42 protein-coding genes, 4 pseudogenes and 1 other annotated feature are annotated in these 49,532 nt (G+C 34.4%); of the genes and pseudogenes, 13 read left to right on the forward strand and 33 right to left on the reverse strand.

The features are described 5' to 3' along the window. Position 1 precedes the first annotated feature (1 nt). The 11 genes and pseudogenes from ADJ83_RS17800 to ADJ83_RS17850 all read right to left on the reverse strand — a co-directional run bounded on the left by ADJ83_RS17800 (position 2) and on the right by ADJ83_RS17850 (position 8,882). Positions 2-1,363 (reverse strand): IS4 family transposase, encoded by a 1,362-nt coding sequence (locus ADJ83_RS17800; RefSeq protein ID WP_048717268.1) that lies wholly within the window; start codon positions 1,361-1,363, stop codon positions 2-4. Between the two features lie 165 nt (positions 1,364-1,528). Continuing rightward, a pseudogene (locus ADJ83_RS17805) lies at positions 1,529-1,942 on the reverse strand (type I restriction-modification system subunit M N-terminal domain-containing protein); the annotation flags it as partial. 45 nt (positions 1,943-1,987) lie between these two features. Beyond that, positions 1,988-2,563, reverse strand: coding sequence for a recombinase family protein (locus ADJ83_RS17810; protein WP_031540542.1), 576 nt, complete (start codon positions 2,561-2,563; stop codon positions 1,988-1,990). Positions 2,564-2,839: 276 nt separating this feature from the next. Beyond that, complete coding sequence (locus ADJ83_RS17815; protein ID WP_031540541.1) at positions 2,840-3,115, reverse strand: adhesin; 276 nt, start codon at positions 3,113-3,115, stop codon at positions 2,840-2,842. Between the two features lie 24 nt (positions 3,116-3,139). Further along, on the reverse strand, positions 3,140-3,568 hold the full coding sequence (locus ADJ83_RS17820) for a protein-tyrosine phosphatase family protein (protein WP_031540540.1): 429 nt from the start codon (positions 3,566-3,568) through the stop codon (positions 3,140-3,142). Between the two features lie 13 nt (positions 3,569-3,581). Then, positions 3,582-4,527 (reverse strand): annotated as a pseudogene (gene trxB / locus ADJ83_RS17825) (thioredoxin-disulfide reductase). An 18-nt stretch (positions 4,528-4,545) separates the two neighbouring features. After that, entirely contained in the window at positions 4,546-6,309 is a 1,764-nt protein-coding gene (gene arsA / locus ADJ83_RS17830) for an arsenical pump-driving ATPase (protein WP_031540539.1), read from the reverse strand. 24 nt (positions 6,310-6,333) lie between these two features. Next, positions 6,334-6,696, reverse strand: a complete 363-nt coding sequence (gene arsD, locus ADJ83_RS17835; RefSeq protein WP_031540538.1) for an arsenite efflux transporter metallochaperone ArsD — start codon at positions 6,694-6,696, stop codon at positions 6,334-6,336. A gap of 96 nt (positions 6,697-6,792) precedes the next feature. After that, positions 6,793-7,212 carry an arsenate reductase (thioredoxin) gene (arsC, locus tag ADJ83_RS17840; protein ID WP_031540537.1) on the reverse strand — a complete coding sequence of 140 codons (420 nt, stop codon included), beginning with the start codon at positions 7,210-7,212 and terminating at the stop codon, positions 6,793-6,795. A 15-nt stretch (positions 7,213-7,227) separates the two neighbouring features. Continuing rightward, the gene (locus ADJ83_RS17845) at positions 7,228-8,523 is read right to left on the reverse strand and encodes an arsenic transporter (RefSeq protein ID WP_081836750.1); all 1,296 of its coding nucleotides are present in this window, start codon (positions 8,521-8,523) and stop codon (positions 7,228-7,230) included. A 14-nt stretch (positions 8,524-8,537) separates the two neighbouring features. Beyond that, positions 8,538-8,882, reverse strand: a complete 345-nt coding sequence (locus ADJ83_RS17850; protein ID WP_031540535.1) for an ArsR/SmtB family transcription factor — start codon at positions 8,880-8,882, stop codon at positions 8,538-8,540. Between the two features lie 230 nt (positions 8,883-9,112). Between ADJ83_RS17850 and ADJ83_RS17855 the strand changes: the two genes are divergently transcribed. Then, positions 9,113-10,069 carry an arsenic resistance protein gene (locus tag ADJ83_RS17855; RefSeq protein WP_031540534.1) on the forward strand — a complete coding sequence of 319 codons (957 nt, stop codon included), beginning with the start codon at positions 9,113-9,115 and terminating at the stop codon, positions 10,067-10,069. A gap of 111 nt (positions 10,070-10,180) precedes the next feature. Here the strand turns inward: ADJ83_RS17855 and ADJ83_RS17860 are convergent, their stop codons facing one another. Together ADJ83_RS17860 and merR1 are read right to left on the reverse strand one after the other, a co-directional pair. Further along, on the reverse strand, positions 10,181-10,639 hold the full coding sequence (locus tag ADJ83_RS17860) for a putative iron-sulfur cluster-binding metallochaperone (protein WP_031540533.1): 459 nt from the start codon (positions 10,637-10,639) through the stop codon (positions 10,181-10,183). A 56-nt stretch (positions 10,640-10,695) separates the two neighbouring features. Continuing rightward, positions 10,696-11,090, reverse strand: a pseudogene (gene merR1, locus ADJ83_RS17865) (mercury resistance transcriptional regulator MerR1). A gap of 191 nt (positions 11,091-11,281) precedes the next feature. On the opposite strand from merR1, the gene ADJ83_RS17870 reads away from it, so the two are divergent. The 3 genes from ADJ83_RS17870 to ADJ83_RS17880 are packed head-to-tail and all read left to right on the forward strand — an operon-like array spanning position 11,282 to position 12,950. Further along, positions 11,282-11,638, forward strand: a complete 357-nt coding sequence (locus ADJ83_RS17870; RefSeq protein WP_042354773.1) for an ArsR/SmtB family transcription factor — start codon at positions 11,282-11,284, stop codon at positions 11,636-11,638. A gap of 25 nt (positions 11,639-11,663) precedes the next feature. Beyond that, positions 11,664-12,671: a permease gene (locus ADJ83_RS17875; protein WP_031540531.1), complete on the forward strand. Its 1,008-nt coding sequence runs from the start codon at positions 11,664-11,666 to the stop codon at positions 12,669-12,671. Positions 12,672-12,719: 48 nt separating this feature from the next. Then, positions 12,720-12,950 (forward strand): thioredoxin family protein, encoded by a 231-nt coding sequence (locus ADJ83_RS17880; protein ID WP_031540530.1) that lies wholly within the window; start codon positions 12,720-12,722, stop codon positions 12,948-12,950. Between the two features lie 155 nt (positions 12,951-13,105). Here ADJ83_RS17880 and ADJ83_RS25735 read toward each other — a convergent pair whose 3' ends face one another. The 4 genes from ADJ83_RS25735 to ADJ83_RS17895 all read right to left on the reverse strand — a co-directional run bounded on the left by ADJ83_RS25735 (position 13,106) and on the right by ADJ83_RS17895 (position 17,407). Further along, positions 13,106-13,243, reverse strand: coding sequence for a hypothetical protein (locus ADJ83_RS25735; RefSeq protein ID WP_155986811.1), 138 nt, complete (start codon positions 13,241-13,243; stop codon positions 13,106-13,108). 101 nt (positions 13,244-13,344) lie between these two features. Then, the gene (locus ADJ83_RS17885) at positions 13,345-13,713 is read right to left on the reverse strand and encodes a hypothetical protein (protein ID WP_031540529.1); all 369 of its coding nucleotides are present in this window, start codon (positions 13,711-13,713) and stop codon (positions 13,345-13,347) included. A 412-nt stretch (positions 13,714-14,125) separates the two neighbouring features. Then, complete coding sequence (locus ADJ83_RS24465; protein ID WP_051641038.1) at positions 14,126-16,834, reverse strand: DUF927 domain-containing protein; 2,709 nt, start codon at positions 16,832-16,834, stop codon at positions 14,126-14,128. 300 nt (positions 16,835-17,134) lie between these two features. Further along, positions 17,135-17,407 (reverse strand): hypothetical protein, encoded by a 273-nt coding sequence (locus ADJ83_RS17895; RefSeq protein ID WP_031540527.1) that lies wholly within the window; start codon positions 17,405-17,407, stop codon positions 17,135-17,137. Positions 17,408-17,704: 297 nt separating this feature from the next. Between ADJ83_RS17895 and ADJ83_RS25905 the strand changes: the two genes are divergently transcribed. After that, positions 17,705-18,637 carry a hypothetical protein gene (locus ADJ83_RS25905; RefSeq protein WP_065429129.1) on the forward strand — a complete coding sequence of 311 codons (933 nt, stop codon included), beginning with the start codon at positions 17,705-17,707 and terminating at the stop codon, positions 18,635-18,637. Positions 18,638-18,718: 81 nt separating this feature from the next. After that, positions 18,719-19,864 carry a tyrosine-type recombinase/integrase gene (locus tag ADJ83_RS17905; protein WP_031540525.1) on the forward strand — a complete coding sequence of 382 codons (1,146 nt, stop codon included), beginning with the start codon at positions 18,719-18,721 and terminating at the stop codon, positions 19,862-19,864. Positions 19,865-20,062: 198 nt separating this feature from the next. Here ADJ83_RS17905 and ADJ83_RS17910 read toward each other — a convergent pair whose 3' ends face one another. Then, positions 20,063-20,758, reverse strand: a complete 696-nt coding sequence (locus ADJ83_RS17910) for a hypothetical protein (RefSeq protein WP_109768559.1) — start codon at positions 20,756-20,758, stop codon at positions 20,063-20,065. Positions 20,759-21,117: 359 nt separating this feature from the next. After that, positions 21,118-22,374 carry a tyrosine--tRNA ligase gene (tyrS, locus tag ADJ83_RS17915; RefSeq protein WP_031540523.1) on the reverse strand — a complete coding sequence of 419 codons (1,257 nt, stop codon included), beginning with the start codon at positions 22,372-22,374 and terminating at the stop codon, positions 21,118-21,120. An 89-nt stretch (positions 22,375-22,463) separates the two neighbouring features. Further along, positions 22,464-22,695 (reverse strand) — a binding site (T-box leader). Positions 22,696-22,841: 146 nt separating this feature from the next. Between tyrS and ADJ83_RS17920 the strand changes: the two genes are divergently transcribed. Beyond that, the gene (locus ADJ83_RS17920; protein WP_048718571.1) at positions 22,842-25,694 is read left to right on the forward strand and encodes a transglycosylase domain-containing protein; all 2,853 of its coding nucleotides are present in this window, start codon (positions 22,842-22,844) and stop codon (positions 25,692-25,694) included. Between the two features lie 139 nt (positions 25,695-25,833). Here ADJ83_RS17920 and ccpA read toward each other — a convergent pair whose 3' ends face one another. Next, complete coding sequence (gene ccpA, locus ADJ83_RS17925; RefSeq protein ID WP_031540521.1) at positions 25,834-26,832, reverse strand: catabolite control protein A; 999 nt, start codon at positions 26,830-26,832, stop codon at positions 25,834-25,836. A 386-nt stretch (positions 26,833-27,218) separates the two neighbouring features. Beyond that, positions 27,219-28,295, reverse strand: coding sequence for a bifunctional 3-deoxy-7-phosphoheptulonate synthase/chorismate mutase (locus ADJ83_RS17930; RefSeq protein WP_031540520.1), 1,077 nt, complete (start codon positions 28,293-28,295; stop codon positions 27,219-27,221). Between the two features lie 260 nt (positions 28,296-28,555). Between ADJ83_RS17930 and pilM the strand changes: the two genes are divergently transcribed. Beyond that, positions 28,556-30,715, forward strand: a complete 2,160-nt coding sequence (pilM, locus tag ADJ83_RS17935) for a cell division protein FtsA (RefSeq protein WP_031540519.1) — start codon at positions 28,556-28,558, stop codon at positions 30,713-30,715. Between the two features lie 132 nt (positions 30,716-30,847). On the opposite strand, the gene ytxJ is transcribed toward pilM, so the two are convergent. The 3 genes from ytxJ to ADJ83_RS17950 all read right to left on the reverse strand — a co-directional run bounded on the left by ytxJ (position 30,848) and on the right by ADJ83_RS17950 (position 32,313). After that, entirely contained in the window at positions 30,848-31,174 is a 327-nt protein-coding gene (ytxJ, locus tag ADJ83_RS17940) for a bacillithiol system redox-active protein YtxJ (protein ID WP_031540518.1), read from the reverse strand. Between the two features lie 210 nt (positions 31,175-31,384). Next, positions 31,385-31,852 carry a YtxH domain-containing protein gene (locus ADJ83_RS17945; protein ID WP_031540517.1) on the reverse strand — a complete coding sequence of 156 codons (468 nt, stop codon included), beginning with the start codon at positions 31,850-31,852 and terminating at the stop codon, positions 31,385-31,387. 17 nt (positions 31,853-31,869) lie between these two features. Then, on the reverse strand, positions 31,870-32,313 hold the full coding sequence (locus ADJ83_RS17950) for a DUF948 domain-containing protein (protein WP_035416867.1): 444 nt from the start codon (positions 32,311-32,313) through the stop codon (positions 31,870-31,872). Between the two features lie 270 nt (positions 32,314-32,583). Here ADJ83_RS17950 and ADJ83_RS17955 point away from each other — a divergent pair, with 270 nt between their 5' ends. Beyond that, the gene (locus tag ADJ83_RS17955; protein WP_031540515.1) at positions 32,584-33,699 is read left to right on the forward strand and encodes an aminopeptidase; all 1,116 of its coding nucleotides are present in this window, start codon (positions 32,584-32,586) and stop codon (positions 33,697-33,699) included. A 124-nt stretch (positions 33,700-33,823) separates the two neighbouring features. Here the strand turns inward: ADJ83_RS17955 and murC are convergent, their stop codons facing one another. The 4 genes from murC to ADJ83_RS17975 all read right to left on the reverse strand — a co-directional run bounded on the left by murC (position 33,824) and on the right by ADJ83_RS17975 (position 39,839). Further along, entirely contained in the window at positions 33,824-35,122 is a 1,299-nt protein-coding gene (gene murC / locus ADJ83_RS17960) for a UDP-N-acetylmuramate--L-alanine ligase (protein ID WP_031540514.1), read from the reverse strand. Between the two features lie 456 nt (positions 35,123-35,578). Beyond that, positions 35,579-38,092 carry a DNA translocase FtsK gene (locus ADJ83_RS17965; RefSeq protein WP_031540513.1) on the reverse strand — a complete coding sequence of 838 codons (2,514 nt, stop codon included), beginning with the start codon at positions 38,090-38,092 and terminating at the stop codon, positions 35,579-35,581. A 381-nt stretch (positions 38,093-38,473) separates the two neighbouring features. Next, positions 38,474-39,274 carry a DUF1444 domain-containing protein gene (locus tag ADJ83_RS17970; RefSeq protein ID WP_031540512.1) on the reverse strand — a complete coding sequence of 267 codons (801 nt, stop codon included), beginning with the start codon at positions 39,272-39,274 and terminating at the stop codon, positions 38,474-38,476. Positions 39,275-39,524: 250 nt separating this feature from the next. Continuing rightward, positions 39,525-39,839: a thioredoxin family protein gene (locus ADJ83_RS17975; protein WP_031540511.1), complete on the reverse strand. Its 315-nt coding sequence runs from the start codon at positions 39,837-39,839 to the stop codon at positions 39,525-39,527. A 1,140-nt stretch (positions 39,840-40,979) separates the two neighbouring features. Between ADJ83_RS17975 and ADJ83_RS26955 the strand changes: the two are divergent. Then, positions 40,980-41,111: pseudogene (locus ADJ83_RS26955) on the forward strand (HAMP domain-containing protein); the annotation flags it as partial. Further along, positions 41,106-42,077, forward strand: coding sequence for a methyl-accepting chemotaxis protein (locus ADJ83_RS26960; RefSeq protein ID WP_414630346.1), 972 nt, complete (start codon positions 41,106-41,108; stop codon positions 42,075-42,077). The pseudogene ADJ83_RS26955 and the gene ADJ83_RS26960, both read left to right, overlap by 6 nt. Before the next feature lie 89 nt (positions 42,078-42,166). Here ADJ83_RS26960 and ADJ83_RS17985 read toward each other — a convergent pair whose 3' ends face one another. Together ADJ83_RS17985 and ADJ83_RS17990 are read right to left on the reverse strand one after the other, a co-directional pair. Then, complete coding sequence (locus ADJ83_RS17985) at positions 42,167-42,685, reverse strand: DUF84 family protein (RefSeq protein ID WP_031540509.1); 519 nt, start codon at positions 42,683-42,685, stop codon at positions 42,167-42,169. Between the two features lie 127 nt (positions 42,686-42,812). Next, entirely contained in the window at positions 42,813-43,886 is a 1,074-nt protein-coding gene (locus ADJ83_RS17990) for a M42 family metallopeptidase (protein ID WP_031540508.1), read from the reverse strand. A gap of 409 nt (positions 43,887-44,295) precedes the next feature. Here ADJ83_RS17990 and ADJ83_RS17995 point away from each other — a divergent pair, with 409 nt between their 5' ends. After that, positions 44,296-44,610: a hypothetical protein gene (locus ADJ83_RS17995; RefSeq protein WP_031540507.1), complete on the forward strand. Its 315-nt coding sequence runs from the start codon at positions 44,296-44,298 to the stop codon at positions 44,608-44,610. A gap of 108 nt (positions 44,611-44,718) precedes the next feature. On the opposite strand, the gene trmB is transcribed toward ADJ83_RS17995, so the two are convergent. Then, complete coding sequence (gene trmB / locus ADJ83_RS18000; protein ID WP_031540506.1) at positions 44,719-45,357, reverse strand: tRNA (guanosine(46)-N7)-methyltransferase TrmB; 639 nt, start codon at positions 45,355-45,357, stop codon at positions 44,719-44,721. A gap of 228 nt (positions 45,358-45,585) precedes the next feature. Between trmB and ADJ83_RS18005 the strand changes: the two genes are divergently transcribed. Then, positions 45,586-45,864, forward strand: a complete 279-nt coding sequence (locus ADJ83_RS18005) for a YtzH-like family protein (protein WP_031540505.1) — start codon at positions 45,586-45,588, stop codon at positions 45,862-45,864. A gap of 27 nt (positions 45,865-45,891) precedes the next feature. Here the strand turns inward: ADJ83_RS18005 and ADJ83_RS18010 are convergent, their stop codons facing one another. Both ADJ83_RS18010 and pulA read right to left on the reverse strand, forming a co-directional pair. Then, entirely contained in the window at positions 45,892-46,665 is a 774-nt protein-coding gene (locus tag ADJ83_RS18010) for a phosphotransferase family protein (RefSeq protein WP_031540504.1), read from the reverse strand. Between the two features lie 633 nt (positions 46,666-47,298). Continuing rightward, positions 47,299-49,446, reverse strand: coding sequence for a type I pullulanase (gene pulA / locus ADJ83_RS18015; protein WP_031540503.1), 2,148 nt, complete (start codon positions 49,444-49,446; stop codon positions 47,299-47,301). Between the last annotated feature and the right edge of the window lie 86 nt (positions 49,447-49,532).

Below are 49,532 nucleotides of genomic sequence, written 5' to 3' on the forward strand. Positions count from 1 at the left end.
CTCAACTTTCGCAGAGTGATATCGGCAAATAAGCCTTGATATAATTAGGAAGGCCAGCGATCCACTGTTCAAGTTGACTTTGAATTATTTTTTTGATTTTCTTATTCGTTTGTTTAAGTGCATCTTGAAGAAGCTCGATCAATTGCTGTAATGCGACAGCCCAATCAAGTTCATTTACTTCATCGCATAATTCGTAAAACAGACCACCTATTGTGCGTTGATCGGTATTACAGCGATTCTGCCACGACAGAACGATAAAACGAGAAAACACAATCGTTGTATGGCAAATAAGCGCGTCATATGAACGGCTTTGGAATTCTTTTTCAAGTTTCAAAAGAGATTTGGCCGCCTTAAAGAATACCTCGATATCCCAGCGCATTCCATAGATTCGGACGATCTCCTGTTCTGAAAGAGTGCAGTCTGTGCTGAGGATGGCAAGCCAGTCGCTTTTCTTATTTCTGTTTTGAATGAATACCACTTTAATTGGTGTTCCATTAGCCATGATCGTATGGATGGAACGAAGAATTCCTTTCTTGGATTGAATGGGTCCAGCTAGGCGGTATAGTTGCTTTAAAGAAACCATCTCCCCGTTTACGTTATAACGTTGTTTTGTTTCTTTGACCATACCAATTACGTCTAATCCTTGATCCACAATAGACTTTACAAGTGGTGGCAATGTAAACCAAGAATCCATAAGGACATAACTTGCATCTATCCCATTGGCTAATGCACGTTTAATCATGTCAGGAACTTGTTCAGGCTCAGTTTGTAATGCATTTTCTCGACGCTTGTATCCACAAGTACGTTTATCAATTTTTTCAGAGATACCATTGATTTGAGACTTTTTTGAACTGACTAAAGAAAAGTCAATTGGCATAAATGTATAGCCATCTGACCAGCCCAAAGTGAGCATACGAAACCCCTTAAAGAAACGCATTTTCAGGGAAGCATGATCAAAACAACGAGCGAGAAGCTCTACCTTTTTACTACGATTTCGGTCATACGCAGAATCATCGATAATCAGTACTTTTGGACGCTCTTTATTCGTAAGGCGAGTCACCTTTTGAATAGTAAAAATGCTCAACAGTAGTAAGAAACGGCGCCAATTAAAAGTTGATTGGTTTAAAAAGCGATAGACGGCATCTTTGGCTGGAAACTGATCGGCTTTCTTTGAATCAAGAAGTGAAAACCAATTTTTGTGCTGGAAAATCAAACAGAAAACAAGCTGAAATAAGTAGGAACAGCTGAAACCGAAGGATTTTTTAATTCCTGCTTGGCGCAGGTGTTTATTCATTTCAAGCTCAGAAAAAACCGAATTAAGTTCTTTTGGTAGTTGATTGTTTTGGCTATTTTGGTCTATCATATAGGGAGCACCTCTTCTGTATGGTAGTGTTTTCTCTACAATTACACTATACCAAAGAATGAGGTGTTATTTCATTTTATTAAACACTGTCAAGCAACATATTTAATAGACCATAGACGCAATACAACTAACGATTTGCACTTATTTTTTTGGTGCGAAAGTTGAGTTATTAGCTAATTTTGTGATTTCTCTTTCAAAGTCAAAGTTCTTCAAAACATCCTGTACGTTTTCGGAAAACCCATGTAAGTAAGCAAGGAAATTTTCTTCAATATTGTTCGGATCCGATAATAAATTTTCAAATGTATAATTGCTGATATTATAAAAAACATAACCAGATGCTTTTTGTAAAAATCCACCTTTTACTTCTAAGTGTTTCACCTTTTCATATGTCTCCAAAACTTTATCCCTCGTAGGTAATAAAGTGTCATGAAAGCGTTTAATTACTGTCATTGGTAAAATCACTTCGCCATACTCATGTGGCTTGTATAAGCCTCTTAGAGCATCAGCAATGCTCCAGATTAAATTTGCTTTTTCCTGTATATTTGTGCCTGTTTGAATATGTCTTAATTCTTCATTCATTGATTTATCCTCCATATATATAATCCATTATGCTTCTATTATTTATTATATCTTTGTTCTGATTTGCTCGGCTTTATTTTTCTTTTTAGCCCTAACAAGCGTAGATACCGAAATCCCAGTCATATCTTCCACTTGTTTATACGAATGATTATCTAGTAATGATAATGCATGATTAATTTGCTGCCTTGAAAATTTTTTTGGCCTCCCCTCTCGGAAGTCAGGATTCTGCTTTGCCAACATTTTCCCTTCTTGAGTTCGTTCTACAATCATATCTCGTTCAAACTCTGCAAACGCTGAGAAAATCGTGAAAATTAACCTTCCAGTGGGTGTATTTTCGATAACTCCCATATTCAATACATGAACTTTAATATTCCGTTCAAATAAATCTTTAATGATTTCAAGAGCATCTTGTGTACTCCGAGCAAAACGGTCTAGTTTTGTAACAACCAACGTATCTCCTTCTTGTAACATATCAATCAACTTCTGAAATTCAGGTCGCTTTTTGTTTGTCCCTGAATATTTTTCTGAGTATATTTTGTCACAGTTTTCATTCTCTAACTGTTTCAGTTGAACCTGTAAATCCTGATGCATCGTACTTACTCTTGCATACCCATATTTCAAATAACCACCCCTTTTCATTAAAATTTGAGATATATTTATGAACATAAGTATTGATTAAGCTTGATACCCCTATTTTATAGTACTATGGTATCATGTTCAATACTTTGAAGTTTTGACAATCTTTCAACTTGAACTTATCCATGAAATTGTCACTTTATTTATATAGAGAAGTACCTCGTCGTAAAATGACGAGGTACTGAAACTGTAATTACAACAAAAAAAAGCTGCCTAATGACAGCTTCGACTATTATTATTTTGCCACTCTAATTTTTTCCTTTAACAACAGCTGCTAGCACCGATTAAAACTAATCCAGCACCATTTTGATTTTCCTCTATATCTAATGTTAATTCTTCAGTACCCGTAACTTTTGAATCGAAGGCTACTTTAATTCCATTAATCGTTTCGATCTTATCCGATTCTATCGGTGGATCTAAGGTGATCGTAAATTGCGGGCCACAACATCCCGCAACAGTAGAAAGACGAATTCCTTCTGCTCCTTTTTCTTGTAAAAAGTTCTCTAACAGTTGTTTAGCCCCATCTGTAATTTTCATTTTATTTCTCTCCCTTTATATTTACTATGCATTTGGATAAATTCTTCTCAGTGTCTCTTTCATCTCTGGTTTCACACTAATTTTTGGCCGTACGTTCTTAGCCATCTCTTCTGCTTCTTCGATTGTACTTGCATTTCCCAAAGCCAATAATGTACCGATTGCAACAGTACCTGTACGGTTACTCCCACCTTGACAGTGGAAATAAACGTTTTTCCCTTCATTATACGCATTCACAACCTGTTCAATGGATTTCTTAACAGATTCATCTTGGCGTTCAGCATCGTCCACAATAGGGCTGTGTATACGATTATAATTAGAGCTAGCCTTTGGAGATTCTGCTCTTAAATCAAAGATGACATCTACTTTTTCATTTTTCATCATATCTTCTACATCATCTGCACCACCGATGTAAATACGTTCCTTTACTAATTCTTGATAATTCTTTGTTGTCATGTTTTCCCTCCTGCTATGATGATTTACTCCAATCATGAACTGCATTTCCTTCTAAATATCTTTCCGCATCTAGTGCTGCCATACATCCCGTACCGGCGGCAGTAATCGCTTGACGGTATTTTTTGTCTTGTACATCCCCACAAGCAAATACCCCCGGAACATTGGTTTCAGTAGTACCGGGTACAACATTGATATACCCTGTTTCATCTGTATCTATCTGACCATTCAAAAATGATGTATTTGGTTTATGTCCGATAGCGACAAAAATCCCATCCGTTTCAATAATCTCTTCTTCATTGGTCTCATTATTTTTCACTTTTAACCCTGTAACACCATTTTCTCCTGCCATTACTTCTAGTGGTGTTTTATTAAGTTTCCAAGATATTTTTGCATTTTCTCTCGCACGATCCTGCATAATTTTTGAAGCTCGGAGTTCATCTCTTCTATGGACAATGATGACTTCACTTGCAAACTTTGTTAGAAAATTCGCTTCTTCCATAGCAGAATCCCCACCGCCAACGATAATCACTTTTTTACCGCGAAAGAAAAACCCATCACAAGTGGCACATGTACTAACTCCGCGACCTATGTTCTCTCTCTCCCGGTATATTTAAAAGTTTTGCGGAAGCACCTGTTGAAAGGATAAGTGATTCCGTTTCAATTTCACCAATACCGTTAACATCTAAGCAAAATGGTTTCTTTGATAAATCTATATTTGTAACCCAGCCTCTTTTAAATTCAGCCCCAAAACGCTCTGCTTGCTTTCTCATATTCTCCATTAATTCTGGTCCCATGATTCCGTTAGGAAAACCCGGAAAGTTTTCAACCTCTGTTGTAAGAGTCAACTGTCCGCCCGGTTGATCACCTTCAATCACAACTGGTTTCATATTTGCTCTTGCAAGATAAATAGCAGCTGTTAACCCTGCTGGACCTGTTCCTAAAATCACCACTTTTTCCATACTCGATTCCCCCACTGATTAATGAATATAATCTTTTAGCTTGTTGTACCCAATTTTTTCTTCTGGTAACCACGGAATAACGGCACACTTTTCAGACTTGTTATCCCTCACTTCTTGAATCCATTCTTTTTCTGCCAATGCTTTCCCTTTTAAAATAGGATCGTTTGTATTAGTGGCAGATAAACTTTGATTAATGACCCACCATTTTGGATTTATACTTGCCCGTCTTAAATCGTCTTGTAATCTAGATGCTTCTAAAACAGGTGTCGCTTCTGCCAGTGTGACAATCACTACAGATGTTTCTTTTGGATTTCGAATTTGTGGCAACAGTTTTCTTGCACTTTCTGGCACTTCTCCTGTTGACCTTTCGATTTCTTTACTATAAGACTCTGAGGCATCTAATAATAGTAAGGTATGCCCTGTGGGTGCTGTATCAATGACGACAATCTCATTTTCCGATTTAGCTACAACTTCTGCAAAGGCTTGGAAAACGGCAATTTCTTCTGTACATGGTGATTCTAAATCTTCTCTTAAATAAGCAAGTCCAGCTTCATCTAAATCCTTACTCGATTTCGAAAGCACTTCAGCTTTGTACTTTTCAACCTCTTTTTTCGGACTAATGCTGCTAATGGTTAGGTTTTGATTTAGATGACCACTTTGGAATTGATAGTCCAAATGTGCTGCCGGATCTGTAGTGGTTAAATGGACCTGATGTCCTTTTTCAACTAAGCCAACTGCGATAGCTGATGCAACAGTTGTTTTTCCAACACCACCTTTACCCATTGTAAAAATCAACTTTGTACCTTTTACTGAAAAGTCATCAATGACAGCTTGTAATCCCGGAAGATTTACGGATGGAATTTCTTCATTCAAAGTTGCTAAAACTTTGGATGGTTTAAACAAGTTTCGAAGGTTTTCTACACCTGTTAAAGAATAGGAAACATACGGTAACGAGTACGTAATAGTCTCATGTAAATTATCCGGAATTTGTTTTAACGCATCTCTTTGTCGATGATAAAAAGCAGATGAGATTTCATCGTTCTCATTGTGATTTTGAAGAAGGCCATTTATAATGAGCATTTGGTTTTTAATTCCAATTTCTTTCAGTTCCTTTGAAGCACGATCTGCTTCTAAAAGAGATGAAACATCTGGTCTGGTTACCAATATAAGCGTCGTTTTAGAAGGGTTAGAAAGGGCAGATACTGCGTTTGAATAAAGACTCTTTTTATCTGCTAACCCAGATAAAGGGCCTAAACAGGATGCGCCATGCGTACTTTCTTCTAAAAATCCATTCCAAGCTGTTGGGAGTTGTAAAAGGCGTAACGTATGACCAGTTGGCGCTGTATCAAAAATAATATGGTCATATTGATCTGTAATTTCACTATTTGTAAGAAAACCCGTAAACTCATCAAATGCAGCAATTTCAACCGTACAAGCACCTGACAATTGTTCTTCCATCGTAGCCACTACTGCTTCTGGAAATTTATCACGATATGGACCAACCACACTTTCACGGTAAGCTTTTGCGGATGCTTCTGGGTCAATATTGCTTGCAAATAAATTTTCAACGGCTGGCACTGCTTTTGGGGTGCTTGTAAGTTCGATTCCAAATACATCTTGCAGATTAGAAGCAGGATCTGTACTTATTAACAATACACTTTTTCCACTATCCGCCAATGCTACTGCTGTTGCACAAGCTGTCGATGTTTTTCCTACTCCGCCTTTTCCTGTTAAAAATAAAAATTGAGTATCAACATGATTCGGACTAAATAATGGATACATATCTTTTGCCTTCTTTCGAATGGATTATAGTTGATTTAAATTAAACGAAATTCGTGATTTTGGTTTTTCATATAATTCTTCTGGTTTTACTCCAAACCATTCTGCAAATTCTTCATTTGTAGGGTAGCTTCCCACTTTTACTAACTTGTCATTAACTAAAACCACTGGTAAGGCATTCGGTCCTTTTTCTATAAATACACGGTTTATTTCTTCATTTTCCGCAAACTTATCAGGATCACTTGTTAGTTGGTATCGTTTAATATTAAAGCCCTTTGACTCTAATGAATAAACAGCAGACGCTACTCTAGTTAACTCTGGATCAACACTTGGTCCACATACTCCCGTGGAACAACACATTGCAGGATCAAAAATCTCAACTTTATTCATGTAAAAGCCTCCCAATATATTATTAAATAAGCATTTACTTATTTGTTTATTTAAAGAAAACCAAGAGGAAATCCTCTTGGTTATTCTATTGTCTGCTTATTCTCCCGTTTCCGCAAAGCGTTGGATTCTTTCACCAATTTCATCACGAACACGTTGGAATACAGCCCACTTTTCTTCCTCTGTACCTTCTGCTTTTGCGGGATCATCAAAGCCCCAATGATCACGTTTTACGTGTGGTGGTGTCATCGGACATTTATCCGCAGCATCTCCACATAAAGTTACAACAAAGTCCGCATTATTTAGAATTTCAGGATCTATAATGTCTGAAGTTTGATTTGAAATGTCAATACCTACTTCACTCATGGCTTTAACAGCATTTGGATTTAATCCATGTGCTTCAATTCCGGCACTTTTTACTTCCCATTCATCACTGAGATGCTTTTTAGCCCATCCTTCTGCCATCTGGCTACGGCATGAATTACCTGTACATAAGAAATAAATTGTTTTTTTAGACATAATATCATTCTCCTTTTAGATAATTAATAAAGTTAAAAACAGACCTAGTAAAGTGATAAATAAGATTGGGATTGTTAAAACAATACCCGTCTTGAAATAAGTTCCCCATGAAATTTTAACCCCTTTTTGAGATAGAACATGGAGCCACACTAAAGTTGCAAGAGAACCAATTGGTGTAATCTTTGGACCTAAATCAGATCCAATGATATTCGCATAAATCAGCGCCTCTCGGATAACACCTGAAGTATTGGTTTCAGCAATGGCTAATGCATCAATCATAACCGTTGGCATATTATTCATGATGGATGATAGGAAAGCTGCAATAAAGCCCATTCCTATCGTCGCAACAAATAACCCTTGCTCGGCAGTTGCCTGAATAACACTAGCTAATGAATTGGTTAGCCATGCATTTCCTAGACCATATACAACAATGTACATTCCAATTGAGAAAAACACGATATTCCACGGAGCGCCTTTAATAACTGCTTTTGTATTAACGACTTTACTCCTTCGAGCCACCAATAAAAAGACAATAGCAATTATCCCTGCCACAATTGAAACAGGAATATTAATGAATTCACTTGAAAAGTATCCAATTAGTAATATCCCCAAAACAACCCATGAGAGACGAAACATTTTTGGATCTTTAATGGCATCTATCGGTTGTCTTAATTTAGATAAATCATACGTTTTTGAAATGTTTTTTCTAAAATACACTAATAACACCGTAATCGTTGCAAGCAATGAGAATAAGTTCGGTATAACCATCCTAAAAGCATATTCTACGAACCCAATTCCAAAGAAATCGGCAGATACAATGTTAACTAAGTTACTGACAACAAATGGCAATGAAGTTGTATCTGCGATAAATCCACTTGCCATAATAAAAGGAAACACTAGTTTTTCTTTAAAATTCAAATTACGCACCATCGCTAGGACAATCGGTGTCAGGATTAAGGCAGCGCCATCATTAGCAAATAATGCAGCAACAATCGCTCCTAAAATACTGACATAGACAAACATTTTTACTCCATTACCTTTAGCAGCTCTTGCCATATGCAGTGCGGCCCATTCAAATAATCCAATCTCATCTAAGATTAATGAAATAATGATAATAGCGACAAAAGATAATGTTGCGTTCCAAGTAATGCCGATAACTTCGAACACATCGTTAAAACCGACTACACCCACTAGTAAAGCTAGGATGGCTCCACCACAGGCAGACCAACCGATATTCAATCCTTTAGGCTGCCAAATAACTAAAATGAGTGTTGCCAAAAAAATGACTGATGCTAATATTGCAGTTATCAAATTCCTTACCTCCATTAGTCACACGAGATACGTAACCCCTGTTCCTCTAATTCCTGTAGTTTATAATCTTGATTGGGAAGACGTTGCAGTAAATCTGTGATTAATGGATAATAGTCACTATCTTTATTCAATGAGTAAATAATCCATTGCCCTTTTCTAGTTTCCGTAACAATTCCAAGATCCTTCAATTTACGAACATGCTGACTAATAGCAGGTTGGCTCACTTTAAAAATTTCAACAAATTCGCAAACACAATAATCATTCGTGGCCAGCATTTTTACCATCGTTAATCTTGTCTTATCACCTAAGAGCTTTAAGATAGCTGCAACTTTTTCAATCTCTACCGTGGCTAATTGCAAGATGTACACCTCCCACATTGACCTAAATATAAACAAATAACAATTCGCTTATATAATAATTTACTTATATAATATTTCACTTATATATGTTTTGCAACTGTTTTTTTATTAATTTATTAAGAAAAAATGAAAACAAAAACCTTTGTAATATCAAAACAATTAATTCTTATACGCATCAATTTATGATAAAGTAACGATTGTATTTTATTTATTATTGTTAGGAGATTACAATGAATTTAATCGAAAAGTTATATACTTTTATTATTTTTTTAGCTGTAATTATTGGTTTAAGCATAGGACAAGTAGAACTAATACGAGCTAATGCGGAAAGTTTTATTGTCCCTATACTAGTAGCTATGTTGTATATTACTTTCTTACAAATTCCTATTGAAGAAATATGGATAGCTTTTAAAAACATTAAGTTTACATATACTTCAATCATTATAAACTTTGTTTGGACACCTATTTTAGCATGGCTACTAGCATTAGGTTTTTTAGGTGACAATCCAGCATTATATATTGGATTCATTATGCTGATGGTTACACCATGTACTGATTGGTACTTAATCTTCACAGGGATCGCAAAAGGAAATGTTGCATTATCAACAGCTATCTTACCTCTAAACTTAATCTTACAGGTCATTTTGTTGCCTATTTATCTTCTTATTTTTGGGGGAACAACAGGGGTTATAGAATTTTCATTTCTGATGGATAGTATTTTAATTGCTCTATTCTTACCTTTAGTTTTAGCTTTTCTAACAAAAATGGTCTTGAGAAACAAACAACAGTTAAGAGACAACCTTATCTCTAACCTCAGCGTGTTACCTATTATTTTTCTTAGTCTTGCTATCGTTGCGATGTTTGCTTCGCAAGGACAACTATTGCTTGATAACCTAGATTTAATGTGGCAAATCACCATTCCGATCCTTTTATTTTTCATCATTAATTTTGTTGTTGGCCAAAAGGTTGGACAGCTTATGAAGTTTCCATACAAGGACAGAGCAAGTCTGGGTTTAACTACTCTAGCAAGAAATTCTCCAATCGCTTTAGCAATTGCCATGACTGCATTCCCAGACCAACCTTTAATTGCTTTAACACTCGTTATTGGTCCTCTGTTAGAGTTGCCTATTCTTGCTATTGTTACTCAGCTTTTACTATTTATTTCCAAAGATAAACAAACATCATAATCATAAAAGCACATATCATTTTAAATAGATGTGTGCTTTATGTTTTATTACTGCATCTTGTTTTATTTGTTGAAAACGAAAGCAGTGAAAATTTATATCTAGCTCTTTTTATTAAGATATGTTTTTTATATAAGTTGTAACATTCCCTAAACAACAACTACCTTGTGGATTGTTTACCTCACAGCCACATCGGTTTTCTTTTATGTTTTCGCGAATATGTTCTACTGGTTTAGGAGTAAGTCCATTTTCCACATATTGTTTAATTTTTTCTTTTGTCCAATCAAAACAATAACAAATTGGTGTAGTTGCTGATTCATCTTTTTGATGTACAGCTACCTTCAAGTCAGATACAAGGTACTTTTTATTATTCGTATCAAAATAGACTACATCACAGACTTTATTTGAACAAAAATAATGATTTTCTTTAGCATTTAATGTTTCTAATGCAGATGGTTTAAGTAATGATTTTAGTGTAATTAACTTTACATTCTTAGCCTTATTTTTGCATGATGGACAACTACCATTATTTTCAACTTTTATTTCTTTGACGTTACTACAACAATCCCCCATAATACTTCTACCTTTAAAAATTTATTATTTCGTAAATTTTCTACTGTTTTCTTTTCTTAATTCATTAAAGCCTCGATAATAGGACATTCGTAAATATTTTTGTTTTCAGGACATCTTTCTTTAAGGTCTATCAACATTTGTTCATTTTTTTTAGATCTTCAATTTTACGCTGGATGTCCCCTAATTTAAGAACAGTGAAATCATATATGTCACGGCACTTTGTTTCGTTGTGATCAACAACCCCTAGCAATTTGTCAATTTCATTTAAGGTAAAACCCAATTCCTGCATCCGTTTTATGAAATGTAATCGATCAACCGTTTGTGGAGAATACATTCTGTATCCTTTTTCGGTACGATTTGGCACTGGAATTAAACCTAAACGCTCATAATACCGAATAGTCTCCTTGTTAACACCACACTTTTCAGCTAGTCCCCCAATACGATATCGCATCTATCTCACCTCAAATATATTATAAACCCTGTACCATAGTACAGGGTCAAGGGAAGTTCTATTTACTATAGTATCGACCACTTCCAACTGCTATTTTTCAATAAACCTAATTATTGTTCACAAAAAGTTAATAATAAAAAACAACAAAACTATAAAACTAGTTTTATACTTATAGTAGGAGGTTGAAACATATGCATATGGAAATACCACTTTCAACAAAAACAACTGTAAAAGATAATCAAGAAACAAAAAACATTGTAAATCAATCTGAAGAAGAACTACCATTTTTAAAAGAAAATGATAAACGAATGGAAAAAGCAGAGTTTTTCAAAGCGTTGGGGGATGAGACGCGATTAAGAATTATTGGGATGTTAGCGATTGATGACTTATGTATGTGTGAAATAGTATCTGGTTTGGATATTCCAACCTCTACTGTTTCACATCATTTGAAACTCCTAGAAAGAGGAAATGTGATTAGGTCTCGGAAAGAAGGACGTTTCACCGTCTATCGTCTGCAAAGAGAAAAGGTTCTTCCTTATTTAAGGTAAGAACAATAGAAAGAAGGAAAATATTATGGAGATATTTTCGTGGCTGAATGACCAGCTTCTCAAAATGGAATGGCTTTCTGATCTAGTCAAATTGCTTGTGCAAAGAGTTTTTCAACTTCCTATTGAAGAAAGACTCGGAGGAAGTATACATTTTTTTATCTATGACACCATTAAAATTTTTATTTTAATGACTGTTTTAATCTTTTTCATATCCTATATCCAAAGTTATTTTCCACCTGAAAGGACAAAAAAACTTTTGGGCGGGATCAAAGGGATAAAAGGAAATATTCTCGGTGCATTACTTGGAACGATTACTCCCTTCTGTAGTTGTTCCAGTATACCCATCTTTATCGGTTTTACATCTGCAGGTTTACCATTAGGTGTCACTTTTTCTTTTTTAATTTCTTCACCGATGGTAGACCTTGCTTCTTTTCTTTTATTAACGTCATTCTTCGGAGTGAAAATCGCTGCCATTTACGTAATTGTTGGTTTAATCCTTGCCGTAATTGGCGGTACACTTATTGATAAATTGAATTTAGGAAATCAGGTAGAATCCTTTGTAACATCAGGACACAGCAACATAGATGGACAAATAGAAGAGTTAACTTATAAGGACAGAATCAACTATTCTGTTGAACAGGTAAAGTCCATCTATAAAAAGGTTTGGTACGCCATTCTTATTGGTGTTGGAATTGGTGCATTGATTCATAATTGGATTCCACAATCGGTTATTGAAACAGTTATCGGAGAGAACAACCCATTTGCTGTTTTAATTGCAACCCTTGTTGGCATACCTATTTATGCTGATATTTTTGGAACTTTACCAATTGCAGAAGCTTTATTTGGAAAAGGTGTAGAAATAGGAACCATCCTTTCTTTTATGATGGCCGTTACAGCTTTATCCCTGCCTTCTCTAATTATGTTAAGTAAAGTAGTGAAGCCAAAATTATTAGCTACTTTTATCGCTATATGTGCTTTAGGAATTATTATTATTGGTTACACATTTAATTCGCTGGATTTCCTATTTTCATAGGGATTACCATATTTTTCACCATATTATATTGTTAAGGAGATGCTTAAATTGATTATTAAAGTATTAGGACCCGGTTGTGCAAATTGTAAAAGATTAGCAAACAATGTAGAAGTAGCAATTGAAGAACTTGGTATAGATGCTGCTATTGAAAAAGTAACAGATTTTAAGGAAATTGCAAAATATGGGGTTATGAGTACACCTGCACTCGTTGTTGACGAACAGTTAATAGTTTCAGGAAAAGTGCCTAAATCTGAGGAAATAAAAAAGTATCTACAATAGATTTAAATAAAAGGATCGGTTATTCGTAAAAATAAACAACCGATCCTTTTTTATCCTTCTAATGAGTAAATGGTCTGGGGGAGTAATTGTGATTCTGTAATGAGCTAAGCTTACACAAGGCATAATTAACCCCCTCTTATAATGAAATCCGTTAGTCAGACGTTATCATCTAATATTTCAATAACAAATTTTGTCTCAAGCTCTTCAACAACTTGCCAATCAGAAGCAGTTGTGTCTGGTCTGATTGGATCACATTCAGAACCAGTTCCAATTTTATCAACAATAACAATCATTTTAAAACAACTCCTTAATCATAAAGTTTTCAAAACGTGTCTCTAAATCTCGCTTACTTTTTATATAAAAAGCTTTATTAATATTCCTTGTTATAAAGTCATTATCGATACTTTCCTGCTCTAATACGTATAGCCTCAATACATACATCTACTAACTTTTCATCGTTCACAGCACAAATGATTTCCGCTACCGAAACCTTATAATCATTATAAAGAGACATTCCTAAATCAACCATTCTTATGGTTGAACCTGTCAACGCAGCAGCATTATGACCACGTTCATCGTCAAAAATATCAGCAAGGGGACCACAGCTTAGATCAATATTATCCTTACAAAAACATTTAAATACTTCGGGGTATGAAGCGATATAAATATTTGCTTCATACTCTAAATCTTTACCGTGGCTTAAAGCATATAATTGCATCAGCCATTTATAATTTTCTAAATGTTCATCGTTAGCAAAATACATATTATTCCCCTTCCTTTATTCAAAAATAAGATAACTACTACCGACAACAAAAATATCAATTCATTTCTTCTATATAAAAATGACTTTGCTACAATTCTATTAATTATCCACAAACTACCATTACACTTTCTCTGGGAATAATTAAAATTCACTATTGAGTACACAAAAGTACACAGTCATTTATTATTTTAGTATTATGAAACCCTTTTGTTACAGTCTTTCTTCGTCAAAGTACAGAAAGTACCCAGAGTACTCTAATTTAATTATCACTCTACTAAATAAAAAAATATTATTTTATTAGAACATTTTCCGGAGAATTACATGTACATTATTATTTAGAGTACTTTGAGTACTTTGAGTACCAATATGTTTAAATACTTTATTTATCAACATCTATTGCAGTACACAGAATCTAACTTTGTTGAATCATTTGCGTACTTTGGGTACTGCAAGGATTTTCAATTGTAAAATCAAACCCTAACTCCTTAATACAAGACGGATTCAAAACAACTGCAGTGAATTTATTATTACCATGCTTGATTTGTTTATAATCAACAACTTTTTCATTTCGTGTAAACTGTTGGGTATACCCTCTCTTTGCCCACTCACGCCTAATCATTTTTTCTTCAGGTCCAAGAAATTTCTTTAAGAAACTTGGCATCAAGCAAATCGTGTTGTGATGATAAACGGCCTTTATATCATTAGGTAGATTATCATAATAGATATCATTTCTTGTACTATCTAACTCATATAACATTTGTTCAAGTATCTCTTTAGGCTTATCCAGTGCATGATTTTCCTTTGCTATTTCATCAAAAAGGCAGACTAGTGTATTTAAATCTATATCAAAATTAAAACCTTTATTTAAAACTGAACCTGTAAAATGAACAGATGCATAGTATAGACTTAACCTTGTTAAAACTTCGTTATCCTTCGATTTTTTCATATATAATTCTTTGAATTTATAAAACTCGCGAATGAAAATGTTCCTTTTCTCCCGCCAATATTTTATAAATTCAACACCAATAGCCCCATGATTTTCGTTCATTGCCTTATATATATCCGAAAAAAATTGATGATCGACTTTAACAAACGGTTGATCTACAATTGAGATAATCCTTGCCGCCGCACCCCCCGCCTTTGCAGCGTAATCCGCTAAGGAAACTTCACCAGTACTTATCAAAATATTGTTCCAAGTCGCTTCTCTTTGTGATCCCTTTAGACTTCCTCTACCTTTAGAGCGACCACCGCTAAACATATAAATAACTGATTGTAATATTCGTTCATCAGCCTTTCGAGTATCGTCCATAAATAAAGGAAAACTATTTAAGAACCCAGCCTTACGCTCTATGGAAACTCTGGTTGCATTCCATTCGTTTATTAAGCTCTCACTGCCCCAAACACTTCTAGCAACCTGTAAGGATGTTGACTTCCCCTGTGAAGTTGGCCCGGATAGGTCTATAATAAAAGGACTTACTTCTAAATCGTGTAAAATAACTGATGCAAAAGAAGCCAAAACAATAAATAGCACTTTGGGGTACGCCTTAATTCGATCCAATACTTCATTTTTCCAAGTTTCTGGAGTCCCTTTTATTTCGAACCCTTCAAGTAACTGGCGTTCTCCAATGTCGTTAGGTACAATCTCCACACCACAAGACTCTAATGGATGAATAAAGTTATTCTTAATACGGCCTAACCTCTCAACCATATGGCAATGTTCCAACCCATTGAATGATAAATACTTATCAAAATAGTTAATCAAATCTTTGTAATTTATATCGTTTACAGAAAAACCTTTATCTGCTAATGTTAGTAGTTCTTTTCTAGTGGATAGAGTACTGGCCGGTACAATTTCATGTTTTTCTTGCCCCCGATTCATCCACGTTATCTCATAATGAACGCTGTTTCTTTCGATATTTGAAAACTCTTTTATTATCTTTGGAGCCATACGTGAAACTATTACCTCTTCTTCAACTTCCACCCCTTTTACTTTTCTGGTCACAGTCTTAAATAGCTTGTTACCAGCTATGAAATAAGGTAATGGGACCATTGTATTGGAAGAATGTGCATCAGCGATATTATTTTTCATTCCGATTGCGATAGGACTGTTAATGATATTAGAATATTTACAACCGTTACATACACCAAACTCTTCGTTAATTGAACTGCAGGTTCTTGGTTTCATTTTTGAGCGAATTTCTGTTATTTTTCGATTCGTTTCACTTTCTGTGTAACTTGGATGTCCCACACTCCATTCATGACAAATCTTTTCATAACTTTCACAATAAGCGCCGATTGAAAGTGCAGCCATCCATTCGGAATATGTAGCACTCTCTTTGTTATCTAAGTAAGATTGAATGAAATTACAACCTTCTATAATGGGTTTAACTTTTGCATCTGGCAGTTGAGGCTTTCTATCTTTTATCCCATGATTGTTATTTGAAGGGTTTTTTATTTCCAATTCTTCGATTGCATTGCGCAATTCCATTAATGAATAGCGGTGATCAGACATTTTCAAGGTGCTTACTAACTTCGGTTGTTCCTTACGATTATATGTACCCGGAACCCTCAAAACCCTTGCTAAGTCACTTGTATTATCAATGTGAAGTCCTTTTTCTTTTGCTAATCGAATGAATACTGATTGAAATCTCTTCAGCATTCTATCAGCACTTTCACGATCATTTTCCGTTAATATACGTACTGCTTCATCAAACAACCAATAACAATGCCATCCACCACCACTATTAATCATAATAGACGGCTCTAAAGGAAATGTATCTAATATAACTTTTGCTTCTTGTTCATTTGGAAGGTTCTTAGCTGCATGTTTTCCACCCTTTATATCAATTTCCACCCACACACCGGGTAAATATAAAATATCCGTGTTTCTACCTCTCTCATACTTACCAAGTCGTTCTTTTCGTAAACCCACACCAATATATACGTTATATTCCTTAGCTAACATCGTTGAATCAAAAGCAGCTGTTTCTATTTCCTTAACTTCATACCATTTAGTTTCTTTATTTTCAGAAGTCCACAAAGAAAGAAAACCATTATTAATTTTGCCATATAAAGCATTAAAAAAATCACTTGCTAGTTTTATGCTTTGGCTTTCATTCATAATATCACCATCATTTCGTACAGTATTAATTGTTAAAATCTACTTAAATTTTCTAGATCAAAATTATGGTCTTTTGATATATTGGTAGTGTATTAATTTTTAAAAATCAATGTTGGAGCATTGAATTCGACCTTTGTAATAATCTGTTGTTCTGCTTGATTACAATTAATTAAATTCGGTTAAAAACTTAGTTTATTTTTCAGTATAAATGGTTGAAACTAGCAAATAGATTAAGCGTCTGTCCACTACTATTTTTTTATTTATCTATTTACCTCTATAACTAGTTGTCTATACTTCTTTTTACCATTCGTTCATAATTTCTCTTATCACACGTTTCGATTCTTCATAAAACCAGTACCTCTTACCTTTTTCTTTTCTTCTTTCCAATAATTTCATTCGTGGATCACGTAAAAACTCAACTTCTAAGGTTGATCTACTCATACATGTTCGTTTAGACATTTGATCAACATCCCAAATAAATAACGCTTCTTCTATAGACTCTTCTAGTTTTTGATTAATATAATTTCTAACCTCATCTTGATTAACATCAACTTTTATCTGTGCCATTTGCATGTAATCTTCCTCCGCTTTTTGTTTTTTTGTTAAAACAAATTATTTCTCCATTTTCTCGTAAAACTTTAAATGGACTTAATTTGTTTCATATTCGTAAGTTAATATAGTTTGTTTAACATTCTGATTGATTTTTAATGCATTCGTTAATTATTAAACAAACAAATCAAACTTTTGTTAAACTTATAATAACAACACTTTGTTTTATCAGGCAAAAAATAACCCTCGGAAATTTTTCAAACATTTAAAGTTGCTATTTTTATATCAATATTAGATAATAATTATCAAAGAGGTGGGGATATGAATTATGCAGATTTATTAAGATGTTATATTAAAAAATCAAGATTAACTTTAGATGAAATATCATTAAAACTTAGACAACAAGGAATAGCAGCAACAAAACCTTATTTAAGTAAACTTCAAAATGGAAAAACCCCTCCAGCAAGTGATAAATTGAATCAGGCACTTGCAGAAATCACAGATGGAGATGCCAAAAAGTTACAGTGGGCCTCATTTGTTGAAAAGGCGCCAGAAGATGTTAAAAGGTTCTTTACTTTAGTAGAAAATCCATTAATGTTTTCTCTATTAAAAGTAGAAGAAAAATTCCCCGGATTTTTAGAGGGTAAATATAAAGGTAGTAATCTTACCAAAGAGATTATGTATTCCGAAGAGTTTAAGCAGTTTTACGATTTATTTGGAGCTTTTATTGAAGGCATAGAAAAAGAGAATCAAAACCCTATATCAAAAGAGGAATATGAGGAAATATATAAAGAAGAACCACCATTAGAAAAGGGAAAAGTTATTCAAATTAATCTATATGAGGCTTATCTAGATCATGCTAAGAAAACTATAAATAAAACTCCTGACCAACTACTAGATGATGTTACATTCTTTAATGTATATACAGAAGCCTTTCATGCCCTTGAATTAAGATTAGACCAAATAATAGCAAACTCTATAATAAGAAACGGTGCTGAACCTGAATGGGCTACAGAATACATTGAAGGTCTTTCATTAAGAGAAAAGCTTGAGTCTGATCTAAAAATACATTTAGGTTATGATATTACTGCTGAATCATTTTATACGGATTTAGTGAACATTATTAAACTAAGGAAGCAACCTGCTAACCCTTTAGCTAAAACAGAAAAAAAGACCGCAGAAAACATAATAAATATAATTGAAAATGCTATTAAAGCCATTAATCTAAAAGTTAATGAAAATGGTTTTGAATGACATTATTAAATTTTAGGAGGTGATGCCGTTTAATATCAATCCCCCATAAGCGTCTGTCCACGTTTGAAAGGGAAGATATTCATGAAAAAATACAAGTCCAAAAAAGATAATGATTTATACTATTACTTTAATGTTAAAAATGAAAAATTATGGGGATACCGTTATCGATATTATGATGCTCTCGGAAAAAGGAGAGAAAAGTCTCAACAGGGATTAAAGTCCGAAAAAGTTGCATACCGTGCCTTACTTGAAGTAAAGGCTAGTATTCTCAATGGTGAAGTAAAGCAAGTGGAGAATTCGAATTTAACAGTCTCAGAGTGGCTGGATATTTGGTTTGAAACTCATAAAAATGACTGGGAAATTACAACACAATTGCAACGAGAAAATGCTATTAAATATCAAATGAAGCCGATGCTTGGAAAATATAAGTTAGCCGAATTAGACAAGACCACCTATAAACGAGTATATATTAATAAACTTTTGGATTATTATGAACCTAGTACAGTACAATTATTTCATCGGCTCTTTAAGGTTGCGATTAACGCAGCAGTGGATGATGAAATTATTCCACGCAATCGTTTCAAGAAAATAACCATTCCAGTTGAAGAGGTAAACGATAACTTTCTCACAGCTAAGGAATTGAATGAATTTCTTAAAGCTGCTAAGGAATTAGAGAATATTACTAATTACACACTCATCTTACTTTTAGCATATACAGGTGTGAGGAAAGGTGAAGCTTTAGGGTTAAAGTGGAATAATATAGACTTAGAAAATAATAAAATTACCGTTGAACGTACTAGAGATAAAAAAGGGGCCCGTACTCCTAAAACGAAAAATAGTTACCGGACTATCAGAGTTGATAATATTTTAGTAAGCCAATTAAAACTGTACCGTACTTGGTGCAAGATGACAAAGCTATCATTCGGTAAACACATTTCAGACGATGACTTTGTTTTTATCTCATATCAATCTGGTACTCCAACCGGAGAAAACACATTAAAATATAGTTTTGACCGAATCATCAAAAAAACGAAGTTAAAACGAATTACTCCACATGGATTACGTCATACCCATGCAACTATTTTGATTAGCCAGAAACAACCTGTTAATGTTATTGCTGATCGGTTAGGTAATACACCCCAAATGATTTGGGATACTTACGGTCACATCTTTAAAGAGATGGAAGAAGAATCAGTTATTGCATTCAGCCAAGCATTACATTTCTAATATTGGGGGAGGTTTTGGGGGAGGTTTTCAATATAACCGCCTCAAGCCTTGAAAACACTAGGGTTTGTAGGACTATTGAGTTCTACTCTCGTTAATAGAATTGTTATATTTAGAAAATCCCTGATTCCATATGGAATCAGGGATTTTCTATTTTAGTGAAGATGCTTAAAAAGAATTATTTATTATTCGATGCTTTTATTAAAACTCTCTTTCTTCTCCCATTGGGAAAAGCAGCGCTCCCCAATCAATCTTCTCTTTTTTTCGCGGCCTTCTCACAAGGATATTATTAATATAAAGTCCTTCCTCATAAAAAAATGTCGCTACTTGGACTTGATGAAAAAACGGAAAGAACAATTCTTTTATTCTAATCTCTAAGTCCCTTGTGTATTTAATGTTTGGCAGACTAATTTGAATAACCGTTTTATCCCGTTTTTGTTCATACACTAGCCAGTATTCATGCACTACTTGAGATATTATCTTTTGAAATTCTATATTGTTCTTTTCACAAGTATAGCTCTCCCTCTCACCTAAAACCCTTGGATTCTTGAATAACTCTATAACTCCCTCATTTTGAACACCTAGACTCCATTCTGGCGAAACGAGATCACCAGTTAGGATTGTCGGAAAGACATCCATTCGATCCTCGACTTTCATCTGTTTCTCTATATAATTTATTATCGCAAAATAAGAGGAACGAATATCCCGGCGTTTTACTTTTGTTACTATTTGATCGTATATTTCTTGACGCAAATTAGTTAGAGTCACAACATTATTTTTCCATCTTACTTTATCGAAAAGCATTTGAAATTCCGGTATTACATAACTGCTTTCAAAATGGCTTAAAGGGTACTGGAAGGCAATGGAGTAATGGTCTTTTTCATAATACTTCATCATAAACATCCGCATTACTATATACTCTAAAAAAGGAGACGGTACATTTAATACTTCACTGTTTAATTTCATCGCTTATACAGGAGAGGTAAATCTATTCTACATCTACCCGTTTCTCCCTCCCTTAATTAATTGTTTATGTCTATAAGTATAAATCATTTTATAGAATAAACAGATTGCAATTGGAAGAAAATATATCTTTTTCACATTTTAGACAATATTTTGTAACAAAATGTTGCCATTAGAAAAAGAGGAAGCAATAAGATAGAACCTTCACAATTGAATATTTAGCTTGAGCATATACAGTTTCTCCCTTTCATAAAAAAAATGCCTCAAAAGTAATCCTTTTGAGGCATTTCCCTTTAAAACTTAATTAAATAATATTTTTTCTTTCCACGTCGAATGACAGTAAACTGTCCTTCAATCCGATCTTCCTCTGTCAGGACATAATCTAATGCCTGTTTCCGTTCCCCATTAATATAGACAGCTCCATTAGTTATATCTTCACGCGCTTGTCTTTTCGAAGATACAATCCCTGCTGCTACAAGTAAATCTACAAGAAGGGCTTCTCCCTCTTTATGTTCATATGTCGGCACATCTTTAAAACCTTGTTTTATTTCTTCTGCAGTTAAGTTTTTTATATCACCGCTAAACAATGCTGCAGTTATCTTTTGTGCTTGTTCAAGTGCCACTTCGCCATGAATTAATTTTGTCATTTCTTCTGCCAATGTTTTTTGTGCCTTACGTAGATGTGCTTCCTCTTGTACCGATTTTTCTAATGCTTCTATTTCTTCTTTTGAAAGGAAAGTAAAGAATTTTAGATATTTAATTACATCTGCATCGGCAGTATTAATCCAAAATTGATAAAACTCATATGGAGTTGTTTTTTCAGGATCTAACCAAACTGCTCCACTTTCCGTTTTCCCAAACTTAGTGCCATCTGCTTTTGTTACAAGAGGTATCGTTAACCCGTAGGCCTTTGCACCTTCTGGCATATTCTTTCTAATTAATTCTAATCCAGTTGTAATATTTCCCCATTGGTCGCTGCCGCCAATTTGCAATTTGCAATCATGGTTTTCATATAAATGTAAAAAGTCCAATGCTTGTAATATCGTATACGTGAATTCTGTAAAGGAAATTCCTGTTTCCAAACGATTCGCAATCGTATCTTTTGCTAACATATAATTGATACCAATATGCTTTCCATAATCACGTAGGAAGGTTACAATATCCATCTTCCCTGCCCAGTCATAGTTATTAACCATTACTGCACCATTTGCTCCATCAAAATCAAAGATTCTTTCTAATTGAGATTGCAAGCATTTCACATTGTGTCCAATAACGTCTAATGTTTGCAGCTTTCTTTCTTCGCTTTTTCCACTTGGGTCTCCAATTAAACCAGTTGCCCCACCGACTAATACAATTGGTCGATGCCCAGCATTTTGAAAACGTCTTAATGTTAGAAATGGCAGTAAATGGCCAATATGCATACTATCAGCAGTTGGATCCACTCCACAATACAAACTAGTCATTCCTTTTGCTAATTGCTCTTTCAAGCCATCTTCGTCTGTTTGTTGATAAATAATCCCTCTCCACTGAAGATCTTCTAGTAAGTTCATTTATATTCCTCCATTAATTATAAGTAGTTGTACTTATCATATTTTTCGTTATTGTTGATAGGTAACGCAAAAAAGTCCCTGCAATTAAATGCAGGGACGCCAAATTAGCGCGGTACCACCCAAAACTTGAGAAAATGATTCTCCACTTTAATTAGAATAACGGTTTCTACCGTTCACTGCTACTAATACACAAATATGCGCAATTTTCCCAGTGAAAGCTCCAGGAGGTAATTCATCCTTTTATTTATACCATTTTCCACCAACCAATGGCTCTCTGTTTCTAGTGATAAAAGAACTACTTCTTCCCTTCAAAGCAATAACGAATCAATATATAGTTAGCTTATTTTTACCATAGTAAAGCTATTAATGTCAAACAATTATTCGAAAAAAGAGGAAAAATACCGAACTCTGTCTATATTCCCTTCTTCTTTATGCTATAATGTATGTGATTTTAGGGGGAATGATACATGAATGAAAGGCCGAAGTGGAAAAATGCATTAAACCATTTTAAAAACTTCTTCACCAATAAAAGAACAATAAAAGGAGCCCGTGTAACCTATGAGGTAACATGGAATGTTACCTTGCTGTTTATCATTATTATCGTGATAGGCGGGGCATTTGGCCTCGGAATTGGTGCAGGATACTTTGCATCACTTGTTAAAGATGAGCCAATTCGTCCTTATGCTTCCATGCAAAAAGAAATTTACAATTATGAAGAAACATCCGAACTATACTTTGCCAACAATGATTTTCTAGGAAAAGTTCCTACTGACCTTGAAAGAGAAGAAGTAAAAATTAAAGATGTTTCATCCTATTTAAAGGATGCTGTGATTGCTACAGAGGATGAAAATTTCTATACCCATAACGGAGTAGTCCCAAAAGCAATTTTCCGTGCATTATTTCAAGAAGTTGCTAACACTTCCACTCAATCAGGAGGAAGTACGTTAACACAACAATTGATAAAGAATCAAATCTTAACAAATGAAGTATCTTTTGAAAGAAAAGCTAAGGAAATATTACTAGCGCTGAGGCTAGAGAAATTTTTTGACAAGGATGAAATATTAGAAGCATACTTAAATGTTTCAACTTTTGGAAGAAATTCTTCTGGCAGAAACATTGCTGGTGTACAAGCAGCAGCAAACGGAATCTTTGGAGTGGAAGCTAAAGACTTAACATTGCCGCAGGCTGCATTTATTGCAGGACTCCCGCAAAGTCCATTTGGTTATACTCCTTTTACCCAAGAAGGAAAGCTAAAAAAGAACTTAGAACCTGGTTTAAATCGAATGAAAACCGTTTTAAACCGAATGTATGATCAAGAAAAAATTTCTAAAAAAGAATATGAAGCTGCTATAGCATATGATATAACGGAGGATTTTATTGGTCCTAAAAAAAGTCCAATTGAAGAATATCCTGCTTTAACTATTGAGATACAACAAAGAAGTATAGAAATTATTGCTGAGCTGTTAGCAAAAGAAGACGGATATACAAAAGAAGACTTACAAGCAGATGACATATTAGCAGAACAGTACAACATAATTGCAGACCGTCAAATCCATCAAAATGGCTATAAAATTCATAGCACTATTAATAAGAAAATTTATGATATTCAACAAGAAACGGTTAAAAACTCTCAACTATTTGGTCCAGACAAGCCACAACAAGTGATTGATCCAGAAACGAATGAAAAAGTAACCATTATGGAACCAGTAGAAACGGGAGCAATTCTAATAGAAAATAAAACCGGAGCGATTATCAGCTTTGTTGGGGGACGTGATTATAATCGAGAAGCGACAAACCATGCTACAAGCAGTGTTAGACCAAATGGATCAACAATGAAACCACTACTAGTATATGCTCCTGCCATTGAACTAGGCACATTATCACCAGGTAGTGTTCTTCCAGACTTACCATTAAAGTTAAACCCTAGTACACCAGGAAAAGTATGGCCAAACAACTATGATTTTCGGTTCCATGGGTTGGTAACAGCAAGATATGCATTGCAACAATCCTATAACGTTCCTGCTGTTAAGGCATATATTGATATCATGCCGCAAAACCCAATGAAATATCTAGAAAAAATGGGTATTACTACTTTAGATGAACAAGATTATTCTACAAGATCTGCCGCTATCGGAGGGCTTTCATATGGGTTAACTGTTGAAGAAAATACAAATGCATTTTCTACATTTGCTAATAGCGGTAAACATATTGATGCATATATGATTGAAAAAATTGAAGATAAAGATGGAAATATTATTTATCAACATGAAGTACAGCCCGTGGATGTATTTAGTCCACAAACTGCATATTTAACATTAGATATGATGAGAGATGTTATTAATCAAGGAACAGCAGCTGCTGTAAATGGCCGCTTAAAATTCCACTCAGATTGGGCTGGAAAAACTGGTACAACACAGGATTTAAATGATTCTTGGTTAATTGCCACCAATCCGAATGTTACATTCGGAGTATGGACCGGCTATGATACACCAAAATCATTAGAAACATCTGGCTTATCATACAGTAAACGTAATAATTATTTATGGGCAGATTTATTGAACGCTGCATACGACATAGCACCTGAGCTCATTGATCCTTCAGAAACCTTTAAAATGCCTGGTGGAATCGTAAGACAATCTGTTTGTTCTATTTCTGGACTACTTCCTTCTGAGGGCTGCTCCAAAGCTGGGTTAGTTACTACCGATTTATTTAAATCTGGTACTGTTCCATCCAAAAAGGATGATAGCTTAGTTGCTGGTAAATATGTTGAGATTAACAATAAAAAATACATGGCCTTAGATTCAACACCAAGTGAATTTGCCGAAGAAGGATTAATGTTAAATCCAGATTACATTGAAAAATTATTTGGTATACGCATTAGTGATTCAAGTATATTAAGCGAAAATAATCCAAAGCTGAAGAATCTTATCATTCCAAATAATAAGATTGAAGACAATGGTAAGGCACCTAATGCACTGAAAATAAGTCAAAAAGGTGATACGATTACATGGAGCAAACATAATGAAAAAGATGTTATTGGCTATCGTGTATATAAGGATGGAAAAAAGGTACAAAGCATAAAAGCAGGCAATACATTGAGCTTTAAAGCAAGTAATGGAACCTTTATCGTTAAGGCTGTTGATATTGCGGGGAAAGAATCAAAAGCATCAAATGAAATTGTTATAGGAAAAGTGCAAGAAGAACAAAAAGAAGAAAAATCCGACAATAAAAAAGAAAATAATGAAGAAAACACGAAACAAGAGAACCAGCAAAACAATGCAGAACAAACCAAGGATGATGGTGAGAAAGAGAATAATTAAAGCATATTTGAGGGGAGAATCATCATTGATTCTCTCTTCTTTTTATCCTTATTACAAACACCATCCCAAAACCTTAATCATTTTCCCATACAAAAAACCAAAGCTAGAATTTTCTCCAGCTTTGGTTTTTAATAAATCATTATTTTGTTGATTTACGAGATTCAATACGGTGTGGAAGTGTTACAATATGATCTTCCACCGTTTCTTTATTCATATATTTGGTCAGCAATCTCATTGCTACTGCCCCTATATCATATAAAGGTTGTACAACAGTTGTTAGTTGTGGACGTACCATTAAAGTTAATTTCGTATTATCAGATGTCACAATTTCAAAATCTTCCGGAACTTTATATCCCTTATCTTCAGCTCCATGAATTACCCCTAAAGCCATTTCATCTGAACCAACAAAGATAGCGGTTGGTTTATTATCAATTTCCATTAATTTATCAAAAGATTCCATACCAGATTCATAGGTATAATCTCCTTCAATTACTAAATCTTCATTATAAGCAATCCCAGCTGCCTCTAAAGCCTTCTTATAACCGCCTAATTTCTCATTTTTATTGATTGGCTCTTCTAAGGATCCTAGAACAATTGCAATAGACTTATGACCCTTCTCCACAAAGCTAGTCACCACATCATATGCAGCCTGAGCATAATCAATATTAACAGAAGAAATCTTCTTGCTTTCCTCTATACTAGCAGCAAGAACGATTGGCACAGGAGACTTCTCAAACTCAGTAACATGTTCCTCTGTTATATTACCACCCATAAATACAATACCATCCACTTGTTTTCCTAACATCGTGTTTAATAAATGTAGCTCTTTATCTTTATTTTGATCAGAGTTACTTAAAATAATATTATATTTATACATTGTAGCAATATCTTCAATCCCTCTAGCTAATTCTGCAAAGAAAGTACTTGATATATCTGGAATAATTACTCCAACAGTTGTTGTTTTCTTACTTGCAAGCCCTCTCGCTACTGCATTGGGACGATATCCTAATCGATCGATAACTTCTAGAACCTTTTTTCTTGTTGTTGGCTTTACGTTCGGATTTCCATTAACAACACGGGAAACGGTTGCCATAGAAACACTCGCTTCTCTTGCAACGTCATATATTGTTATATTCATTGTTATTTTGCACTCCTTTTAGTCGAACTAATTTCTTTCTATTATTTTACGGCAAGAAGCTACTTCCTAATCATAATCGATTTTTATTTAGCTAATCTTGTCTAATTATGTACTAATGATACGATATCGTCGCAAAAGCCGCAATGACAAGCTTTCATTTTTTTTCAAAAAAATCGACTTTTTTTCGTCATTTAGTAAAATAAAACCTTATTTGAGCATTCTTCCATTCAGTTTACCATAAAAACGAGAAAAATATAAATAATTATCCTATTGATGTATAAGTAATCATTTATATTACATAGTTTTTCTTTACCCGTTTAAAAGATAAAAAACCCGTTCATGTTAGTTTAACACGAACGGGACTCTTTACCTATTCTACTAGAGCTTTAAACTCTTACATACGGTGTAGATTGTATTGCTCGGTAAAATTCATCAAATTGTTCAATGTCCATTTGCTGTGCAGAATCAGATAATGCTACTGCAGGATCAGGATGAACTTCTGCCATTACTCCATCTGCTCCAATTGCTAAAGCTGCCTTTGCACAAGGTAATAACAAATCTTTTCTTCCTGTCGAATGTGTTACATCAACAAAGACTGGCAGATGCGTTTCCTGTTTTAAGATAGGAACCGCAGAGATATCTAATGTATTTCTTGTTGCACGCTCATACGTACGAATACCACGTTCGCAAAGGATAATTTGGTCATTCCCTTGGGACATGATATATTCTGCAGCATTTATAAATTCTTCTATCGTTGCCGCTAATCCACGTTTTAATAGAATTGGTTTTTTCACACTACCAGCTGCTTTTAATAATTCAAAGTTTTGCATATTACGTGCACCAATTTGAATGACATCAATATAATCTAGAGCTGTTTCGATATGCTCCGTACTCACAATCTCACTGATTACTGCTAAATCATATTCATCTGCTACTCTTTTTAATATTTTTAAACCTTCTACACCTAGGCCTTGGAAATCATAAGGAGATGTTCTCGGCTTAAATGCACCACCACGAAGAAGCTTTAGCCCTTTTGCTTGCACCGATGCAGCAACTTGAGCTACTTGCTCATAAGATTCAACTGAACAAGGACCAAACACAAATTTTGGCGTACCATCACCAATTTTTGTTCCTTTAATATCAACAATTGTATCCTCTGCCTTTTTCTTACGTGATACTAATAATGCTTTACTATCATCTTCTTGTTGTAATTGTAAGCCCATTTTAAAAATCTGCTTAAATAAATGAGAAATAGTTCCATTATCAAATGGACCATTATTTTTATTTAAAATATGATCAAGCATCTTTCTTTCACGGACTGGATCATATCGATGTACACCGTGGGTATCTTTTGTTTGCGCAATTTTTTGAACAAGGCTTGCACGCTCATTAATTTTTTCTAAAATTTCTAAGTTTAGCTCATCTACACGATTACGTAATTCTTCCAATTCCTTATTGCTCACAATCATCCTCATCCCTTCATTAAAAAAGACCAAAACCGTATAATTCCATTATACAATTTGCCTAGATTCTTTATACAAATACAAAAATATGTTACATTTCTTTTAATTGGATTAATTATAAATCAAATTTATCGCCTTGTCACTATTTTTCTTTAATAATTAAACGCTTTTAAGCGTTAAAGCGTTATAATTAATATGTTAATAAATGATTCTGCCTTGAACAAGAGTTTATATTTAAATAAAAAAGAAGGTGTTTTTCTGTGCAAAATAATGAAAAACTGTTTGCATTAGATATTGGTACTCGCTCCGTTGTCGGTATTATCTTAGAAAAGAAAGAAGACAAATATCATGTTTCTGACCTTTTAGCCATTGAACATACAGAAAGAGCAATGTTAGATGGTCAAATTCATGACGTATTAGCCGTATCTAAAATTATTAAAGAAATTAAAAATCAATTAGAAATAAAACATGGCCCTCTGGAAAAAGTTAGTGTTGCAGCTGCTGGAAGAGCTTTAAAGACAGAACGAGCATCTTATGAAATGAACATAGAAAGAAAACCGTTAATTACAAAAGAAGATATATTACATTTGGAATTGACTGCTGTGCAGCAAGCTCAAAGCTCTGTTGCAGAAAAAAATGAACGTGATAAAGGACAATTTTATTATTGTGTTGGCTATTCTGTTCTCCACTATTCTCTTGATGATCAAGAAATGGGTAGCTTAATTGACCAGCAAGGTTTAATTGCAAAAGTAGAAATTATCGCTACTTTTTTACCTAAGGTTGTTGTCGAATCCCTGATAGCTGCTTTACATAGAGCAGATTTAGAAATGCAAGCTTTAACGCTTGAACCAATTGCAGCCATCAATGTACTTATACCCCCCTCCATGAGAAGATTAAATGTTGCTTTAGTAGACATTGGGGCTGGAACATCCGATATAGCAATTACTGATTCTGGTACTGTTATTGCCTATGGAATGGTCCCCGTTGCGGGAGATGAAATAACCGAGGCACTAAGTGATGCATATTTATTAGACTTTCCACTGGCAGAGAAGGCGAAAAGAGAATTATCTCAAAATGATCATATTGAGATTTCAGATATCCTTGGATTCACGACTGAATTACATAAAGAAGAGGTTATTAAAGAAATCGAGCCAGCACTAGATAAATTGGCAGATACCATCTGTAGGGAAATTCTTTCGTTAAATAATCACAAATCACCTAAAGCAGTAATGCTAGTTGGTGGCGGAAGCCAAACGCCGGCATTACAGTTGAAGATTGCAGAAATGCTAAATTTGCCTGCTAATAGAGTTGCAATAAGAGGAATCGATGCTATCACCCAACTAACCTTTGAAAAGTCCTTCCACTTTGGACCAGAGCTTGTAACACCAATTGGAATCGCTATTACAGCTGAAAAAATGCCAGTCCAATATAAAACGGTTTATATTAATGAACAACCTGTCAGATTATTTGAAGTAAATAAATTAACCGTTGGAGATTGTCTTTTGGCATCTGGCATAAAGATGACCCAGCTATATGGAAAACCAGGCAATGCTATGATTGTTACGATAAATAATCAAAAAATAACTATTCCAGGAAGTCATGGCAAAGGACCAACTATTTTAAGAAATGAAATACCTTGCTCATTAGAAGATACAGTGGAGGATGGAGAAGCATTAACCGTTTACTGTGGGAAGGATGGAGAACAAGCAATTGTTCAAATAAAGGACTTAATTGATACAGAAGCAGACAAAAATATTATGATTAATAATAAAAGCTATACGATTCATTCTAAGATTGTATGCAATGGAGAAGCTGTTTCAAGTGATTACCAAGTAGAAGATAAAGATATCATCGTGTATCACGCAGATACCACCATTCATGAGGCATTAAAATCACTAAATTTAACCCATCTTATTGATGAACTTCAGCCATTCCAACTTTTAATAAACGGAAAAGAAACGATTCTTCCTGCTTTTTCTGGAAAAATTATTAAGAATGGTTTGCCTTGTCGTATAAGTCAGTATTTTGAACATAATGATGAAATTATATTAGAACAAAGAAAAACACCAACTGTTCAAGAATTAACAGAAAAAAAACAAATTTTAATGTACCAAATACTTCCTGTCTATTTTAATGACAAAAAAATAACCCTTACAAAACAATTAGCACAAATACAAAGAAAGGGACAAATTCTACAACTGGATGATCTTTTATACAGTGGAGATGACATTAGAATAGAGCAAAAACCATTTGAGGGGTTTTTATTTCAAGATTTATTCGCTTTTGTAAATATTAATATGCCTCAAAACGGCGGGGGATCTTTTCAGCTTTTACGAAACGGAGAACGTGCAACCTTTTTAACCCCTATAAAAAAAGACGATAAGCTTTCAATCGTTTGGCCTGTTAAAACAGGAAGTTAGAATAAAGACAAATAAACGGTTATAAATCATTTAACATTACAAAAGGAAGTCAGACTACCATCTTCCGACTTCCTTTTTATGTAAAATTTGATTTTTACTTATCTTTAGCTGAATCGCTAGGACTACCCTACATTATCTTTCTATCACAGCTTTTTGTAAAGAATCTACCGTTATTTTTCCATGTGATGTATGCCAAACAATATGATTGTTTTCAAAAAGTAACGCTTGCGGAGATTCATGCCTTACTTGATAATTTTCTGCAATATAGTTAGATAATGCTCTTGATTCTTGTACAGCTAAATAGTATGTAGCGATTTCTTTATTATCTTCCGCATATTGTTTATATTCATCAAAAGCATTCGCACTAATTGGACATGTCAAGCTATGCTTAACCAACCAAAATATCTCTTTACTTTGAACAAGACCTTCAAATTTTTCAACAGTGTCTATTTTTTTCATTTCTAACCATCCTTTATCTTAAATAGCTTTCCTAAGACTCTTTAACTAATCGAAAGGGTTCTAGAAAGGAATCAATCTACTTAAAACAGCCTATATACCTATTGGCTTTCTGCATGTAGCTTAACTTAAAAGACTGTCTCTTTTTAGCGTAGAAAGCGAATGGTAATATAGACTGCAAACTTTAACGATATTTTATACAAATCGTCCTTATCAATGATTGTATTTACTTTCTGTTTCATCAAATGCTTTTTTTGTTTCTGCTAGTTTTTGTTGAATTTCATCAAATTCCGAGCTTTTTAAACTAGTACTTAAATCAGATGCCTCTTCTTTCAGTTCATCAAAATGATCAGAAGTATTATCTTGTGCTTTCGTACTTTTCACCTTATCCATAATATCACTAGAAGTTTTTGTTACTACATTACTAATCTTGTCTGTTTTATCCTTCGCAATGGAAATGAACTCTGTGCCTTTTTCTTTTACAGTATCCGTTAATTCAATTCCTTTATCCTTCCAAGCTCCTGCTTGTCCGTTCAAATCATGAAGCAATTCTTTTCCAGGCTTTGGAGCAAGAAATAAAGCGGTAGCTGCACCGACAACCCCACCTAAAATGGCACCGACTAGAAAATCCTTCGTACTTGAGTTTTCATTTGCATGGATTATTTCTTGTTCTCGCTTCATTATTAAACATCCTCCTTTTAATTACTTCTTACTCGCGTTCGATTTTGTTCTGTCTTTCTAGCTTGCCACTGATCTTTAATATTCATAAATACTTTGCTATATTGAACAATTTGAGCTATTTTATCTTGATTTTTCGTAAGTGTATTTTCTACATTTTGCGTAATCGTTTGAACAGACTGATTAAAACCTTGTACACTTGTTCCTACATCCTTGACTGCATCTACGACTGAATTTAAACTTTCCGATTTCTGTTGAATATCTGTAGCTAAATCATTCGTTTTTTGTAATAAAATTGTTGTTTCTCTTGTAACGCCATCTAATTGCCTTTCTAACCCGACAAGTGTTTTTGAAACACTATCAAGCGTGATATGTAGTGATTTCAATGTTCTAGCAACATAAATGACTAGAATTGTAAATGCTATAGCTATTAAAGCTACACTTAAATATAAAAGATTTATCATCCTTATCGCACCTCCACTTTATTGGTCTTTTCCCACAATCGGTATGACTAAAACCTTAGTTTTATTATAATTGGAAAAACTTACAGAAACAAATGATTCCTTTCCATTCCTCTACTACGGGACCATGTTTGTGGAGAAAAATAATAGAAAGAGTCCGATTCTGATTATTTTTTTCTTATTTCTTATTTTTTATAACCGTTTATATTTAAGGAAAAAATTTTTTCGGGTACAATAAGAAAGTTATCACATTTATAAAACTTGGAGGTACATATGAAAGATCCACGCATTGATCAACTAGCAAAAAATTTAATTAATTATTCTGTTCGTTTACAAAAAGGAGAAAAAGTACTTATTGAAAACTTTGGACTTCAAAAGGAGCTTGTAAAAGCCCTTGTCCGTGAAGCATACGCTGTTGGAGGTTACCCATTTGTTTCCCTAAAAGACAATGATATTAATCGTTCCTTGCTTTTAGGAGCTCAAGAAGAGCAATATGAAATGATGGCACAATTTGAAGCAAATGTAATGCGTAATATGGATGCATACATTGGGCTTCGTGCTGGCGATAACATTAATGAACTTGCAGACGTACCAGCAGAGGGAATGAAGATTGAAGGATCGACAATTGGTAAAAAGGTACATAGAGAAATTCGTGTGCCAAAAACTAGATGGGTTGTCCTACGTTATCCTAGTGCATCCATGGCACAGCTTGCGAGAATGAGCACAGATGCATTTGAGGATTTCTATTTCGATGTATGTAATCTAGATTACGGGAAAATGGATATAGCAATGGATGCCCTTGTGGAGTTAATGAATCGTACAGATAAAGTTCGTTTAGCTGGTCCTGGCACAGACTTAACCTTCTCTATTAAGGATATTCCTGCAATAAAATGTTCTGGACAAATGAATATCCCAGATGGTGAAGTCTATACTGCTCCTGTACGAGATTCAATCAATGGAGTACTAACATATAACACACCTTCCCCATATCAGGGCTTTACTTTTGAAAATGTAAGCTTAAAGTTCGAAGATGGAAAAATTGTTGAAGCAACTTCAAATGATACAGAAAGATTGAACAAAGTTCTGGATACAGATGAAGGTGCTCGTTATATTGGTGAATTTGCTATTGGAGTAAACCCATATATTTTACATCCGATGCAAGATATCTTATTCGATGAGAAAATCGATGGAAGCTTCCACTTTACACCAGGACAAGCTTACGATAACGCCTATAATGGCAATAACTCCAATATCCACTGGGATATGGTAAATATTCAACGTCCTGATTATGGTGGCGGAGAAATCTACTTTGACGATGTGCTCATCAGAAAAGATGGTAAGTTTGTCATTCCAGAATTAGAAGCATTGAATCCAGAGAATTTAAAGTAATGATATTGAAATTCTAAACATTTGGTTTTTAAAATATCCGTATAAATTGTCAAAAAAGGGATCAGAATTAACATTCTGATCCCTTTCTTTCCCCTCTTAAATATGAAGCTAAGAGTCCTATTGTCTATTCTAATGTTTTTTCATAAGCACTTTGATATTTTTGAATATCGCCTGCGCCCATAAACAAGATGACACTGTTATTATGTTCACTTAATGAAGAAATCGTTTCTTCGGAAATGATTTTGCTTCCCGGTACTTTATCTGCTAAGTCTTTTATGCTTAGCTTACCGTGATTTTCACGGGCAGAACCAAATATATCACATAGATAGGTAGAATCTGCCAAATTCAAACTGTCTGCAAATTCTTGAAGAAACGCTTGTGTACGCGAAAATGTATGTGGCTGGAATACAGCAACTACTTCACGATCAGGATATTTCTGACGTGCTGCTTCCACCGTTGCTTTGATTTCTGTAGGATGGTGGGCATAGTCATCAATAATTACCTGTGTACCGATTGTCTTTTCTGTAAATCTTCGTTTAACACCTTCAAATGTCATTAAACGTTCTTTCACGACTTCTGCGTCCAATTCTTCATAATGGCTAAGCGCGATCACCGATAGAGCATTTAAGATATTATGATCACCAAATGTCGGGATAGAGAATGTATTGTAATACGTATTACGTACATACACTTCAAACGTTGTGCCTTCCGTTGTTTTCTCCACATTCCTTGCTTGGAAGTCATTTTCGTCACCAAATCCATAAAATACTACCGGTACTTTCGCTTGAATTTTTTGCAGATGTTCATCATCTCCACAAGCAAAAATTCCTTTTTTAACTTGCCATGCCATTTCTTGAAAGGCAGAAAATACATCATCCACATTAGCAAAATAATCTGGGTGATCAAAATCAATATTAGTCATTACAGCATAATCAGGGAAATACGAAAGAAAATGTCTTCTGTATTCACAAGCTTCAAAAGCAAAATATTCTGCTCCTACTACCCCTTTACCCGTTCCGTCACCAATTAAATACGCAGTAGGCTTAGCACCTTTCATTACATGTGAAAGTAACCCAGTCGTCGATGTTTTACCATGCGCACCCGTTATGGCTATACTTGTAAATTGCTTCATAAAATCGCCAAGGAAACGATGGTAACGAATAACTGGAAGTCCTAGCTTCACTGCTTCTTCTACTTCTTCATGTGTATCAGGAAAAGCATTCCCAACAATCACATTCATTCCTGGTTTAATGTTCTCTCGTTGAAAAGGAAGAATTTTTATTCCTGCTTGTTCTAAAGCAACCTGAGTGAAAAATGTTTTCTCCACATCTGATCCTTGTACTTCGAAACCCATATCATGTAAAATTTGTGCTAATGCACTCATTCCCGACCCTTTTATACCTACGAAGTGGTAAATAGTCATATAAAGAACCTCCAACTACGCATATCTTTTAACAGTATATGATATCCTCATTCAATTTGCTAATTGCATTTATATGTATGCAATTTTGATTTTATTTTATTTTTTCTCATTTAGCATTTATTCATGTTCTCGCTAAACATTAACTTTTTTTTCCTTTTTTATTTCACATTTATTCATTATATCATCTTTTAAGTTGAAAAACTACGCAACAATACATTTCCAATGTATGACATTTTTAACCAAATGCCTTTTCTTATAGCTTTTTCGTAAAGATGTTACTCTATCCCCAAGTCTAAAATACACTCCGCTTTCCGCAGGGCTCGCACTAAAATCGCTTCTGCAGGGTCTCAAAGTGGCTCGCTACTCTCTCATTAGGTCTAGGTATAACGCTACTCTATTTTTCCAACTAATTCTTTTTTATTAATAAAATACGATTTTTTAGAAAACAGCCTTTTTTCATTCACTGTCCTGCAATTGTATTAATTCACTTTCTGTGATTAATACTTCTCTAGGCTTCGTTCCTCTTGCTTCTGATATAAACCCTTGCTTTTCCATCATATCAATCAGCCTTGCTGCCCGATTATAGCCAATTTTAAAGTTCCTTTGAAGACTAGATGTTGAAGCACCACCTTGTTCAATAATAAATTCACATGCTTCATAAAATAGCTCATCTTCTTCTTCAGACATTTGGACCTTTTTTAACAGCTCTTCTTGTTCAAATAAATATTCAGGTTTTCTTTCTTTTCTAACGTGGGCCACTACTTGATCAATTTCTTCATCTGATACAAAGGTACCTTGCAATCGTACTGGCTTTGATGTTCCATTTTCTAAAAACAGCATATCTCCTTTACCCAATAGCTTCTCGGCACCACTAATATCTATTACGGTTCGTGAATCAATTTGAGAGGAGACAGAGAAAGCGATTCGTGTCGGCACATTTGCCTTAATCAAACCGGTAATAACATCAACTGAAGGTCTCTGTGTGGCAATCAAAAGGTGAATTCCACACGCTCTTGCTTTTTGAGCTATTCTGCTAATTGCTTCTTCTACATCTGCTGGTGCCATCATCATTAAATCCGCTAATTCATCAATCACAATAACTAAATAAGGCAATTTGTCACTGTATCTTTTATGTTCATCAGCTAGTTGATTAAACTTAGTAATGTCTCTAACCCCGGCATGTGCTAATAACTCATATCTTCTTTCCATCTCTTCTACAGCCCATTTTAATGCAGCCGTTGCCGCCTTTACATCTGTAATAACGGGACTTGCTAAATGAGGCACATAATTATATGGTGCCAACTCAACCATTTTAGGATCCACTAACAATAGCTTTAATTCTTCTGGCTTTGCCTTATACAGCAAGCTAACAAGCATTGTATTTATACATACGCTTTTCCCAGAACCAGTTGCCCCAGCGATTAAGCCATGTGGCATTTTTCGTAAATCTGTTACGATTGGTTTACCGGAAATATCTAATCCCATAGCTACAGTTAAAGGAGAAGATGAATTTTTAAATTCATCGCTTTCCAAAATTTCTCTTATTAGCACAGGTCGGCTACTTTGATTTGGCACCTCTATTCCTACCGTATGCTTTCCAGGAATTGGTGCTTCAATTCTTATATCTTTAGCAGCTAAGCTTAATTTTAGATCATCCGAAAGGTTTGTAATTTTACTAACCTTAACTCCTGGCTCAGGCTGTACTTCATATCGTGTCACAGAGGGTCCTTGTGTTACATTTACTACCTTTGCATGAACATTAAAGTTAGTAAATGTATTATTTAAAAGTAGTGTCTGCTCTTCAATCCAGCCGTCCTTTTCTATTTGCAAAATAGGGGGATGTAATAAATTTTCTTCTGGAAAAACGTAATATGGTAAATCATGATGGTTCTCCATATCCTTCTCTAGCATAGAAGTGGTTTCTTCTTCCAACTTCGGTTGCTGAAGCGGCTTCTCATAGGCTTTATTTTCGACTTTTTTATTAGCCAATGACTGTCTATCTTTATTTAGCATCAATACATTAAAAGGCAATGGACCTTTTCTAGAAGAGGTTGCTTTCTTGTTTTCTTTTTCTTGTAATTCTGTCTCTCGCGCTTCTTCTTCAATTGCTCCAATGATTTCTTCCTTATTTTGCTCAGGAATTTTTTCTTCCCCAATTTCCAAATCTTTCAGCAAAATCGGCTGATCGTTTTGTTCTTGCTCTTCTACTAAACTTTCAGTTTGTGTAATAACTTCATCATCCATTTCAGGTGACACTATTTCTTCCGCTTCTAGTGAACTATCCCCACTATCCTTATTTTGCAAGTTTTTCTCACTCTCTAACCATTCTTCTGTAAACAGAGAAAGTATTTCCTCTTGCTCATTAATTGGCTCGATTACTTCCTGAGTGGATGTAGGATGTTCTTGAGCTACAGCTATCTTATCATTCACTATTTCATTCCATGCAAGTAATTCCTCATTCTGCCTTTGTTCTGTCTGGATAGTAGCCGATTCAACCGGAGATTCAATCTCTTCTTTTACTCTTGGTTGTTGTATCGTAATACTCGTTTCTTTTCGTTCCGGTCGATTATATCCATATATAGGAGAAATTGTTTCTGTCGGCTTAAAAGGTCGATTAGAACTATATGTATTGGATGTTTGATTTTCCCTCGGATTACTTTTAGGCTCTTCTTTTAATGGACGATTAAATGGTTGATTGCTATCTTGTCTTTCATCCGCGAAAGTTTGTCCTGCTTTCTCTCTTCTAGTTTTCCTTTCTATTTCCTTCCTATCGTCTTCATCCCCATCTGGAATTAACGGAAAGCGAAAGTTTCCTTTCGGATATTGATAAATAACTTTGGAATCCATCTCTTTTTTCCATGCTGTTGATTCCTTGTTTGGTTGATCGTATACCTCTACCGTTTCTTCAATTTGGTTCAGCTCATCTTCTTCACTAACAAACTGTTTAAATACTTTCTTGAACCAATTCACACTTAATCACTCTTTCTTTCAAATCTCATTACTATTTTAACAGTTATGTTCAGAATTTCGAGCACTATTTTTTAACATCTCTTCCTTTCCCTATTCAGGAAGAGACTAAACAAAAAATTAAACATCGATTCGTATAATGAGAGTCATCTACAAAAAAAGAGAAACGATTTGAAAGTTTTTTGATTCCTAATTGCCCTTTCATCAAGTTTCTCTTTTTAATTAAGTAAAACGGGGTAATTTCCCCGTTTTCATCAAAGGAAATGGTGTTCCTCTTCTCCATGGTATCTTTCAACCTACATGCATGTTATTTTAATATAAAAACATTTCAATTAGATGTCATTCAAAAGTAATTTATGCATCGATTTGATTACATTCATACGATTATTTTTCGCGCTTTTTATTTTTCCCTAATATAAACACTGGCTCTAATTCTCCATTTTCATAGAGAAAAGATAATGCAGTAATTGGAACTCTGCCACTTGCAAAAAAGCTCATCGTCATTTGGGCAAGTATATCATACCCTGTTTCATTTCGAATATCTCCAATTATAAGGACATCCTGATGTGGCACAGCAACAGTCATTGTTCCTTCCATCTGTTCATCCATTTCTTTTAAAAATGCATCATTTAATATCCTACTTGCATCGTAGCCATCATTACTATTTATAAAATAAAAGATATTTTCTGCAACACTGTCTGTCTTTACACTAGTTGGTAGCGACCTTACGTTAAAGAGAGCCATCTCTTTAATAGCTGTCTTTGTCCACTTTTCCTTTTCCATTAATTTCTCGTCGATGAGACGATACGTGTTTCCCATATCTAAGGCATAGTATATTCTTGTTTCTGCTGTATGCTCATCTGTTATAAATGGAATCTCTTCATTCGATTGCTGTGGAAAAGAAGTAGAACGTATAACTGGAAAGATTTTTTTCTCTTTCCCATCTATTTTGCTATCTTTTTCAATTGCTCCTAATCCATGCTCAATATAATAAACAATCTCATCTACTGCTTTCTCTTTTTGTGTTTCCCATTTTGCAATTATTTCAGGTAAAGAGACCGTAACGCCCTTGCCTGTCTGCTTGCTTTCTATGCGTACCAGATCTTTTTTACTATCAAAAGTAAATGTCCGATCCTCGTTATTAATTCGTTGTTTAAGCATGTCCTTCATTTTTTTACTGGTCATTTTCATTCTTGCTTCACTTCCGTCCTATTAGGTGTCATTTTTTTTATTATACTCTATCCCATCTTATATTCATCGTTTTGATAATGAATTTTATTCAAATCAATGGAAAAAGGTTATCTCAAATAGAAAAATATAGCAGGAAACTATGTTATTCCTACGCTATATTTTTTATGGGAGACAACCTTTTAACGTAAACAAATCTTCTTAAACTGCTTCTCACTTATGCACGTAATAAATACGCACCATTCCTTTATAAAGACTCAATAAATTTTTCAATTTCTTCTTGTGTTTTTCGATCCTTGCTTACAAATCTGCCTAGTTCTTTTCCGCCTTCAAAAGCAATAAAGCTTGGAATGCCAAATACGTCTAATTCGATGCATGTATCAATAAATTTATCTCGATCCACATGTACAAATGTATAGTTATCATATTTAGCTTCTACTTCTGGCATAAATGGTTCAATAAATCGACAGTCTCCACACCATTGTGCTGAAAAAAGAAAAATATGTTTTTCCGGACTATTTTTAAGCTCTGTAAATTCTTCTACTGATTGTAAATCTTTCATTGTAAAGCCCCCTTAAATAATTCATGCCACTTTCTTTAAATAGTATCAGAATTCCCTTTTCCTAACTACTAATATGCTTTCCTATTGATTGGATTTTATCAACCAATCCCCTCTCTTTTTTCATGTCATTTTAACTATTTCATAAAATTCTTTAAATGACTATTGTCCTATTTTTCATTCCCATCTATAATTATATAATATTCAGTTTTTTAAGAATTTTCAAAAAGAGGTGATGGAATGAAAACAATAAAATCGAAATTATATTTTATTTTAGGATTAGCAATTTGTGGATTTATTTCTATTTTAGGCGCAATATTCGTTCTTAATAATGCTCAAACAGAAAGTAAACAACAAGAACTACATCTATTATCTACTATTGGGGATGGAAAAGAGATTAAAGCGATTATTTATGAGACACGAAATATCGAAGGGGAATATCTCCAATTACCAAGCTACGCATTAGCAGAAAGTGTAAAAGCTGAGGGGACAAAATTAGTCCACCTAGCTGAGCAATACAGTGAAGATAAAAATCTTTCAAAAGAACTACAACAAAAATTTAAACAAATAGCTGCAGATGGGAATAATTATTTAGATGGATTTGATACATTGTCTAACCAATATGAAACGATTGGTTACGAACCATATGAAGGACTAAAGGGGAACGTTCAAAGTTCTGTTAAAGAACTGCAATCGATTATACAGTATACAAACGATAGCATTCTTATTTCTGAACTCGAGGAATTACATACTAATGAAGAACATTATATTACTACACAAAATAAGATATTTTATGAAAATTTCCTCGAGATTTCATCCGGCTATGCAGATAGATTAGATAATAACACCGCTCTTTCAGCTGAGCAAAAGCAGGCGATTACAACTAGTTTCAATAATTATTTTGATGCTTTGAAAGAAATCAACCGTTCTTATGAAGGAAGTACTGATTTTATCACAGCCTTTGATTCACAATCTCAATCCATCCAAACCAACATTCAAGAACTTGAAAACGCCCTATCTAGTGAACAAAACAGATTAAATACAGAATTGCTTCAAAAAAATAGAATGTATACTGCCATCATCCTTTCTGTCAGTATTCTCATCATTTTACTCCTATTTGTCATTGGATTATTTCTTTTAAAAATGATTAATAAATCGATTCAATTACTTATCTCCGCTGCAAAAAAAATTAGTGAGGGAAATTTTTATTATCGTGTTCCTATAACAACTAAAGATGAAATGAGTATTCTTGCAACTGCTTTTAATCAGATGGCAGAAAAAGTCCAAAATAGTTTACTCTTTATCTCTACTTCAGGGGATCAATTACATGCTTCGTCCCAAGAGTTAAGTACTATTTCAAAAGAGACAACTGCACAAGCAAATGAAGTGGACCAAAGCATCCAGCAAATTGCTTTAGGAGCTTCAGAACAGTCTAATCGTCTATTTAACAGTCTTCATAATATAAAAGATGTGGAAGAAGCGATTGAGCAAGCAGTGACACTTGATAAACAGGTTACAAAAGAGGTTCATTTAGCTAGCGAAGAAAGTAAAATAGGCTTGCAAACAGTGAAGGAATTAGAAAATATATCTACACATTTTCTTCACTTAACACAAATGCTAACAAAAAAAGTGGTACATGCTACCTATTATTCGGAAAAAATCGCTTCGATTGTTGATACCATTCAAACCATTGCAGACAGTACAAATCTCCTTGCCTTAAATGCTGCTATTGAAGCTGCCAGAGCAGGAGAAAGTGGAAAAGGATTTACGGTTGTCGCAACAGAAGTTCGTCATCTAGCAGAAAAATCAAAAAAGGAAGCAGAAGACATCCACTGCTTAGTTTCTGAAATGACAGAGGAAATGAATCAGCTGAAGGAAAATGCTGAACAGTTAAACGAATACAGGAGTTATCAAGAAAAATCAGTTTATACGACAAAATTAGTTTTTGAAAATATAGTGAAATCCATTGCCAATATCAATGTAAAAGTGGGTACAATCAACAAAGCAGTAACGAAAATTAAGGAAGCAAATCAGTCCTTAAAGGGGGATGTTCTTGAGGTATACAATGTTTCTCAAAATGCAGCTGCTTCCACACAGGAGGTTTCTGCTTCTAGTGAAGTTCAATTAGAGGCTGTTATTAAAGTAAATGATTCCGCTTCTCTTCTTCAGCAAATCGCCTTAGATCTGCATAGTGAAGTAAATCAATTCACGCTATCTCCTCCTGATGAAAAGCAGCTTTAAATAAAATAACTCTTATATATAGATAATAGAGAAGATGGTGTACTTAAGCCATCTCCTCTATTATGAAAAAGTCGGATGAGAGTTATGCTTTATTTATTTATTTGGTGAAATTCCATTTGTCCAATGAGTAATTCGACAACATGTTTAAACATCGAGGTTCTATTTATTCTCCCACTTGTAAATATCCCGATAGCACCTTCGTTATGGCGCACATTTTCTTTTTGGGCATATTCATCCATAACTGGTCCTAATTCTTTCCCTGCAACTAACTCCGTCTCAATTTCTTTCGGTAACGGTATTCTTGCTCCACTTGCGATAAAGGTTGTTCCATCCTTTAATACTAATGCACCCCAATTATTCAAAAAGAGGATATCATTTGTGTGATGTACTCCTCCTTCCAATCCAATCCCTATCTCCCCTTCTCCCTCTAGTAAAGCAGCTTTGGCTCGATTAATTGCACCTTTAATAGTTTCTTCATCTGAAAATGGTTGATCACTGACTCCAGAGCTAACATTGAACATAGCATATTCCATATGTTTGTCATTTCCTAGACAATTTTTGACGGCATTCACTTTAGCCATATTATTTGTACCGATACAAACTTTCATGATTATTCTCTCCTAACAAAATTTCTACAGAAAAAGGTATCTCAGCTAATTATAGTTGAGACACCTTTTATGAAGAAAATTCTTCTTTGTTCAAAACAATGCAAATCTACGCTAAATCTGACTATATTTATTGATTAGCACGCAGTGTTTCAATTGTGGTATTATCTGTTGTTTTTACTAATTTAGTAAGCAATTCCTTTGCAGCTGCATAATCATCGATATGAATAATAGAAGCACTTGTATGAATATATCGAGAACATATTCCAATAACAGCACTTGGAACCCCGTCATTAGAAATATGAACTTGTCCCGCATCTGTTCCACCAGGTGAAATAAAATACTGATAGGCAATTTTATTAGACTCAGCAGTATCTAAAATAAATTCTCTCATTCCTTTATGCATAACCATTGTACGATCATAAATACGGAGTAAGGCACCTTTACCAAGCTGGCCAAATTGATTTTTATCCCCTGAGGCATCATTTGCAGGACTTGCATCTAAAGCATAGAATACATCGGGCTTAATCATATTAGCTGCTGTTCTAGCCCCTCTAAGACCTACTTCTTCTTGTACGGTAGCACCAGAATATAAGATATTTGGTATCTCTTCTCCTTGAAGGTTTTTCAACAATTCAATTGCTAACCCACAGCCATAACGATTATCCCACGCTTTGGCCATAATTTTCTTTTCATTCGCAAGAGGAGTAAATGGGCAAATTGGAACAATCATCTGACCTGGTTTAATTCCAATTTTCAAGGCATCTTCTTTATCATCAGCACCAATATCAATAAGCATATTTTTTATATCCATTGGTTTACTTCTTAATGCTTCATCCAATAGATGTGGAGGAATAGAACCAATAACCCCTATTACAGGACCATTATTCGTAATTATCTGTACTCTTTGTGCTAGAAGCACTTGACTCCACCATCCACCTATTGGCTGAAAACGAATCATTCCATTATCTGTGATGGATGTTACCATAAATCCAACTTCATCCATATGACCAGCAACCATTACAGTCGGGCCATCCTCTTGCCCTCTTTTTACACCAAATATACTGCCAAGATTATCTTGCACTATCTCATTTGTATAAAGACTTAATTGTTCTTTCATAAAATTTCGAACTTGATGTTCATTCCCAGCTACACCAGGAAGTTCTGTTAAAGTTCTAAACATATCCAAAGTTTGTTGTTCCATTATAGCAAAGCTCCTTTAATTACTATGTATTTGATAAAGTGAAACTTCCATCAGTAAGGGTCCCTTCCTCTCCACTAAAGATTAGTTGAACCAATCTTAGACCTTTACGAATAGTTGATCTCCCACCTTGCTTCCTTGCTTTTCTCTTAAAGCTTCAGGTGAAGTTTCTGTCCGTTAAGAAGGGGATAATATATTTATTGTACCGAAATATTTAAACACATACCACTACTTTCCTTTAACTACTGCCAATTAATCCATTTCATTAAACCAACCTTCGCAAGAAGAATATTACCTTATCATTTCTTCTAGCATATAAATTAGATATAATAACATTATCTGTTTAAAAGGATGGCTTTCTTTTTGATAAACATTCTTGTTTTGAATAAAAAAAACGTAAGGAGCTAAGTTTATGAATTGGAAACAATGTTTAGGAGGGGTTGTTGTTGGAGTGGCTGCAAGTTATCTTGCGAAGAAAACCATTACAAAGAACAATAACCTATCAAGTAATGAAGTTTTACATATAGCAAAAGCAGCCTTTAAAAAAAAGGGGCCGATTAACGGATCGTGGATCAATATGGAAAAAGAAACACTTCATACTCCTGAATCTTCACTCACAGTCTATAGAGGTGGTATTACTCGAATGAATGGTGAAAAACAAGAGGTTTTTGAATTTGTTTCCGATTGTGAGACTGGAACTATTCTTGATGTGAATCAATTAACCTGAGACCTATATAATAACCCGAACAACAATTATACGCATGTTTTTTAACATCTACGTGAAATAGTTCGGGTTATTATATAGTTGGAATACTTATATCCCAGCTCTTTTACATTATCTGAATTGTACTTCGCAACGATAAATTCTATTTCCTCTATTTGAGAATTTTTCCTCATACTCTGTCATGATATTGCCTTCATAATCACTATTATGCAAATCAAGACTCACATATTTTAAAAGCATGCCATATTCAGAAAAGCTCTTTAAAGAATATTCAAATAAACCTTGATTATCTGTTTTAAAGTGTACTTCTCCTTGATTTACAAGCACAGACTGATACGAATCAAGGAACGTTTTATAAGTAAGTCTTCGTTTTTCATGTCTGGTCTTTGGCCAAGGATCGGAGAAATTTAGATAAACTCTTGCAATTTCTCCCTTTTCAAAATATTCCTTTAGTTTTTCTGCATTTATATTCATTAACTTCAAGTTAGGAATCTCTGCCTCTATTAAGCGATCTAATGCAGAAACAATGACGCTTTCCTGAAGTTCTACGCCGATGTAATTAATCGAAGGATTCGCTTTTGCCATTTCTGTAATAAATCGACCTTTACCTGTACCAATTTCAATATGAATAGGACCCTTTTGACTAAAAGCTTGATCCCATTTTCCTTTCCAATCTACAGGGTTTTGGATAATATATTGTGGATATGCACTTAATTTATCTTTCGCCCATGGTTTATGTCTTAATCGCATGTGGACACTCCTTATTAATAACTATCGTTTCAAACAATATCATGCATTATACATGGATGCAATACTCTTTTATTGGCAACTTGAATTTATATAAGGATAAATTTACATTAGGAACAATTGTATAAAGAAAAAAAGAATTCACAACCTATAAGTGAATTCCTTAACTGGTATTTGAAAAGAATGTATTATTCTTTTCATACTAGAACCTATAGAAAGGGTGTTCTATGTATGCCTATAAATCATGAGCATCAACTAGCATTACTAGCCGATATTCTCAGTAATCAACAAACAGACTGCTGTGGATCTGTTGCAGAATGTGAGCAAATAGAAAGATTGATTACATCCTTAAGATCCAATGAGCAAATCGATCAGAATATCCTTCCAATTTTGGAGGAAGTTCACCGTTACAGCGAACAAGGTGTTACTGCCTCAAATTTAGACACACATATCCATTCACATCAAAATCAATTGTCTCAGTGGGTAGATGGCATTAACAATTTATCATAATTTATCAGAAATACTTTGAAATGGGTGTTATTCAATATCATGTAAAAACTTCATCCATCTTTCCATTTCACTAAAACGACCTTTTTTCTTGTACCAGCGGATGGAGTTAATGGTTTGAGCAATAACATACCATTTCATTCTTAAAGATAAATTATCTGTGAGTTCATAACCATAAGTGTGTAACCAATTTTTCCAATTTTCCTTTGGAATATACCAATAAAGCAGCATTCCTAAATCAATGGCTGGGTCTGCTATCATCGCTCCATCCCAATCAATGAGATACAACTGGTTGTCTTCAGAAAGCAGCCAGTTGTTATGATTAACATCACAATGGCATACCACATGTTCTGTTGTTTTTATAAACGGAAGATTATCTTCTAAGAATTGGATATAACGAGTAATATCCTCGTTTTCTTTTAGCTCATCGTCTATTTCTGCTTTTATGACTGACAATATCATCTCAGGATGAAAAGATGTCTTACCTAGTCTTTTTAGCATCTCTAATAAAGGCTTCGAGGTATGAATTTTTTTAAGCAACATTGTCACTCTTTCATCCGTCATATCCGAATGACCAAATTCTCTCCCTATGAGCCATTGCTGTGCAGTAAAAACATCTCCGTTTTCAAATCTTTTTGTCCAAACAAGTTTTGGGACAATTCCTTCTGCTGACAGCACAGCTAAAAACGGAGAAGAATTCCGTTTTAAAAAAAGCTTCTGCCCATTATTTTGTGCAAAAAAGGCTTCGCCTGTTTCTCCACCTGCAGGGGTTATTTCCCAATCTTGCCCTAATAAATGTTCCAAAATTGTTCACCTACTATATATTATGCTCCAAAAAAAAGATGAGAAATTCCTGTTTGAGTCTTTTTTGTCCTAATTTGGTAGGAAGAACAAACAAAAATGGTTATCAGCTATTCATCCATTTATAGTAAACTTATACTCATCGTACTGCAATCATTCTTTAATTAGCACAAATTTGCCTAAAGTTTAATGATATAAGAAAAGCGCAAGCGCCTTGTACACCGCCTTATAACCGGAAAGGACCTGTTCTTTCGAGAAAGGATACACGCATTTTTCGTGTTATCTAACGCAAAAGAAATGACCTAAAGTTTGCTAGACAGTAGGCGCTTTAGCTAGACACCAAATTAACTTTTAGAAAACTAATACTTTCTTAACTGTAAAAAAGAAAAGGACATAGTATCCATACCATTATACTATGTATCCAAGATTTCCAATCATTTTATATTAAATTTTACCTAAATACTTTTTCTTATAGAAAGTTTCTCATTTAAATATTATCTCTTATTTCTTTTTTTAGTCAAGTGAATCTCTCGTTAAAATAATGATTTCCTGTCAAAAAAATTTTCCGGTTCCATCATTAGGACACATTCCTGCTAAATATCACGGAAATCTTTCGAATGTTACTATCGTTTCCTATTACTTGGCAATTATTGTTATGCTTACTGGCTTAACCATTATCCGATCTCTGTGAATGGTTGGATAATCCCGCTGATAAACTGTATCGCCTTCAACTAAAATATTCCAACATTCTTCTTTACAAAATCCTTCTTCAGGAGAATCATTCACATTTATAAATACGATAATCGATTCCCATTCTCCCATTTCTTTTAGATCATGTAAAATATATTGTATTACGTCATTCGATTGCTGATTAATGATAAGGTGCTTTTGAATAGCTTCCACTGATGGTAATCGGAACGCTCTGTTATTTCTTCTTAGGGAAATTAATCCTTTTATATATTCCACATTGCCTATAAATTGATCTTTTCTATCCCAGTCTAACTGATTAATTTCATCTGGCGATTGATAACTATTTTCTACACCATTTTTCGTGCGGAAAAATTCCTGACCCGAATGAATAAAAGGGATTCCCTGGCTAAGAAGGACAAGAGACGTTGCAAGTCGTTGTTTCTTTTGCTTCCACTCTTCTGATTCATTTGAAAAACATATTTCAATTTTATCCCATAGCGTATGATTATCATGAGACTCCACATAATTTACAGATTGACCTGGTTCAATAAACATTCCATTTTCCTTATAGACACCGACACTCCCAGCTAATAGTTCAGGAATATCGTCTTTATAAAGCTTATTTCCAAGCGCATAACCTCGATCATATAACTGAAAGGTACTCCCTTTTAATTTATCTCTAAATTGATCATTAAACTGACCGATCCTAGGAAGCAAATGCTGATTAGCAATAATAGCCTTCTTATCTTTGTTTAAAGGGGTTGCTAAATCCCAACCTTCCCCAATAATTAAAATGCTCTTATCGAAACTATTACACACGGAACGAACTTCATTCATTGTTTGGCAATCAAGAATTCCCATTAAATCAAAGCGCAATCCATCAATTTGATATTCTTTTATCCAAAAACGGACAGAATCAACAATGAATCGTCTCACCATCGATCTTTCTGAAGCTATGTCATTCCCTACTCCTGTACCATTTGATGGCATTCCATACTTATCATAGCGGAAGAAATAGCCTGGAACAATTTTTTCAAAAGAAGAATCTTCTTTTTTATAGACATGATTATATACAACATCCAATATGACACGGATACCTTGCTCTTGTACAGCATGAATCATTTCTTTAAGTTCGTTAATTCTTACATATGGATCAATAGGATTTGTCGAATAACTGCCCTCTGGCACGTTATAATGGGAAGGATTATATCCCCAATTATATTTTTTTAGCACCTCTAGCTCATCAACTTCTTCAAAGTCATGAACAGGGAGAAACTCTATATGTGTTATCCCTAAATCTTTTATATAGGAAAGACCTGATAGCTCGTTTTTTTTCGTTTTTGTATTTAATTCTGTTACACCTAAATATTTTCCTTTTTGCCGAATTCCACTATCAGGATGAATCGTTAAATCTCTAATATGAGTTTCATATATCACACTATCTACCGCATGCTCGAGTGCTGGTAAAACCGGCTTTTGTCTTTTTGTTTTATTTAAATCTACAATTACCCCTGTTTCTCCATTTACAGAAACCGCTACAGCGTATGGGTCTATTGCTTCTTTCCACTCTAAATTTATAAGTACTAAATAGCTGTAGTACCATCCTTCTAGATCTTCAAGATAGATTGTTTTCCAAACCCCTTTTTCCTGTCTTTCCATCTCCAAAATCCTTCGTTCCTCAATAGCTGGATCAGAGGATTTAAGTACCAATTTCACTTGTTGTGCAGTAGGTGCCCATAGATAAAAGATACTTTTCTCGGATGAATAGTCTACACCTAGAGGACCATCATAATAAAATTCTTCATCAAATGAAGCTGTTCTAATGACTGCACCTATTTGTAAATCTGTTACTCCCTTATTTGCATCCTCTACCTCATATTTTTGGCCGATTTGAATGTTTTCGTTTAAGTGACATTTGTACTTTACAAAATGCTGCATTTTTTCCTTCGACTCAATCACAAGATTAATAGGATGGCTATCTCCTTTTAATCTAAACGCAGTAGATTCCCCGTTATAATAGGAATAGGGAAGTAGAACAGTTATTAATGACATTTCATCTAAATAAGCAAAGAAACTTCTTCGAATTGATATCAAATTTCTCACTCCCTCATCTCTTGAAAACACAACTCTTCTACTCGTGGCCACTGAAAAAGTGAATTACCTGGTGAATCGGTAGTTAC

Origin of the sequence: Bacillus sp. 522_BSPC (assembly GCF_001076885.1) — a bacterium.
GTDB lineage: Bacteria > Bacillota > Bacilli > Bacillales > Cytobacillaceae > Niallia > Niallia hominis.

Bases quoted from the DNA above. Each gene is read 5' to 3' on its own strand.
- ADJ83_RS17820 (WP_031540540.1), bottom strand. From the start codon at position 3,568: ATGACAACAAAGAATTATCAAGAATTAGTAAAGGAACGTATTTACATC.
- ADJ83_RS17945 (WP_031540517.1), bottom strand. From the start codon at position 31,852: ATGAAGCGAGAACAAGAAATAATCCATGCAAATGAAAACTCAAGTACG.
- ADJ83_RS26960 (WP_414630346.1), top strand. From the start codon at position 41,106: ATGGCAGAAAAAGTCCAAAATAGTTTACTCTTTATCTCTACTTCAGGG.
- ADJ83_RS17800 (WP_048717268.1), bottom strand. From the start codon at position 1,363: ATGATAGACCAAAATAGCCAAAACAATCAACTACCAAAAGAACTTAAT.
- ADJ83_RS17995 (WP_031540507.1), top strand. From the start codon at position 44,296: ATGAATTGGAAACAATGTTTAGGAGGGGTTGTTGTTGGAGTGGCTGCA.
- ytxJ (WP_031540518.1), bottom strand. From the start codon at position 31,174: ATGAAAAAAATAGACACTGTTGAAAAATTTGAAGGTCTTGTTCAAAGT.
- ADJ83_RS17870 (WP_042354773.1), top strand. From the start codon at position 11,282: ATGCATATGGAAATACCACTTTCAACAAAAACAACTGTAAAAGATAAT.
- ADJ83_RS17985 (WP_031540509.1), bottom strand. From the start codon at position 42,685: ATGAAAGTTTGTATCGGTACAAATAATATGGCTAAAGTGAATGCCGTC.
- ADJ83_RS18005 (WP_031540505.1), top strand. From the start codon at position 45,586: ATGCCTATAAATCATGAGCATCAACTAGCATTACTAGCCGATATTCTC.
- arsA (WP_031540539.1), bottom strand. From the start codon at position 6,309: ATGTATCCATTATTTAGTCCGAATCATGTTGATACTCAATTTTTATTT.
- ccpA (WP_031540521.1), bottom strand. From the start codon at position 26,832: ATGAATATAACAATATATGACGTTGCAAGAGAAGCGAGTGTTTCTATG.
- ADJ83_RS17970 (WP_031540512.1), bottom strand. From the start codon at position 39,274: ATGACCAGTAAAAAAATGAAGGACATGCTTAAACAACGAATTAATAAC.
- arsC (WP_031540537.1), bottom strand. From the start codon at position 7,212: ATGTCTAAAAAAACAATTTATTTCTTATGTACAGGTAATTCATGCCGT.
- ADJ83_RS17910 (WP_109768559.1), bottom strand. From the start codon at position 20,758: ATGATGAAGTATTATGAAAAAGACCATTACTCCATTGCCTTCCAGTAC.
- ADJ83_RS17975 (WP_031540511.1), bottom strand. From the start codon at position 39,839: ATGAAAGATTTACAATCAGTAGAAGAATTTACAGAGCTTAAAAATAGT.
- ADJ83_RS17920 (WP_048718571.1), top strand. From the start codon at position 22,842: ATGAATGAAAGGCCGAAGTGGAAAAATGCATTAAACCATTTTAAAAAC.
- ADJ83_RS17875 (WP_031540531.1), top strand. From the start codon at position 11,664: ATGGAGATATTTTCGTGGCTGAATGACCAGCTTCTCAAAATGGAATGG.
- tyrS (WP_031540523.1), bottom strand. From the start codon at position 22,374: ATGAACTTACTAGAAGATCTTCAGTGGAGAGGGATTATTTATCAACAA.
- ADJ83_RS24465 (WP_051641038.1), bottom strand. From the start codon at position 16,834: ATGAATGAAAGCCAAAGCATAAAACTAGCAAGTGATTTTTTTAATGCT.
- ADJ83_RS17955 (WP_031540515.1), top strand. From the start codon at position 32,584: ATGAAAGATCCACGCATTGATCAACTAGCAAAAAATTTAATTAATTAT.
- ADJ83_RS17895 (WP_031540527.1), bottom strand. From the start codon at position 17,407: ATGCAAATGGCACAGATAAAAGTTGATGTTAATCAAGATGAGGTTAGA.
- arsD (WP_031540538.1), bottom strand. From the start codon at position 6,696: ATGAATAAAGTTGAGATTTTTGATCCTGCAATGTGTTGTTCCACGGGA.
- ADJ83_RS17855 (WP_031540534.1), top strand. From the start codon at position 9,113: ATGAATTTAATCGAAAAGTTATATACTTTTATTATTTTTTTAGCTGTA.
- ADJ83_RS17905 (WP_031540525.1), top strand. From the start codon at position 18,719: ATGAAAAAATACAAGTCCAAAAAAGATAATGATTTATACTATTACTTT.
- ADJ83_RS25905 (WP_065429129.1), top strand. From the start codon at position 17,705: ATGAATTATGCAGATTTATTAAGATGTTATATTAAAAAATCAAGATTA.
- ADJ83_RS25735 (WP_155986811.1), bottom strand. From the start codon at position 13,243: ATGATTGTTATTGTTGATAAAATTGGAACTGGTTCTGAATGTGATCCA.
- ADJ83_RS17990 (WP_031540508.1), bottom strand. From the start codon at position 43,886: ATGGAACAACAAACTTTGGATATGTTTAGAACTTTAACAGAACTTCCT.
- murC (WP_031540514.1), bottom strand. From the start codon at position 35,122: ATGACTATTTACCACTTCGTAGGTATAAAAGGGTCGGGAATGAGTGCA.
- ADJ83_RS17950 (WP_035416867.1), bottom strand. From the start codon at position 32,313: ATGATAAATCTTTTATATTTAAGTGTAGCTTTAATAGCTATAGCATTT.
- ADJ83_RS17815 (WP_031540541.1), bottom strand. From the start codon at position 3,115: ATGAAAATTACAGATGGGGCTAAACAACTGTTAGAGAACTTTTTACAA.
- ADJ83_RS17860 (WP_031540533.1), bottom strand. From the start codon at position 10,639: ATGGGGGATTGTTGTAGTAACGTCAAAGAAATAAAAGTTGAAAATAAT.
- ADJ83_RS17885 (WP_031540529.1), bottom strand. From the start codon at position 13,713: ATGTATTTTGCTAACGATGAACATTTAGAAAATTATAAATGGCTGATG.
- trmB (WP_031540506.1), bottom strand. From the start codon at position 45,357: ATGCGATTAAGACATAAACCATGGGCGAAAGATAAATTAAGTGCATAT.